The 53,547-nt window shown below is 46.5% G+C and carries 37 protein-coding genes and 1 riboswitch (1 of these 38 cut by a window edge); of the genes, 9 read left to right on the top strand and 28 right to left on the bottom strand.

Annotated elements, in window-relative coordinates; translation table 11 throughout:
* The first annotated feature begins 659 nt into the window (after positions 1-659).
* Complete coding sequence (locus tag P364_RS0130815; RefSeq protein WP_024633858.1) at positions 660-2,384, top strand: cellulase family glycosylhydrolase; 1,725 nt, start codon at positions 660-662, stop codon at positions 2,382-2,384.
* Positions 2,385-2,572: 188 nt separating this feature from the next.
* Here P364_RS0130815 and P364_RS36415 read toward each other — a convergent pair whose 3' ends face one another.
* Positions 2,573-2,968 (bottom strand): hypothetical protein, encoded by a 396-nt coding sequence (locus tag P364_RS36415; RefSeq protein ID WP_024633857.1) that lies wholly within the window; start codon positions 2,966-2,968, stop codon positions 2,573-2,575.
* Positions 2,969-3,376: 408 nt separating this feature from the next.
* Here P364_RS36415 and P364_RS36410 point away from each other — a divergent pair, with 408 nt between their 5' ends.
* Positions 3,377-3,826 (top strand): hypothetical protein, encoded by a 450-nt coding sequence (locus P364_RS36410; protein WP_152532771.1) that lies wholly within the window; start codon positions 3,377-3,379, stop codon positions 3,824-3,826.
* Between the two features lie 104 nt (positions 3,827-3,930).
* Here P364_RS36410 and P364_RS0130800 read toward each other — a convergent pair whose 3' ends face one another.
* The 3 genes from P364_RS0130800 to P364_RS0130790 all read right to left on the bottom strand — a co-directional run bounded on the left by P364_RS0130800 (position 3,931) and on the right by P364_RS0130790 (position 8,556).
* The gene (locus tag P364_RS0130800) at positions 3,931-5,898 is read right to left on the bottom strand and encodes a sucrose-specific PTS transporter subunit IIBC (RefSeq protein WP_024633855.1); all 1,968 of its coding nucleotides are present in this window, start codon (positions 5,896-5,898) and stop codon (positions 3,931-3,933) included.
* A gap of 28 nt (positions 5,899-5,926) precedes the next feature.
* Positions 5,927-7,402 (bottom strand): glycoside hydrolase family 32 protein, encoded by a 1,476-nt coding sequence (locus P364_RS0130795; protein ID WP_024633854.1) that lies wholly within the window; start codon positions 7,400-7,402, stop codon positions 5,927-5,929.
* 170 nt (positions 7,403-7,572) lie between these two features.
* A complete protein-coding gene (locus P364_RS0130790) occupies positions 7,573-8,556 on the bottom strand; it encodes a LacI family DNA-binding transcriptional regulator (RefSeq protein ID WP_024633853.1) in 984 nt (327 codons plus the stop codon).
* A gap of 568 nt (positions 8,557-9,124) precedes the next feature.
* Between P364_RS0130790 and P364_RS0130785 the strand changes: the two genes are divergently transcribed.
* Positions 9,125-10,207: a bifunctional 3-deoxy-7-phosphoheptulonate synthase/chorismate mutase gene (locus P364_RS0130785; RefSeq protein WP_024633852.1), complete on the top strand. Its 1,083-nt coding sequence runs from the start codon at positions 9,125-9,127 to the stop codon at positions 10,205-10,207.
* 154 nt (positions 10,208-10,361) lie between these two features.
* Here P364_RS0130785 and P364_RS0130780 read toward each other — a convergent pair whose 3' ends face one another.
* The 15 genes from P364_RS0130780 to P364_RS0130710 form a co-directional block, all read right to left on the bottom strand.
* Complete coding sequence (locus P364_RS0130780; RefSeq protein ID WP_024633851.1) at positions 10,362-12,035, bottom strand: ribonuclease J; 1,674 nt, start codon at positions 12,033-12,035, stop codon at positions 10,362-10,364.
* Positions 12,036-12,287: 252 nt separating this feature from the next.
* Positions 12,288-13,559 carry an L-rhamnose isomerase gene (rhaA, locus tag P364_RS0130775; RefSeq protein WP_024633850.1) on the bottom strand — a complete coding sequence of 424 codons (1,272 nt, stop codon included), beginning with the start codon at positions 13,557-13,559 and terminating at the stop codon, positions 12,288-12,290.
* An 18-nt stretch (positions 13,560-13,577) separates the two neighbouring features.
* Positions 13,578-15,647 (bottom strand): bifunctional rhamnulose-1-phosphate aldolase/short-chain dehydrogenase, encoded by a 2,070-nt coding sequence (locus P364_RS0130770; RefSeq protein WP_024633849.1) that lies wholly within the window; start codon positions 15,645-15,647, stop codon positions 13,578-13,580.
* A 238-nt stretch (positions 15,648-15,885) separates the two neighbouring features.
* A complete protein-coding gene (locus P364_RS0130765) occupies positions 15,886-16,818 on the bottom strand; it encodes a glycoside hydrolase family 5 protein (RefSeq protein WP_373456193.1) in 933 nt (310 codons plus the stop codon).
* Between the two features lie 366 nt (positions 16,819-17,184).
* A complete protein-coding gene (gene treR / locus P364_RS0130760) occupies positions 17,185-17,895 on the bottom strand; it encodes a trehalose operon repressor (protein ID WP_024633847.1) in 711 nt (236 codons plus the stop codon).
* Between the two features lie 134 nt (positions 17,896-18,029).
* Positions 18,030-25,544, bottom strand: coding sequence for a fibronectin type III domain-containing protein (locus tag P364_RS0130755; RefSeq protein ID WP_024633846.1), 7,515 nt, complete (start codon positions 25,542-25,544; stop codon positions 18,030-18,032).
* A gap of 174 nt (positions 25,545-25,718) precedes the next feature.
* Positions 25,719-26,375, bottom strand: coding sequence for a prolyl oligopeptidase family serine peptidase (locus P364_RS0130750; protein ID WP_029881429.1), 657 nt, complete (start codon positions 26,373-26,375; stop codon positions 25,719-25,721).
* 9 nt (positions 26,376-26,384) lie between these two features.
* The gene (locus P364_RS0130745; protein WP_024633845.1) at positions 26,385-27,407 is read right to left on the bottom strand and encodes an SDR family oxidoreductase; all 1,023 of its coding nucleotides are present in this window, start codon (positions 27,405-27,407) and stop codon (positions 26,385-26,387) included.
* Between the two features lie 97 nt (positions 27,408-27,504).
* Positions 27,505-27,930, bottom strand: coding sequence for a cupredoxin domain-containing protein (locus tag P364_RS0130740; protein WP_024633844.1), 426 nt, complete (start codon positions 27,928-27,930; stop codon positions 27,505-27,507).
* A gap of 206 nt (positions 27,931-28,136) precedes the next feature.
* Positions 28,137-29,090: an EamA family transporter gene (locus P364_RS0130735; RefSeq protein ID WP_024633843.1), complete on the bottom strand. Its 954-nt coding sequence runs from the start codon at positions 29,088-29,090 to the stop codon at positions 28,137-28,139.
* Between the two features lie 106 nt (positions 29,091-29,196).
* Positions 29,197-29,307, bottom strand: a riboswitch (purine riboswitch).
* Between the two features lie 120 nt (positions 29,308-29,427).
* Positions 29,428-31,641 (bottom strand): DEAD/DEAH box helicase, encoded by a 2,214-nt coding sequence (locus P364_RS0130730; protein WP_024633842.1) that lies wholly within the window; start codon positions 31,639-31,641, stop codon positions 29,428-29,430.
* On the bottom strand, positions 31,638-32,981 hold the full coding sequence (locus P364_RS0130725; RefSeq protein WP_024633841.1) for an ATP-binding protein: 1,344 nt from the start codon (positions 32,979-32,981) through the stop codon (positions 31,638-31,640). The genes P364_RS0130730 and P364_RS0130725 overlap by 4 nt, the downstream gene beginning before the upstream one ends.
* A 7-nt stretch (positions 32,982-32,988) precedes the next feature.
* Positions 32,989-34,635, bottom strand: coding sequence for a TerB N-terminal domain-containing protein (locus P364_RS0130720; RefSeq protein ID WP_024633840.1), 1,647 nt, complete (start codon positions 34,633-34,635; stop codon positions 32,989-32,991).
* A gap of 213 nt (positions 34,636-34,848) precedes the next feature.
* The gene (locus tag P364_RS0130715) at positions 34,849-37,356 is read right to left on the bottom strand and encodes a diguanylate cyclase domain-containing protein (protein ID WP_236642219.1); all 2,508 of its coding nucleotides are present in this window, start codon (positions 37,354-37,356) and stop codon (positions 34,849-34,851) included.
* 78 nt (positions 37,357-37,434) lie between these two features.
* Positions 37,435-38,040 carry a biliverdin-producing heme oxygenase gene (locus tag P364_RS0130710; protein ID WP_024633838.1) on the bottom strand — a complete coding sequence of 202 codons (606 nt, stop codon included), beginning with the start codon at positions 38,038-38,040 and terminating at the stop codon, positions 37,435-37,437.
* A gap of 225 nt (positions 38,041-38,265) precedes the next feature.
* Between P364_RS0130710 and P364_RS0130705 the strand changes: the two genes are divergently transcribed.
* The 4 genes from P364_RS0130705 (at position 38,266) to P364_RS0130690 (ending at position 40,895) form a co-directional block, all read left to right on the top strand.
* Complete coding sequence (locus P364_RS0130705) at positions 38,266-39,063, top strand: Nif3-like dinuclear metal center hexameric protein (RefSeq protein WP_024633837.1); 798 nt, start codon at positions 38,266-38,268, stop codon at positions 39,061-39,063.
* Between the two features lie 167 nt (positions 39,064-39,230).
* Complete coding sequence (locus P364_RS0130700) at positions 39,231-39,656, top strand: DMT family transporter (protein ID WP_024633836.1); 426 nt, start codon at positions 39,231-39,233, stop codon at positions 39,654-39,656.
* Between the two features lie 36 nt (positions 39,657-39,692).
* Complete coding sequence (locus P364_RS0130695) at positions 39,693-40,391, top strand: Crp/Fnr family transcriptional regulator (RefSeq protein ID WP_024633835.1); 699 nt, start codon at positions 39,693-39,695, stop codon at positions 40,389-40,391.
* Positions 40,392-40,409: 18 nt separating this feature from the next.
* A complete protein-coding gene (locus tag P364_RS0130690; RefSeq protein ID WP_024633834.1) occupies positions 40,410-40,895 on the top strand; it encodes a DMT family transporter in 486 nt (161 codons plus the stop codon).
* Between the two features lie 90 nt (positions 40,896-40,985).
* Here P364_RS0130690 and P364_RS0130685 read toward each other — a convergent pair whose 3' ends face one another.
* The 4 genes from P364_RS0130685 to P364_RS0130665 all read right to left on the bottom strand — a co-directional run bounded on the left by P364_RS0130685 (position 40,986) and on the right by P364_RS0130665 (position 46,135).
* Positions 40,986-41,702 (bottom strand): YebC/PmpR family DNA-binding transcriptional regulator, encoded by a 717-nt coding sequence (locus P364_RS0130685; protein WP_024633833.1) that lies wholly within the window; start codon positions 41,700-41,702, stop codon positions 40,986-40,988.
* Between the two features lie 210 nt (positions 41,703-41,912).
* Positions 41,913-43,634: an assimilatory sulfite reductase (NADPH) hemoprotein subunit gene (gene cysI / locus P364_RS0130680; RefSeq protein ID WP_024633832.1), complete on the bottom strand. Its 1,722-nt coding sequence runs from the start codon at positions 43,632-43,634 to the stop codon at positions 41,913-41,915.
* A 54-nt stretch (positions 43,635-43,688) separates the two neighbouring features.
* Entirely contained in the window at positions 43,689-45,530 is a 1,842-nt protein-coding gene (locus tag P364_RS0130675) for an assimilatory sulfite reductase (NADPH) flavoprotein subunit (RefSeq protein ID WP_024633831.1), read from the bottom strand.
* Positions 45,531-45,745: 215 nt separating this feature from the next.
* Positions 45,746-46,135 carry a winged helix-turn-helix transcriptional regulator gene (locus tag P364_RS0130665; RefSeq protein WP_024633829.1) on the bottom strand — a complete coding sequence of 130 codons (390 nt, stop codon included), beginning with the start codon at positions 46,133-46,135 and terminating at the stop codon, positions 45,746-45,748.
* A 176-nt stretch (positions 46,136-46,311) separates the two neighbouring features.
* On the opposite strand from P364_RS0130665, the gene P364_RS0130660 reads away from it, so the two are divergent.
* Complete coding sequence (locus P364_RS0130660; RefSeq protein ID WP_024633828.1) at positions 46,312-46,872, top strand: NAD(P)H oxidoreductase; 561 nt, start codon at positions 46,312-46,314, stop codon at positions 46,870-46,872.
* An 89-nt stretch (positions 46,873-46,961) separates the two neighbouring features.
* Here the strand turns inward: P364_RS0130660 and P364_RS0130655 are convergent, their stop codons facing one another.
* A complete protein-coding gene (locus P364_RS0130655; RefSeq protein WP_024633827.1) occupies positions 46,962-48,518 on the bottom strand; it encodes an ABC-F family ATP-binding cassette domain-containing protein in 1,557 nt (518 codons plus the stop codon).
* Between the two features lie 245 nt (positions 48,519-48,763).
* On the opposite strand from P364_RS0130655, the gene P364_RS0130650 reads away from it, so the two are divergent.
* Positions 48,764-49,237, top strand: coding sequence for an SET domain-containing protein (locus P364_RS0130650; RefSeq protein WP_024633826.1), 474 nt, complete (start codon positions 48,764-48,766; stop codon positions 49,235-49,237).
* 199 nt (positions 49,238-49,436) lie between these two features.
* On the opposite strand, the gene P364_RS0130645 is transcribed toward P364_RS0130650, so the two are convergent.
* The 4 genes in view from P364_RS0130645 to P364_RS0130630 are tightly spaced (at most 55 nt apart) and all read right to left on the bottom strand, a layout consistent with a single transcriptional unit that may run on beyond the window.
* Complete coding sequence (locus P364_RS0130645) at positions 49,437-50,045, bottom strand: DUF1349 domain-containing protein (RefSeq protein WP_024633825.1); 609 nt, start codon at positions 50,043-50,045, stop codon at positions 49,437-49,439.
* Positions 50,046-50,074: 29 nt separating this feature from the next.
* Complete coding sequence (locus P364_RS0130640) at positions 50,075-51,421, bottom strand: dihydrolipoyl dehydrogenase family protein (protein WP_024633824.1); 1,347 nt, start codon at positions 51,419-51,421, stop codon at positions 50,075-50,077.
* A 55-nt stretch (positions 51,422-51,476) separates the two neighbouring features.
* Positions 51,477-52,991: an osmoprotectant update ABC transporter permease/substrate-binding subunit OpuFB gene (gene opuFB / locus P364_RS0130635; protein ID WP_024633823.1), complete on the bottom strand. Its 1,515-nt coding sequence runs from the start codon at positions 52,989-52,991 to the stop codon at positions 51,477-51,479.
* Positions 52,984-53,547, bottom strand: partial view of an ABC transporter ATP-binding protein gene (locus P364_RS0130630; RefSeq protein ID WP_024633822.1) — the 3' portion only. Its footprint extends 477 nt past the window's final position; 564 of the gene's 1,041 nt are visible here — the last part of the coding sequence; its start codon lies off the right edge, out of view — the gene reads right to left on this strand; it ends in the stop codon at positions 52,984-52,986. Before P364_RS0130630 ends, opuFB begins: the two co-directional genes overlap by 8 nt.

Here is a 53,547-nt window from a genome sequence, read left to right as displayed (position 1 = left end):
TGCTTCGGAAGCATACGCTTCGCCTTTACAGCGATCGGAAGATTGTTCTGTCCGCGCAGTGGTCCAATGTAGAACCGTTCGTTCAACTTAAATACAAAAAACCCGAACCAGCCTGGATACACGTTGCAGTGTATACAAGCCAGCTCAGGTTATGCCCATATCGGTAACATTCCCAGATCACAATTATGCGGATTGGATAAAACTTTAGCAAGGAATAGCTGAATTGTCAATTTTGTTGTGACTTGGGCTGTAGAAGCCGGATTATATCTTTCAAATTCTTCCCCTTACGTTGATCGTGACGTGTATCACACATCCGCGTGAATCGTAGTGCCTGTGATATAGGAGATCCAAAGCACGTAGCATTGGTGTATCGATAGCTCCTGGAGCAACTGCGTAACTCGAAGCATTCATTCCCCTATGATATTCCATAATTGTCATAATCACTAATTTTCACATGAATTATCATCCAATTATTATGGTATTTTCTTTGAATAAATCATGATATATTTGCATTTCGGAAAACGTTTTCAATACTAAATTTGGTGGTGATTCCATTTAAATCAATCTAGGGTCTTGTTCGATATTGAGCTTAAATCGCTAATTTTTGTAAGCGCTCTATTCCTAGTTCAACGATTATAATTACAAAGGAGATTATGTTAATGAACAAAAACCGCAAATCGGTCCTCTCACTCACTATCGTAACAGTAATGATCCTGTCCTTGTTCTCATCCGCCATCGCCTCTGCAGCTACAGATGAGACGATTCAGACAAGTGCTGCCGCCGCTCCAACTAATATTCAATCCTACGTTACTGCGATGGAGCCGGGCTGGAATCTCGGTAATTCACTGGATGCTGTTGGTGCAGATGAAACGGCCTGGGGTAACCCGCTAATCACTCAGCAGCTGATCCAAAGTATCGCCAATCAAGGCTACAAGAGTATTCGTATTCCAGTGACCTGGCAAGCTCACATGGGTGGAGCACCCAACTACACTATTGATACCGCTTACATGAACCGGGTACAACAGGTTGTAAACTGGGCTCTTGATGCCAATCTGTATGTCATGATCAACATCCATCACGATTCATGGCAGTGGATCAGCTATATGGAAAATGACCATGCCAATGTTCTTGCACGGTACAACTCTGCCTGGACTCAAATTGCAAACAAATTCAAAAATGCGTCCACCAAGCTGATGTTCGAAAGTGTAAATGAACCCCGCTTCACCGAAGGTGGTACAACGAATACCGCTACTGCATACGCGTTGCTGGATGAGTTAAATGTATCTTTTCATAAAATCGTGAGAGCATCGGGGGGAAATAATGCAACACGTCCATTGGTCCTCCCAACGTTGCATACCTCTTCCGCTCAACCAGATCTTGATGCATTATCCCAGACGATTGCGAAATTGAATGATCCTAAGCTTATCGCTACAGTCCACTACTATGGCTTCTGGCCATTCAGCGTAAATATTGCTGGGTATACGAAATATAATGCTGAAGTGCAAAAGGATATTACGGATACCTTCGACCGTGTGTACAATGCTTTTACTGCCAAAGGCATTCCGGTTATCGTCGGTGAGTATGGCTTGCTCGGCTTTGATCAGCACACAGGCGTCATTGAGCAAGGTGAGAAGTTGAAATTCTTTGAATTCATTGGCCAATACCTCCGTTCGAAGCAAATGACCACCATGTTATGGGATAATGGACAGCATTTCGGCCGTACCAGCTTCACCTGGTCTGACCCTGACCTGTATAACACGATGAAAGCAAGCTGGACAGGTCGTTCGTCCACTGCTGAATCCGATCTGGTATATCTGAAAAAAGGGGCTGCAATTCAGGATAAAACCGTAAAACTGAATCTTAATGGCAATACATTTAGTTCTCTTGTCAATGGTAATACAACCCTTGTGAATGGAACGGATTACACCATCAGTGGTGATGTGCTGACATTGAAATCCAGTCTATTGACCAGACTGACCACTTCCGGCAATCTTGGGGTCAATGCCAAGCTGACCATCAAATTCAACAAAGGCGCAAACTGGAACCTGAATATCATCAAGTATGATACGCCTAAACTGAGTAATGTAACGGGCACAACGAGCTCATTTGCGATTCCGACTACCTTTAATGGCAATCAATTGGCCACCATGGAAGCAACGTATACAAGTGGCGGAAACGCAGGTCCGCAAAACTGGACTTCATTCAAAGAATTTTCCTACACCTTCAGTCCGAATTACAGTAATAACGTGATTGAACTGAAACAAAACTTTTTCAACGAAACGAATAATGGCGAAATCATTCTCAAGTTCCATTTCTGGAGCGGAGACATCATTACGTACAAAATTACAAAGAATGGTTCCAGTGTTGTCGGAATCTCTTCCTAATAGGGTTTCACTGCCCAATTTATAGCAAATTGGATTTCACGAAACGTTTTGTCCAGGGTATAGGGCTCTGGACAGAACGTTTTTCATTTTATATGTGGTTAAATCCCACTGGCGATAGGAGAGCACGATCAGGCGACTTCGCCGCCTCAGTCTTTCATGTTGCGGTTTATCTCCTGCCTTTTGGCGGTTTACAATAAAAATGAAACATCTCCATTTCGGCTGTGAATGACATATGTTGCTCCCAGGCCTTTATATACAAGCCCAACACGAGCCCTATTGCTGGAAACAACATAGAGTTGTTGCGGACACAAGCTGCGACACAGCTCAATATCCTGGCAGCACTGTGGCAAGTTATTTTCGAAGACAAAGGCGTTTTTCACTACGAATTCGGGCGGAAACTGATTACGGCCTGAAGTGTTCTGAATGGAGCACACAGTGACTGCACCAAGTGCTTGAAGTTGTTTCTTCTCCTCTTCACTGTGTACAAGTACAACAACTGCAAATCCCCTCTTCAGTAATACCTCCACAAAATTCTTACCCGCCTCACCATATCCTGTCGATACAACCATCATTACTTCATCCATTACCGCCAACCTCGCCTTCACATCAGATCCTGCAAATGCCGTCTGGAGTACGTTATGTGCGAATCATAGTCCTCTATCCTTATCTCCGCAATTCAACTGCATTGGAATTCTGCACTGTTCTGATTCATTCCTGGGCATTCGGGTGAGCGTTTCTTATTTAAACTTCTCTTTTCGCTCTCATGCGCCATGATGCTCGGTCTATCATGAGCGGAAGAAAATATCGAGTTATTCGAGTCCAAAACGCAGATATATCTCTCATTAATCGCTTACATGTGTGCATTTCAAACCAAAAATCGGTAAAACAGGCCTTTTTTCAATGAGGATTTATTTTACTTCAGTTTTAATCAGTCGTAACATAATCGGCAGAATAGTGATAACAATAAGGTGATTTTGCCTATGGAGGTTGGAATGGTGATTGCAAGTTGTGATGTGAAAATACGATCGGAGATTCATGTTAATGCCCGAATCAGTTCCATGGAGATTATTCAGTACGATATGCGAAAATTGCCATTTATAGAGCGTGAACAGATATTCCGTTATTGTGGATTGTTCAAAATCTCATGTGGGCATGTTCATGGTTTTGCTGAATTTGAACTGCCTGAGGGCTCCCATCCTACTGATCTGGTGCAATGGGCTTCGGTGTTCAGAGCTTTAAAGGGCATGCACATGTCACAGGTCATGCAATATATCAAGCAGCACCAGACGCTCTGGGGACACGAACGCATGCTGTTTCTACATGAAGCCGTCAACCATTTGCTTCTCAACCTGGAGCAAGCCAGCACTTCTGATGATAGGTTAAGCCAAGAAGAAATCCGCACCTTTCTGATGCAATATGCCCTGACGTATTATTCTTTTTGACACCTTCCGTTTTGAAGAAATGATACATAAAAATGCAAATAAACCCTGGTGATATACACCGGGTCTCTTTGCATTTTCTGACCTGTTTTTTTTCAATTTTTCACTTATTGCGGTTCAGTAAATTTCACAAAGATTAGTGCTTCCCCATTAGCTTGAACAGGGCCTGTGAAATTAGCCATCACCTGTTCAATCCGATCGTTCCCATTGGGAATGAGCACAGGTGTAATCAATGGAAGTCCTGCAGCCTGAATGGCTTCCATGTCAAATTCAATCAACAGTTGTCCTGCGGTTACGATGTCGCCGCTATTCACATGTGCGGTAAAACCTTCCCCCTTCAATCCAACCGTGTTAATTCCAATATGCACCAGCATCTGAACACCCGTTTCATGTTCCAGAATTACTGCATGTTTGCTCTTGTTCATCACATGAGCGATAACGCCATCAAAAGGTGCAAATACTTTACCCTCAGAAGGCTCGATAGCGATCCCTTCTCCCATATGCTTTTCCGAGAATGCAGGATCAGGAACCTGCTCCAAAGCAACGGCTGTGCCTGTCATCGGTGAGACAATCTCCAGGATACCTACTTTTGTACGATGGTTCACAGCCTGGCTGGCAGATGGGTTTGACTTTTGCGCCGGAACTTCCGACTTGTTCTCTTCTTCTGCATGGCTCGATACTTCCTCCGCAACGGGCTGATCCTTATATCCAAAGAACCAGGTAAGTGCAAAGGCAATACCCATAGCCACCACATTGGACAAAATGTACAAAGGCAATTGACTGTTCAAATACAGCAGAGTTCCCGGAATAACCGTCACCGCCATACCAGTACCTTGCAAGTGGAACAAGGATGCGAGAAATCCACCCACAGCGCCTCCCACAAGCCCCATGATAAATGGTTTCATATACCGCAAGTTAACCCCGAAGATAGCGGGTTCGGTAATCCCAAGAAATGCAGAAAATGACGAAGGCAGTGCGAGTGCTTTCAGCTTAGTATTTTTGGTTTTCAACCCCACCGCCAGACAAGCCGCTCCTTGTGCAGCCATAGCACAGGTAATAATCGCGTTGAACGGATTAAAGCCCGTTTTCTCCAGCAATTGTATCTCCAGAAAGTTAAAGATGTGGTGGACACCGGTAACGACAATAATTTGATGAAAGAAACCAATAATAATACCCGCAATACCAAATGGCAGTCCCAATACGGCAGTCGTTCCATGCAGCACCCACTCCTCCAGGGAATGGAATACCGGGCCGATGGCGAAGAGTCCCAATGTAATCATGACCGTCAGCGTAATAAAAGGGGTAAGAATTAAGTCCAGTGCCTCCGGTACACGTCTTCTCAGAACTTTCTCAAACTTCGCTCCGATCAACCCCACGAAGAACGCAGGCAGCACGGAGCCCTGATACCCGACTACCGGTATGAACCCGAACATATGCAGCGGTTGTGCCGATCCATCGGCCACCGCGTACGCATTTGGCAGCGCCGGATTCACAAGCATCAGACCCAAAACGATACCCAGAACCGGACTCCCGCCAAATACGCGGAACGCAGACCAGGCTACAAGTGCAGGAAGAAATGCAAATGCTGTGTCCGTCAGGATCTGAGTAAATAGCAGGAAATTGGGCGAAATGTCTTCAGGTGTTGCACCAAACAGCGAAAGAATTTCATTCTGAGTGAGCAGCCCTCGCAGACCCATGAATAGCCCCGTTGCCACGAGCACAGGAATAATCGGTACAAAAACGTCACCAAACGTACGAATGGCCCGTTGAAAAGCATTGCCTTCCTTTTTGCCCTGACTCTTCACGTCTTCCTTGGAAGTTCCCTCGATCCCCAGCTTCTCTACCTCTTCAAATATCCGGTTTACGGTTCCTGTTCCGAAAATGATCTGATACTGGCCCGAGTTGAAAAAAGCCCCTTTCACTTTGTCGATGTTCTCGACCTGCTTCTGATCAATCTTATCCTTGTCATTCACCATGATCCGAAGACGTGTTGCGCAATGTGCAAATGACGCGATATTTTCTTTGCCCCCGATGGCACGAATAACGTCCTGGGCAATCTGCTGATTATCCGACATGGTTCTTCATTCCTCTCACGTTATATCTCTAATAATTCCACTTTGATGCCTGAAATTCTGCCTTGCCTGCCTGTGCAAAGAAGCGAATCTCCACACTTTCCTTACTAGGGAAGATACGGCTTGTGAATACTTCTTCTCCATCATTGACAAAGATCTCAACGGAAGAAGAATCCACAAACATATGAATCTTAAGCACGTCTGCATTCAGTGCGCAGCGCCGCACATTTCCATTCCGCTCCGCGAGCGGGGCGCCTGATTCGGAGCGATCCAGGATTACTTTCTGTGCCAAGCGATCATACTGCAACACAGTCTTCTCTTCTGCGCTTGCCCGGAATTCAATACCCACGGTCTCTGCGTCAAAATCACGGATCTCGCATTCCAACTCATAAGCAATTCCAGCAAAGTCCGGGAAAGATCGGGTCTCATTATTAAGTGTGAATTGCATATGATTCCCTTCATCATCCCCGCGAAGCTTCACCATTTCAGAGACAGGCTGCTGGATTAACTTGCCCTCCCGAAGTGACAACTGCCGCGGAATCGTCAGGCAATGAGCCCATCCACTCTGGTCTGTCGGATACTCCAAATCGGGGAGTCCCATCCATCCCACCAGAATTCGTCGTCCATCCGGCGCCTGCATCGTCTGCGGGGCATAAAAGTCAAATCCGCGATCCAGCTCCTGAAACGGACCATGTTCGAAATGCCTTGTCTGAAGATCCAGTGGTTCGCCAATCAGATAGCCCGACTGAAAAATATTCTGATACTCATCTCCCTGACTTTCTATTCCTTGAGGAGAAAAGATCAGCACACCCTGACCTTGCAGCTCCATATAATCGGGGCACTCCCACATGTAGCCAAACTTCGGTAGCCCAGTATGAATCTCTCCAAGAAACGTCCAGTTTCTGAGATCTGACGAGCGATATAATACTGTGCATCCGGTCTCATCCACGCGCTGGGCTCCAATCACACAATAATACGTGTCCCCCTGCTGCCATACCTTTGGATCTCGGAAGTGCTCTGTGTACCCAAAAGGTACTTCGGAGATTACAGGTTGATCCACTTTGGCTATTGAACCGCTTTCATCCATAATCGCCAGACACTGATACGGATGCCTGATCCACTCTTGATCTCTTGTATTGCCTGTGTACAGCAGATACAGTTGACCTTCTTTTTCAATAGCACTGCCCGAATACGCCCCATGTGAGTCGTATGTGTCACCCGGCTGAATTCCGATTCCGACTTCTTCCCAGTTCACCAGATCCGTTGAACGGGTATGATACCAATATTTCATTCCATGCTCGGTCCCGAGTGGAAACCACTGATAGAACAGATGATAATACCCCTGATAATAAGAAAATCCGTTAGGATCGTTAAGCAGTCCGGTTATAGGCTGGATATGGTAACTCTGTCTCCACGGACATGATGAGATCAAAGCTTCCAGCTTGCCTATTTCTCCAGGCTCTGCCTGCTCGATTCGTCTGTAGCGTTGCTCTCTAGTCATTTTCATAAAAAGTGTTCTCCATCCTCGCGAAAAGTAAAACCCAAATTAGAGGAACCGGTTCCAATGCACTTAAAAAAATAATTCCATATGGCTTTTTCGCCTGCCACCGTGTTCCCATATCCGCATTGGATATTTGGTGTGGAACCGGTTCGATGGAATTATCATATAGGATTCAATTATATCTTGTCAACGCTTTCTCGTGGAATAATCTCCACATCAAGGATCGTGCACTGTTCCACTGGCTCGCCTTTTACCAGACGAATAATGTGCTGGGCCGCCACTTGACCTGCCTCAAAATAATGATATTTCACCGTCGTTAGCGTAGGATGAATCATCTCGGTAATTTCATAACCACCAAATCCGGTAACCGACAGATCCTGGGGAATTCGTACCTTGTTGGAAAAAGCAATCTTCATCACACCCAGTGCAATATTATCCGTTGCGCCCACAATAATGGTCGGTTTACTTTCTTTCATAATCGCTTCTGCGGTAACGATAGCTTCGGACATTTTGAAGCTTGTCTCATAATACGTCACATCACATCCGCCACATTCGTCAATTGCACGCTTGAACCCTTGTTTGCGATGGATACCCACCGCCTGATCTTTCTCGGTAACACCCATATAGACGATCTTCCGATGGCCTTTTTCCACAACATGCTTACCCATCTCATACCCCGCCTGATCATCATTATGAACCAGACTGTGCAGCTGTTTACTCTGCTGTCCTACTAAGAGGACCGGAATCCCGATGTCTTCAACGGCTTTCAGATGTGCATCGGTCACTTCGGCGGCTAGCAGAATAATGCCGGACACTTTTTGTCTGGCAAAATCATATATTGCATCAATCTCGCGTTGCATATCCTGGCTCGTATTCGCGATCAGCATCTGATACTGATTATTTCTTAATTCTTCATCGATGCCAATCAATGTCTGGGAGGTTGCAAAGGAATCCAGACGAGGAACAACCGTTCCAATAATACTGGTTTTTTTTGCTTTAAGACTCTGTGCAAACGTATTGGGTACGTAATTATATTGTTTAATAATGCGCTCAATTTTCTGCCGTGTATCTTCACTAACAGAACCACCATTCAGGAAACGAGAGACTGTACTCTTCGCCACGCCTGCCATTTGGGCGATATCCGAAATCGTTTTATTCATAATTTCTCCTCTTATTCACATTCACATGCATTCACTTATATTATACTTCGAATGGTATACCCTTGCGAATACTATTCCCATGAAGCTATTAGTAAATCACACAGGACACTGGAAGCAGATGTATAATGCGTCACGGTAAAGCGTTATTGATGCATGGCATTAATTCAGCTTCTTGCAGACAAGGAACATGAGATGCTAGTATAACTTCAATTCCTAACTTGCATCATGAAATACAGCACAGAACATCATTATTCATACAGGCTATGACGGAAAGAGTACGCGGAGTTATCGTTCATTACAGGGACGCGGTGCCGAAGACTGAGAGCACCCGAAAGGAACATGCCGCCGAAGTTCACTCCCGAGCCGATTGCTGAAGAGCTGCTCCTCAAGGTACAGCTTCTAGGACAATCCGTTCCTTGCGTTAAAAGGTCAAAGTGAGAAACAGATCGGCTGTATTCAATCAGCAGGACCGTTTCTAATTAGGGTGGTACCACGGCTTCTTCGTCCCTTACGGATGATGGGCCTTTTTGTGTTTTTTCATAAACCTATATTGAAGGAGTGGATCAGAATGGATCAAAGCAAGAACTTGGAACAATTAAGAGGCCGATTGAGTGAAATTAACCATAACCTCCTGCACTTGTTGTCAGAACGGGCCCAAATTACACAGGAAATTGGTCAAATCAAGGAAAAACAGGGTGTACCCAAGTTTGATCCGGTTCGCGAAAAAGAAATGCTGGAGGAACTGACTGCGGCCAACCCGGGGCCTTTCCAAGACGATGCCATCAAGCTCCTGTTCAAACAAATTTTCCAAGCCTCCCTGAACCTTCAGGTCGACGAACACAAGAAACAGCTGCTCGTTAGCCGCAAAAATCAGCAGGAAGATACGGTCGTCTCCATCGGAAACGTCAAGGTAGGTGCAGGCAAACCGATCATGATTGCTGGACCGTGCTCAGTTGAAAGTTACGAGCAGGTACGCGAGGTCGCCGCAGCGCTGAAAGCTGCCGGCATTACCGTGATGCGCGGAGGTGCATTCAAACCTCGTACTTCTCCATATGACTTCCAGGGACTCGGAATCGAAGGATTGAAAATTCTGAAGGAAGTTGCCGATGAGTTCGGGCTGAAGACCATTAGTGAGATTGTGCATCCAAGTCATATTGAACTGGCTGGCGAGTATATTGATGTGATCCAGATTGGTGCCCGTAACATGCAAAACTTTGAACTGCTCAAGGCTGCGGGAGATGTAAACATCCCTATTCTGCTGAAACGCGGGTTGTCTGCAACCATTGATGAATTCGTGCATGCTGCAGAATATGTTGTCTCTCGAGGTAACAAACAGGTCATGCTGATTGAACGAGGCATTCGCACGTATGAAAAAGCAACCCGAAATACACTCGACATCTCTGCTGTACCGATTCTGAAACAGGAAACCCACCTGCCTGTACTTGTGGATGTAACCCACTCTACCGGTCGCAAAGACATTCTCGCTCCTTGTGCCAAGGCAGCTCTGGCAGCGGGTGCAGATGGTGTTATGGTTGAGGTTCATCCAAATCCGGCGGTGGCCCTCTCGGATAGCGCACAGCAATTAAACATCGAGCAATTCAATCAGTTCCTCACATCTGTGAGACAATCGGGGTTGCTGAAGGATCAATAGGTTAATTAACAAACAATAAAAGCCTGACTAAAATGTGTGGTCATTCAAATGCTGTATGACCACACATTTCTCAGGCTTTTGATCATCTTAATTTCCTAGCAGGAGTCTCTGTTCCAGTACATGACAGGAAGCTTTGACTGTAATCTCCCTTTCCTCATACCTCAATAATAATGGGTAGAATCATCGGTCTTCGTTTCGTCTGAGCGTAGATGTAATGACCAATCTCGTCCTTCAGCTTTCTTTTGATCACATTCCATTGATTCGCTCCGCTTTCGGTTAGTTCATTCATCTTGTTCTGAACCAGCTCAAGAATTTCTTTCATGAATTCCTCGGAGTCTTTCACAAATACAAAACCTCTGGAGATAATTTCAGGTGATGTAACCATATGCTTCTCCGTTTTGCTCAGCGTAGCCACAATCACCAACATTCCATCGGAGGACAGTTGCCGGCGGTCACGCAGCACGATATTACCGACATCGCCCATGAGCAGACCATCAACCAGACTGTTGCCTGAAGCAATTTTGGGACCCGAAGAAGCAACGCCATCTTGGTACTGAATCATATCCCCATTATTCACGATAAATACATGATCTCGTTCTATCCCCACAGACTCCGCGAGCTGTCTATGCTGATACAACATACGGAACTCGCCGTGAACAGGAATCAGATAATCAGGCTTCATCAGGGTCAGCATCAGTTTGAGTTCTTCCTGGCTACCATGTCCTGATACATGCATGCCTGCTGCGCCGCTTGAACCATAAATAACGCGTGCACCGAGCACATACAGATTATCAATGACATGCGCAAGATTGCGCTCGTTTCCCGGGATCGCACCAGCGGCAATGATAACGGTATCTCCAGGTGCAATCTTCACATGAGGATGTTTGGAGGCAGCCAGGCGGGATAATGCAGCCATCGTCTCACCCTGACTTCCCGTACAGAGCACAACGACCTCATCAGGTGGAAACTGGTCCGAATCTATTGCTTCAATGAGCAACCCCTCAGGAACATCCAGGTATCCCAGTTCACTGGCTACAGACACTACATTGATCATGCTTCTGCCAAGCAGAGCCAACTTACGCCCCGTCTCGAATGCAGCATTAACAATTTGCTGTACCCTGCTTACGTTGGACGCAAAGGTTGATATAAATACTTTTTGTTTGGCACGAATGAACGCATCCAATATGTGATCACCAACGACACGCTCGGAAGGCGTGAATCCGGGTCTCTCTGCATTGGTGCTTTCGGACAGCAGTACGTGAACACCTTGTTTGCCAATCTCGGCCATACGATGCAGATCGGGATATGGCCCATTAACAGGTGACAAATCAAACTTGAAATCCCCGGTATGGACAACATTGCCGCCTGGTGTCTGAAAGAAAATGCCGAGACAATCCGGTATGCTATGACTGGTTGCAAAAAAAGAAACCTCAATGGCACCCAGCGTAATACTGGATTTGGAGTCAACGGTATGGATCTCCGCTTTGCGCAGCAGCCCATGCTCTTTCAGTTTAAGCTCAATTAATCCTCGTGTCAGTCTGGACGCATACACAGGGATATTGATTTGTTTTAACAAATAAGGAATGCCTCCAATGTGGTCTTCATGTCCATGAGTAACCACAAGCGCTCTCACCTTGTCCTGATTTTCCAGTAGATACGTTACATCCGGAATGATAAGATCGATCCCCGGCAGGGTTTCATCCGGAAATTTAGAACCACAGTCGATGACAATGATGTCCTGATTATACTGGATAAGGTACATGTTCTTGCCAATTTCATTCAATCCGCCAAGAGCAGCGATATACAATTTGTTTTGGGTGAGATTCAAATCGGATTGATCCTCCTCTGCGTTGCAATAATGACAACAATAATGCGTTGCATTTTTTTATGTATTTTTAGTATGGAAACTTTGACCCCACTTATGCATCGCGCAGCTTTTTTCCCATACAAAAAGGCCACAGCGAAGGGTTGATTCACTGTGGCTTGCATTATATGAACGTGAATAATACAATAATTGCTTATATAATCACGAGTCCAACTATCAACTGCTTCTTATCTTATACCGCAAACCGAATATATATTATACGAAAGACTTATCGCGCTGAAGCAAAACTTCCTGCTCATACGTTTTGATCTCAGCAATCCACTGTTCACGTACAGGCACTTGCTTCTGAGCACAATAATAATCCCAAATCGCGCCGAAAGGATAGGACTTGAACTCTTCCGTCAAAGCAAGGCGAAGCGTATAATCCCCGGCCAGTTCAGCTGATTTCAGGGCATCCACAGGTTCCAACATTGCACGCAGCAGTGCTTTAATCGTATTACGTGTGCCGACCACCCACGCAGCAACCCTATTAATGCTTCCATCAAAGAAATCGAGGCCGATATGTGTCGTTGGAAGCAGATCATGACGCACCAGTTCGCGGGCGATTTCCAGCAGCTCATCATCCATAATGACAACATGGTCACTGTCCCAACGCATTGGACGACTGACATGCAGCAGAATACCGCTGGTAAACAGGGCCAAAGAAGACAGTTTGTTGGATATCACTTCCGTTGGATGAAAATGTCCGGCATCAAGGCAGATTAACGTATCATTTTGTAGTCCATAGCCCATATAGAATTCATGCGAACCCACAACATACGCTTCGGAACCAAGGCCAAAGAGCTTGCTCTCTACCGCATCCAGATGGTACTTCGGATCAAGTTTCTCGGCAAATACCTCATCCAGCGAATCCTTGAGCCGCTTCCGCGGTGTCATCCGATCAATCGGATTATCCTTGAACCCGTCCGGTACCCACACATTGGTTACACAGGTCTGACCCAGCTGCTCACCAAAGTAAGCACCAATGCGGCGGGATGCTTTGCAGTGATCAATCCAGAACTTGCGAATCGCCGGATCAGGGTGACTTAGCGTGAATCCATCACTTGATTTTTCATGAGAAAAGCAGGTTGGATTGAAATCCAGACCGAGCCCCTGTTCTTTGGCCCATTTTACCCAGTTCTCATAATGCTTTGGCTCAATCCGATCCAGCTCCACTTGTTCGTCCGTATCCGCGTAAATCGCATGCAAATTAACCTTATGTTTGCCGGGAATCATGGAGAATGCTTGCTCCAGGTCTGCCCGAAGCTCTGCAGGTGTCGTTGCAGCCCCCGGATACTGTCCTGTAACGGATATTCCACCGGTGAGTTCTCCGTCTTTATTCAGAAAGCCTTTTACATCGTCCCCCTGCCAACAGTGGACAGACACTTTGATCTCTGCGAGTTTCTTCAACACTTCATCCGTATCAATTCCATGCTGCGCATATAATGATTTGGCTGCTTCATATGCTTGCTTGACTTGATTTTCCATGTGCGAGAACCCTCCTTATTATCGTGTAAATGCTGCCGGCACACCGCCATCAATGGTCATCATACAACCGGTTGTTTTTTCCGATCTGGAAGAGGCAAAGAAGGCAATGCCTTCCGCAATGTCTCTTGGATAAATATTGACGAGCAAAGTTGTACGTTTACGATAGTACTCTTCCAGTTGGTCCGGTTCGATGCCATAGGCTGCAGCACGTTCATTTCTCCATGAACCGTTCCAGATCGCTGAACCTTGCAGGATGGCATCCGGGAGAATTGTATTCACACGAATGCCGTATTCCCCACCTTCCGCGGCGATGCAGCGAGCCAAATGAGCCTCAAGCGCTTTGGCTGAGCTGTAAGCAGAGGCGCTTTTACCCGCATAAACCGAGTTTTTGGACCCGATAAATACCATACTGCCGCCAATCCCCTGCTGTTTCATCAATTTGAAGGCCTCACGCGCCACAAGGAAATACCCCGTACCCAGCACACTCATATTCAGGTTCCATTCCTTTAACGAGGTTTCGTCAAATGGACTGGAGGTGGCCAAGCCCGCATTATTTACGATGATATCCACTCCGCCATATTGTACAGCAACTTCGGCATACGCAGATTGCACCGCTTCCTCATCGGTCACGTCCATCTTCAATGCATATGCGCGATTCGCACCATATTGGTCGTTAATTTCCTGAGCTACCTTCTGCGCTCCTTCAAGGTTGAGGTCCGCGAGAACGACGTGTGCCCCTTCAGATACTAATCTGCGTGCTGTTTCACTTCCAATTCCACCGGCACCCCCGGTAATGAACGCCACTTTGCGGGAAAATTCGGTCTCTGCCGGAGCCAGCGATAATTTGTACAGCTCAAGCGGCCAGTACTCTACATTGTAGGATTCATTGGCGCTGAGGGATACGAATTGGCCTAAACTTGTCGCACCACGCATCACGGCAATGGCTCTATGATACAACGCCCCGCTTACCTGGGACAGCGCCCAGCTCTTGCCTGTGTTAATCATACCCACACCCGGGATGAGAATGACACGAGGCGCAGCTTCGAACATCACGTCGCCTTCGTTTTTGTTGCTTTCAAAATATGCTTGATATTGTTCTTTGTAGGTGGCTACGCCTTCCACCAGCTTGGATTTCAGCCCTTCGATATCCTCCGCGTCCGGTGTCCAATCAATGAATAGAGGTACCACTTTGGTGTGCACCAAATGATCCGGGCACGCCGCGCCCACCTGTGACAGTTCTGGTGAGTCCACTCCTCCAACAAAGGCAAGCACATCCTCCTGATCGTCAAAGGACAAAATCATTTTTTTGCTATCCGAAACCGCTCCCCGAATGGTCGGCATTACTTTGGATACGATCTGACGACGAACCTCTGCCTCAAGCGCGGGATGTTTCTCTCCGCCAAACAGGTTTTCTTCGTCAACACGTGCTTCAATGAAGGCTTCCGCTTCATTAATTATTTTGATCGTCTGGGCGTAACATTCTTCGGAGGTTTCTCCCCAAGTCACGAGTCCGTGCTTCTCCATCAGAACCAGTTCGGCATTTGGATTCGAGAATACGCTTTCAGCAATCATCTTGGACAGTGTGAATCCGGGACGCACATAAGGAACCCATACAAATCGGTCTCCGTAAATCTCTTTAGCCAGTTCTTTTCCGTTATCTGCACAACACAGACTAATAATTGCATCCGGATGGGTATGGTCCACATGTTTATATGGAAGGAACGCATGCAGCAACGTCTCAATGGACGCACGTGGATGTTTGGAATCGATCATGCAATGTCCCAGATATTCGACCATCTCTTCATCCGACATGGATTCACGTTCGATTAATGGACGAATGTCTTCAAGTCCAAGGCCTGTAAAATGCTTCGCCTGCATAGAAGCCAGGTCAGATCCGCTGCCTTTTACATACATCACTTCTATATCACGGCCGCGAAAATCTTTCACCGTCGTTTTGGTAGAGGTGTTGCCTCCAAAAATGTTACATACACGACGATCTGCACCAATCAGATTGGATCGATAGACCAGTTGCTCCAGTCCAGTTGTTTTCTCCGAAGCCTGTGATGAATTCCATAAACTCTGTACCATTTGTTCCCCTCCGATAATGTTTGTTTTGTTCCTAATCTGAGTTTATCACCTTTGTTTTGTTTTGAAAACAAAAGTTTTTGAATATAAACGGAAAGATTCAAAAGGAATTTGTTCTAATGATTTACTATTAAAAAAACCCTGACGTTATTGGTCAGAGTGTTTTGGTGAGAATTTTATCTTCTAAAGAAGCTTGAATGCTTCTCGGTAATTGTTTGAACCTTGTATGGAAAGATAGATTCTAGTAAATCCCTGCTTTTTGGGATGTATTTTTAATTCCATAGGTGTCGTTAACGACCGTGTTGCCAAAGCTTGTCAAACTTCCATTAGGGCCCATAGCCAAATCCAAATAGCTCAAATCAGAGTTGTTGCCATACCAGGACCAAGCGAGCCAGCCCACGCCTTTTTCCTGACCATATTTCATGATCGCATATTCATCGACATCCCCATTCGTGTGATATCCACCAAACTCACCGATAATCAGGGCCAATCCTTTGTTCAGCACACTTTCCATGTTGGCTTTGACGGTTGCCGCATCTTTACCGGCATATTCATACATGTGAATGGAGAATACCGTGTTTTTCTGTGAATCTGCTGCAAATACACTTTGTCCATAGTCTACGATGGATTGTGGGTACTGCCCCCAGCCGGCTGCATCCACAATCAATGTATTGTTAATACCGGCATTTCTTAACTTCGGAATCGCCTTTTTGTATCCGTCAGCCCAGGCACTGCCGTTCCATGTTCCATACCATTCATTCGCAATATTAACGATAACCCTGTCTTCTTTGCCAATGAGTGCTTCCTTGATGCTAATCCAGTAGTTCACCGCTGCATCCAACGAATTATAGTCATCCTTACCTGTTGCATCATGTACTTCAAGCACCGCAATCATTTTGTTTGCGCTTATAACATTAATGATGTTTTTAACGGCGTTCAGATCGTCTTTCGTGTACTGTACACCATTGGACAGCACAATTCGTACGGTGTTGGCACCTGTTTTGGCAATCGCAGGGATAGCCGTGTTCAGATCATTTTTAAACCAGGAATGTCCATGATTGACACCTCTCATGACAAATGCCTTGCCAGTGGAATCGTACAATTTCCCACCACTTACATAAAATCCTGTAGCAGCAGACGCTTTGGGCGCAGTACTTCCCAGAATCACTAACATAAGTGCAGCAATTACGGTGAAGACTGTACACTTTTGCAATTTGACCATTCGTTAGAACCTCCTACATTTTTTTGTTTATTTCAATTAACCCTGCTCAAGGCAATAAGTTAACTAAAATCAAGAGTAAATTACAATCACAAAAGGTTATAAATACAAATAAATAACTTAATATAATATAAATGTTTTAAATTTATTTACCTTATCGATAAGGTTATGGACATATGATAAATTGAAAACGCTTACCGGTCAAGTTATTTTTACCATGATAAGGAATTAATTTTGAGCTCCATAACAAAGAGAGTACCTCATTCACCGATAAAAGAAGTGAAAAGGTACTCTCTTTGTTGTATGGAAGGTCAATGAACCTTATCTGCGCCGGGCAAAATCCACAAATCTGAACTTGTCCGGGCGATGCCTCGCCTCTGTGAACTGGAACTGGCTGGCATCCTCCAGGTAAACCTGGCTTCTAACTACAACTACATTGTGAAACCCTTCGAGATCAAGCAATTCCCTATCCTCAGCAGTTGGCTCCTCCACCAATATTTCCTTTTTCGCAAAAGAAATGGTCAGCCCCAGCTCTTCCTCAATGTACTCAAAGATGGAGTCATTACATATTTCCTTATTCAAACCGGGAATAAGCCGCTGGCTTATATGGTCCTTGTCCAGAATGACATGTTCGCCATCCACTTGGCGCACACGTCTGATCTCCCAGACCTTTTCATTCAGACCAAAATTGATTTTTTTGAACAAGGCCTGATCAACCTTTTTTTCTTCAAAAACCTTAACGTACGTTTTGGCCCGATGTCCCATTTTTTTAGCCAGTTCCTTGAAGCTCACAAGACCTGAAATAGGAAAATCGATTTTACGTATATCCAATACAATGGAGCCCTTGCCTTGAATTTTCTGAATATAACCTTCTTCAGACAGCATTTTCAGCGCCTTGCGAATAGTTTCTCTGGACGTTTGATAACTTTCCGATAGATCCAGTTCCGATGGAAGCAATGTACCTGCTTCAATTTCTCCAGTCCGAATACGAGCTGCAATATCTTCATAGATTCGGATAAATTTATTATTCATTATTCATCACCACTGTCCATTACCCTTTTTTGTCATATTAGCTACCTATTATAACATTAAAAGTTGAACAACCGATAATGTGGCTACTTAAGATGATGAAAGGATAAAGTTACATGTGATTCCTTCTACGTTGTTCACTCCGTTTTTGACGTGTTAGTGTCGGCGTCTATACTCGTTTCATTGTTGACCATAGTTTGGTTCTCTTCTATAATACGGATCAGTTTGTTCAGTCGGAAGATCAGGGCTGCCGCCTCGGATCTGCTCAGATGCTGCAAGGGACGGAAACTGCCGTCTTCGTATCCGGTAAGCATGTACATTCCTGCAAGCTCTTCGACCTCTTCTTTGGCCCAATCGGACACATCCATCTGATCCGTAAAGGCGCGACGTGAAGTTGCAGGTTCCGGCTTGATTTTGCGAATAACATTCGCAATAATCTTCGATGCCTGTTCCCGGGTTACGAGCGCATGTGGAGCAAATTTACCATTTCCCATGCCATGTACCATTCCACGGCTTACGGCTGCTTCTATTTCTGGAGCAAACCAATCCTGATCGTTCACATCCCGAAAAGCATGCTGATTATCGGCAGATGTGTCCACGCCCATTAATCGCACAATTAGTGCTGTGAACTCCGCTCTTGTAATGGGACGCCGCGGTTCAAAGCGGGTATCACTTACACCTTGAATAATGTTTTGCTCGGCCAGCCATATAATCTGATCTTTATTGAATGTTTGGCCAATATCAATGAATTTGACCTCTTTTTTGGCTCTTGTTTCCGATTTCTCATTTAGCTCAGGTTGAGACACCCCGGGTTGAGCATCCTCCGGTTTGGAGGAAGGTGATGGTGAAGCAGCCCCACTTCCGCTTGGAGGTGGATAGGGCAGAGTCACAGCCGTGGCCTGCTGGCTTTCGCTTTTTTCTCCGGCTGAATTTTCAGTCCACAATAGTACATCATATCGCTGCCCACCCGATAATCCTGTCCAGATGTAGCTTCGATCTTTTCCACGATAAATCTCCCGTCCATTACTAGAAAGCACGATCGTTTCATTCGAAGATTCCAGCTTCCAGTTCAATACAATGCTGCTTGTACTCTGTGCGATCGCTGAAACGGTGAATTCATCGGAGGGCAAAGTCTCGAATTCCGGTACACTGACCGTCTCTCCGTCTCCTGCCTCATTGAAAGGTACAATAGACAAGTTAGGATAGCGCTGGGCACTTTTCAATTCAGTTATATGTATCGACGTTTCCGTTGTTGTCGCAATCAGCTCGTCTCCTTGATAGATGCGGTAGCCTGCTGCTCCAGGAATCATATCCCATATAATATCTGCACCATGCTGAGTGCGTTCTTTCGCTTGAGGTGGAGATGGAATTTTGCCAGGCAGCGTAACTGCTTTTAGATTGAATCCGGCTTCACTAATACCGGACGCATTTACGGTTTTGATGGTATACACATAATTCACTCCAGGCTCAAGCCCCTGGTCCTCGTAAAAAGGCTCGTCAACAGACACTCGGCTAATCTCTGCACCGTCACGTTCAATGATGAACTGTTCAGCCCCCTTGACATGGGTCTTTTCAAACTGAAGTTGAATGCTCTCCTGTGTCGAACGATATTCCACTTCCTTGGGAGCTTCCGGTTTGGTTAACATCGTATATTCAAGCTTATGAGATGTATCTCCCTGCTCGTTCTCGGTATACAGTTCAATGGAATAGTTGGTTCCACCCTGAAGCTGATTCACGATATACTCTTTTTGTTTGCCTCTATACAGCTCCTTACCATCGATTAAGATCACAAATGTTTCGTTGAGGTAAGGGAAAGCCCACTCCAATCTGGCATGATCGGTCTCTGGATATAGCTTCATCTCAACAGAATCAACATGAGGCAGCGTGAAAAATGGAGCAACTACCATGGGACTTCCGTTACCCGCCGTATTGTATGGAACAATCTGTACTTGATCATATTGGGCTGCGCTGGTAAGTCCATTAAGGGTAACCTCAGTAATTTCACTCTCTGTAATAGTAGTAACTTCGTCATCCGCTATCATTACAATATACCCATCTGCTCCCTGCACCTGTTTCCACTTAATCACTGCCTTCGTCTCTTCAATCACATCTGGATGCAGCGTTTCTGTAATTGTTGCAGGCAGCGTACGCACTTGAACATCAAATCCCGTATCACTATCTCCTGAAGTATTCGAAGTCTTAACCGTATAGGTGTATCTCTCTCCCGGCGTCAAATCCTTGTCTTCATAAGAATTACTTTCCGCCGGAATACGGTCAATTTCAATACCATTCCGCAAAATAATGAATTGATCTGCGCCTCGGGTGGCGCTGCCACTCAGATCCAGCGTTGCCGATTGATCGGTTACGGCGGCGATACATGCGGTTTGTGGGGATATGGGCCTGGTCAACAAGAGAAACTGAACAGAAGAAGAACGGTGACCATCTTCATTCATAACAGTAAGTTCAAACGCATACGTGGTGCCATCCAGTAAACTGGCGAGATGGACCGATGGTTCGGTCACAGTCTGTATTTCCCCCGTTGTCTGATTGCGAATTTCATATGCGGCGGCTCCCTTTACTGCTTCCCACGACATATCAAACGCATGCGTTCCCTTGGTTACAGTAATCCCATCTTCGGACAGAGGCAGGGTCTGAGTCGTTATACCATAAGTTAGTGACGCCCCTGTACCACTTGCATTAACCGCACGGATTTTATACGTGTATTTCGTGCCTGGCGACAAATTCTCATCTACGAATAGGATTTCACTTGCATCCATGCGAGCAATTTCTCGCCCATTGCGTTCAATGATGTATTCCTCTGCTCCCTTTACTCCTGTTTTGGTGAAATCCAGACTAAGTCTGTTTTCCGACACTTCCAATACCTGAATTTCAACTGGTTTCTCCGGTAATGTCAGTACGGATACTTTCGTCGCTTCGGATGCTGTCCCTTGTCGGTTAACTGCAACTAGTGTGTAGTGATGCATCGTTCCATCCTGCAGTCCTGAAATAAAGGCTGTCAGCTCTGTTCCACGGTATATTTCTTTGTTCCCCTGTTGAATTACATACTCTGAAGCACCTGCTACCGAGGCCCATGACAAGATGGCTTTATGTGCCCCCGGTTCAACAACGATTCCTGAAGGCGGCGCTGGTTTGGATAATCGAATCAAGCTGGCGGACTGACCGGTTCCGGACGCATTCACGGCCTGTACTTCCACGAGATACTCCATGCCTGGCACCAATTCTCCAGCCGTATAGGCAAGTCCCGAAGTTCGACCCGCTTCCGTCCCATTGATTTTCACAATATAGGACTCGGCTGTATGTACAGATTCCCATTCCACCCCAATGCTTGTTTCATCCGTACGCGTGACCGTGAGTCCTTCAGGTCTGGTTGGTAAAGTAAGCAGTTCACTGCTTGTGGCTGCACCATAACCGGCAGCATTTCCGGCCTCCACCTGATACGTATAACGGCGGCTGCCTGATAACTGATGCACTTCAAGCCGTGTATCTGATATTTCATAACTCTGTCCCTCAAGAACAACCCGGTACTTCGTGGCTCCAGGTACTTCATCCCATCGGAGTGTAGCTCCTGTTTCAGTCGGCTGAACAAAGTGAAGACCCGAAGGACTCTCGGGAAGTGTCGTTCCAGATGTACGACTCGCTTGACCTCGCCCACTTCCATTACTTGCCTGAACCTCCAGCTGATACATCACTCCCGCAGTCAATCCCGTAATGACCCATTCATACGTTCCCGCAGGCAATGTCTCCCTTTTCTCTCCATTCACAAAGACTTCGTATTGCTCTGCACCTCTTACCGGATTCCAACTTAGACGCAGGCTCGTAGTAGTAGCATTATCTATACTCAAGCTTTCAACGGACCCGGGCAATGTGGCCAGCTTCTGCAAACTAGCTACTGGACCTTCTCCTGTCTCATTTGCAGCCAGCAATTCATAGCTATACTCTGTACCACTATCCAGACCTGTGTCCACAAACTCCGTTTCCAATCCTTCGTACACTCCTGATTCACTGCGCGAAAGGCTGTAATACGTGGCTGAAGTTACCGTCTCCCATGCCAGAGAGATCTCATGCTCCCGAATCTGAACGGCCGCAAATTCACCGGGTGCCGCAGGCAATGTCAGGAATCCGGCCCTGCTACTTTCTCCCGCACCACTCTCATTCAGCGCGGTGACCGAAATCGTATGAATGCTTCCCGGGATTAGATTGGTAATGTACGGAATGCTGGAAGAATCAGAGAATGTTTGATCATAAACGATTCTCCCATCCGAAGTCGCAGCCATGATGCGGTATGCAGTAGCCCCTTGAACTGAATCGAAATGCACTTCTGCCAGCTCAGGCTGGGAATCAACTTTTCGAACTTGTAATGATCCCGGTGCGGCTGGAATCGTCAGTGCACGGACAATTACTGCATCACTTAAGCCAGCATGGTTTCGAGCCCTTACTTCATACTCATAGACTTGACCACCACTTAGGGAATGATCATTGAGCGTATGTTTGGGATAATCTACTGTCCACGACTGGCCTGTCGTATGGTTAATAATTTCGTACTGATACCCGTCGGTATACCATTCTCCTGTCGGCAAATCCCACGTAAGTTCTGCTGAGGTCTCATTAATCTGTATAATGCTCACATTTCCAGGTTGCTGTGGTTTGCGCTGGATCTGATAAGGCGCTGATACCGTCTCGTATGTATTTCCTGCCCTGTCCATTGTTTTGGCATGGATGTACCAAATGCCTTCCGATTCGATTGAAACAATATGCTCATTGCTATGAGCTTCATTCCAGTTGTCAGGTGATGTGGTACTGTTGGTCACTCTATACCATCGCGAATTCTCATTGATACCCGAATCAGAATCTGCATATTGCACTGTAGCCGTTATATCCGTGTCGCTCCAACCCTGTCCATTCGGTGTAAATGTAATCGTTGGAGCAACCTGATCGACATAAGCCGTACGGCTAATCTCCTGGCTAACGTTTCCGACAGCATCTCGCGCTCTGGCTCGAATTACCGTGGGCCCGTTTGAACTCACTGTACCTGAGTTTCCTACAATATACGGGGCGCCATTCAAACTATATTCATACGATATGGCATGCTCATCTACGCTGCCAGCAATCGTAAATTGTACAGCTTCCTTGCTCCAGCCGGACTGACTCAATGTAATAACCGGCTCTGTTGGAGCGGTCTTATCTAATCGAATGAATGCTTTCGCTACAGTACTTACATTTCCTACCCGATCAAGCGAGCGTGCATATATTGTGGTTTGTCCTTCCTTGGTTACCTTCACTTCTCCGGTGTAATCGATCCAGGGCCCTTGTTCATTTAGACGATATTGGCTTTTGGCAAGCCCGCTGCCTGTATCTTCACCGCTGGTTATTTCAAAAGACACATCCTGATTCGTCCATTCATCGTCACTGAGCGTAATTTTAGGCTCCTCAGGACCTGTCTTGTCAATCCGGGCAGTAGCTGAAGTTGACGCACTGACGTTTGAGGCCCTATCTACACTTCGAGCTTGGATCTCGGTTACTCCTTCCGTATGGATGGTAAAAGGCTCTCGATAATCGGTCCAAGTCCCTTCACCTCCCAACCTATATTGTGTAAGCCCCACTCCACTTGCTTCATCCGTACCTGCCGTTAACGTTACCGTTACTGACGAATTGGTCCATTCCGGAGGATTCAACGAAATGACGGGAGGTGTTGGAGCTGTACGGTCCACCCTTGCTATGACAGACGCTTCCTGTCCTGTATTGCCAAATGTATCTATACTACGTGCAATAATGAGTGTGTTTCCTTCAGAAGCAACCTTAAAAGGAACTGTGTACTCCTGCCATTCTCCTCCGATCCCCAGTTTGTACTGTGTCTTCTGCACACCGCTTAAGGCATCCGTGCCTGCTGTAATCGTAACCAGGACATCTTCCTTGGTCCAAGAGGAAGGGTTAACCACTATAGAGGGAGCGGTGGGACCAGTCGTATCCTTCGTGATCTGACCCGCTGAGGTAAAAGGAGTCTGTATGCCTTCTCCATTCAGTGCTGCTACATATACGTCATACAATCCGTCTGCAAGTCCAGTTAAAGCGAGTTCAGTACGAGTTGATGAGGTGGCACCCGATGCAAGCACTTGTCCAACCGAGTTACGTATTTCCGTTTTGTAGATCGTTCCCGCAGGATTGCCATTGTTATTCCAACTCGCCGTAACGGAGTTACCCGACTGGCTCACGGCTGCATCGCTAGGTGTATTTGCCAGTGTAATTTTGCTGGCTGGACTTGAATACCCCGTATAAGAACCAACCGCATTTTTGGCGCGCACGGCAAAGGAATATGGGGTATTCGGTGTAAGTCCGGTCACTTGCCGACTATTGGATGTACCTGTATCAAAGATCTGATTTGTCGTTACATTTTTCAGTTCATACGTCACGGAAGCATCATTCGCCTTTTTGTCCCAGTTCACCGTCAGATTATTAGGATTAACCGATGTAAATGTCGGCGTTCCCGGAACAACGAAACTTTTCACCGTGAAGTTCACGGTGCCCGCTGAAGATACCCCACCCTTGTCATCCATAACCCACACCTGCAGCGTATGTGCTCCATCTGCGAGTGTATCCGGCAATGTGTAATTCGTGTTAAAGGACTGATTGGAACCTGTAGCTGTCATCTGTGTCAAAATGTTCTCCGACCCGCCATCAATCGACCATTTGACGGTCAGAAGATCACCCACATCCGTATCCCGGGTTGTACCGGAAATTTGAAGCTGTTCCCCTTTATAATAGGTCTGACCCGAGGAGGGGGCTGATAGTGCAAACGAGGGCGGTGCATTTTTGGGACCAATTCCTACAATCGTCGAAAATTTACGTGACGCCTCGTTGGCGGTTGCTTTGCCATTCCACCAGAATTGCGCAGCGGTATCCGTCGCCGTCACCGTCTGTCCTGGCGTAAAGGAAGATGGTGAAGAACCACCTGTTAGCTGCGCACTGTCCGGGCTGCTATACTGCCCCATGAAAATACGATCCGCGTCCACAACATTATACGTATTGGCATAAAAAGCCGTCACCTGAACGCCACCGCTGTAATTGCGCCAGCCGTTCTCAATCACTTCAAACGGAGAAGCATCGTTTCCATTCACCATCGTATCCCAGTAGAATGTGCCTCCCAGATTTAGTGTAGAGCCGCTGCGGTTAACAGCTTCCAGCTCCACCTTCATATACCCTCCCTGAGATGTGGCATTAACGATGGACACCCGCAAAATATACTCCACATTGTCTTTTTGCCTGGACATTTCGATTACGTTGTTATTGATTCGATAATAATTAAGGGGCAATGACTTAAAATTAACGGGCGTTCCGTTATGATCAATAATGGTGGATACATTCCCGGTATCGCCACCGTAAAAAACGTTGGTGTTTGGAAGCAACACAATTCTATATTTGCCATCACTATTCATCTCCACCTTCACCTTGGAGGATTGAACAGCCTTCATGCTGGCCGTATCGGATACAATACTGATGCTCTCCACAGCTTCAGCCATAACGGCGGTTGAACTCCATTCGACCAACAAGGCTTGGGGAGACAGCAAGGCAAATGCCAGTACCACTTTGGTGAGCTGCTCGGCTTGTTTTTTAACAGATTTTCGCGATTTCTTCAACGTCTGCTCTCCTTTTTCTGCACACCAAAAAAAGGAGGCACCCCAACAAAGGAACAAAGTCCTCTGTTGGGGTGCCTCCCCTAACAAGTGTCATTTTTTCTTGATTATAACGATTCGAATAACGAAAGTAAATACTTAGGAATGCTGAATATATTTTCATTCACGAATGATTGATTATAACGTATGGCTCAGAAACCACTTGTACAACTCTGGGTTATCGTAGGTTTCTGTCCAGGCATCATGGTCACCTTCAGGGTATATCGTGAGCTTCACATCTGCGTTCAGTGCTTCGAGCGCATGAACAATCTTCTCAGATTCAGAGACATAAACGATGTCATCCTTGGCGCCATGAAATGCCCAGACCGGTATATTACGCAGTTCTTCCGCTTTGGATGGATCGGCTCCGCCACATACAGGAGCTAATGCTGCAAATGTATTCGGGTAAAACAGCGGCAGATCCCATGTACCATATCCGCCCATACTCATACCAGTAAGATACACCCGCTGCGGGTCAGCTGCTTCGTTCGCCAATACATGTTCCAGAAGAGCCATAACAGCTTCGCGATGCATTCCCCAGAATTCATCTACCGGGCATTGCGGTGAAATTACGATAAAAGGGAAACTTTGGTCCTGCTCGGCAATAAGGGGAACCCCGTGTGCTTTAATCTTTTCCAGATCATTCCCTCGTTCCCCAGCACCATGAAGAAACATAATGACAGGCCACTTCTCATTATTGGAAAGCGGCTCCTCCCTCTCAGGAATGTGCAGCAGATAGTCCAATGTAACGGTTTTGGTGATTTCTTTTACCAGCCGATGGCCGCTCTGGGACATATGCTCGCCTCATTTCTCATCTCTAATTTTCAGCAATGCTTCGTCCAGCACTCCGACCACTTTATCACACCAAGCATCAAACTCGGGATCTTCGGTCTGCAATTCAGGATGTGCAAGAATGTATTCTATGGTGCTCCGGATTCCTTGATCAGCCCTGATCGTTGCCACAAATTCCGGAACCAGTCTCTTTAATTTACTGTTATCAAATACCACCGTATTCGCCTTATCCCCCAGCAAACCGCCTCGAAGATCCTGATCACTGCACGCCGCCAAAAACTCGGAAGACACATGAACCGCATGAAGCTTGACGCCAAGCACTCCTGCAATAATCTCATAGATCTGATTCCAGGTTACCGACTCGTCCGAGGTAATATGTACCGATTCACCAATGGCGTGGATATTACCCATAAGGCCAATGAATCCTTTGGCAAAATCACGGTTATGCGTTATGGTCCAGAGTGATGTGCCGTCTCCATGAATGAGTACCGGTTTATTTTCACGCATGCGCTTAAGGACTTGCCAGCTGCCTTGTGCTCCGTGCACACCCAGGGGAACAGAACGTTCACTATACGTATGGCTTGGACGTACAATAGTCACCGGAAAGCCTTCTTCACGATACTGTTTCATCAGATAGTCTTCACAAGCTATCTTGTTACGTGAATATTCCCAATACGGATTGGATAATGGCGTACCCTCAGTGATTCGATAATCAGCAAGTGGTGTCTGATAAGCAGATGCCGAACTGATAAATATAAACTGCTTCGTTTTGTCCTTGAACAAACGGTAATCTCTCTCCAACTGTGAAGGTACAAATGCGATAAAGTCTGCGACAACATCGAACTCCAGGTCGGCAATCAGCTCTGAAACCCGTTCTTCATCGTTAATATCGGCTTGCAGCACTTTGATTTGCGCAGGCAAATTATCGTTTTGATTTCCCCGGTTGATCAAATAAAGTTCACAGCCTTGCTTGGCAAGCTGATCGGTAATTGCTGTACTGATGGTACCTGTTCCTCCAATAAAAAGCGCTTTCATATTTGCCCACCTCCAGATGAATTTGATCACTAGTCCATGATATCACGCACACCAAAGAGGAGCAAAGATTCAATTAACGAATCTTTGCTCCTCACCATTATATGACCTTGATCGTTCCATAGATCATGTACATACCGCAGTGAATTTCATATTCACCAGGTTGGACATCCTTGTCTACAGTATAGTAGTTGTTTCCTTTTTGCATGTAAAGATCCATGCCGAGCTTGTCAGCCGCTACTGATTTGACGTGTGTAACTTGCCGGGTAAGAATAAAATTGATTTTGGTGGGGACCCCGGATTTAACTTCAATAACATCTGGTTCAAAACCGTCATTACTTACGTTAACATCAATAACTTCATATCCCTTCAAATCCTCCGGCGTCTCGGCTTTGGCCGTTACGGCACTTCCTGAACCGGGTGACATGTCCTTGCCCATAAAATACACCATAAAAGATCCTAGCAGTACAACTACCGTAATTCCCAGCGTAAGCCAAGGCCAGGTTTTGCTAATCCAGCTTTTCATCTCAACGCTCCTCTTTCTATGTTCCCATTCTATTGCAACTCTTCTTCAGCATACCCCATCCGGTTAAAAATGAAAATGACTCACATGGGCCATATTGACTGGGTGTCACTGAGTTAAATGTAATCATAAAAAAAGAGCCTGCGTTATTCAGGCTCTTACTCTTTCAGCTATAGCTATGGTCTTTATAACTCTATCTTATTCCCTACTCAGGAATATAGAGGTGTATTTCGACTTCGTCTCATCCGTAACTTATAGATCTCTGGCAGCGCTACACCAATTAGCACCACGATAACCCCGATCCATTGCAATGGGCTCACATGCTCGTGCAGCACGATGGATGAGAGCAGCACCGCGATTGGGAGTTCAACCGCACCAAGAATGCCGGCCATGTCCCCACCAATATGAGGGACACCTACTGCGAACAGTACTGGCGGGATAAAAGCTCCGAAGAATCCAAGCAACAATCCGAAAACAAGCAGCTGGCTCCAAATTAATCCGTTAAACAGGAACGTCGGCGGGAACAGGATACACAGCAAGACCAGACCCCCAGTGACCATCCATGCACTGCGAAAAGCCGGATGTGCCGATGGAACCGCTTTACCACTAAACAGTACAAACAGCGAGTAACTTACAGCCGCCATCAACCCAAGCGCTATGCCCAAGCCGTTAAACTCCCCGAGTCCCTGTTCCAGGAAACCTGCTGCCAGCAATGTTCCGCCAAACAGGATAATCAACGTCAAGAAGGTTACTTTGTCAGGACGCTGACGTTTGCTAATGGCCTGAATCAATACGCTAATCCAAGTGAATTGAAACAAAAGAATAATGGCCAGAGATGCAGGAATGTACCGCAAAGACTGATAATAGACAAGGCCGGTAATGACCGTCGGTGTGCCTGCAGCCATTAGCATTAAACGCTGCTTCCACGTTAATTTCTGAAAAGCTTTTACCACAGCTGCTGATGGTTTCCCATCTGCCTGTGATTTCCGTTTCATTCTAAACTTTGAGTATAATGCCAGCATCCAGGAAAGAATGAAGCCCGTGATCAGCTGTGTACCCACAACCTCTCCGAGTTTGTACCCTTCGCCGTAAGCCAGAACCACAATAGTGGATAATATGCCATAGCTCATCGCTCCTGCGAGAACGGACAGATAATATTTCATGTTAGATAAACCTCCTGATGATCGAAAAATGCGTCCGCATGTTTGATCCATGCCAAGGTCACAGACTCCAAACAAATGCAAAAAATCCTAACTACGAGCAAGGGATACAATGATTCCCTGGCATCGTAGTTAGGAAGTATAGGCTTCCTGTAGAGACCCTCGCCCTGTGTACACTTTCGGCCTGCGAGGTTATACGAGATGAAATATGCATTTGTTGTTTGCGATTCGTATGTGACGACTTTTCATATATTACATGGCAGGTGAGGGGGTGTCAACCCTGATTCACAATTTAAATTTTTCTAATTCAAATTCAAACTAAATGAATTGCGTAATTACGTCATTTCGCAGAAGAAGAATCCCATGTTAACGTTTGCTGCAATCCTTCTTTGAGTCCATTTAAATCCAATCCATCCACTGAAAAAGCCTCTCGGATCAAAGGAGGAGCCACGAATTCATCATATTTACCAAGATACGGTGCTTCATCTTCTGAAAGCAACGCAGATGCGTCTTCGGCTGTTCGACATTCGCTCATGATCTCGGCCAAAAGTGTGCGACCATCCACCTTGCCTGACACGACAAAATAATAAGGCTCCATCGGTACAACAGAACGCAAGGCAAGCTTGTCAGACAAGTTGTGCTTCATTAAACGCTCCAGTGTGCGGAAAGACTTGCTTCCCACCCAGGGCAATACATACAGGGAATCTCCACCAGCTGGGATGACCACCTGTTTCAGTAATCCACTTTCACGTGCAAGTCGACGAGCACGTTCCAAGCGATTTACCGCTTGAGGGGAAAGATAGGGATATATCACTGTGTCTGACAGTACTTCACGCATTTTCTGGACGACTGTCGTATGAATGTCCCCACCTGCACCAAGCCATAACGTATCCACCTTGCCTTTGGCCGCCTTCACATACACGGATTTATGCTTGTGGTCCACCTCTTCCACTTTCCACAGTTTGCCTGCAAGCGAGAAGCAATAACCTGGGGGTGGCACCGTTGTAATGGAGCCTATCTCTTCGGAACCGTTCAGCACTTTGTGCTCTTCATCATCTTTGAACACCGCGTAAAAGCGATAGTTATTCACGGTTTTCTCACCCGTAAGCCCGATGATTAATGTCCGATCTTCCGTCCACTGCAGATGATCAGTCTCAATCAGATAATTTAGAAAAAGCTGATATTGCTCTGCACGAATGTGCGCGAATGGTGCGAGCGAAAGCATGGCTTCAGCCAATTCTTTCGGTTCAGCCTCCCCCATGCTTTTCAGCATGCTCATCGTCTGATGATAGAGCACACCCATCGGCATTTTACGAGCTTCAAGCGGTTCAACCCATTTGGTCTTCACATACAATTCAATAACAGCAATGGCCCGCATCAGTGTCCATGGCATACGAGCGGGCAATTGAGCTTCCTCATCCTCTTCTTCCGGACATACAAAAAGCATCTCGGAAGCCATATCCTCCCGCCTGCCTGATCGTCCAAGACGCTGAACAAAGCTTGATGCACTATAAGGCGCGCCAAGCTGCACAACCCGCTCCAGTTCACCAAGGTCTATACCCAGTTCCAGTGTTACAGTAGCCGCAGCTACTGCTGGCCCTGAACCAGTTCGCAAGGCAGCCTCTGTTTCTTCTCGCAGCATAGCGGAGATGCTTCCATGATGAACATGGAATACATCCCGCTCCTGTCTCCGTGCGGCGACACGTCGCATCTCAAGTATGGTGACTTCGGCATCCGTTCGGCTGTTGGTGAAAATTAACGCTTTTTTACGATGTGTACTTTCATAGATGAAGTCGTAATAGACTTTACGTGCATTATGCAGATGCTCCGCCTGTTCTTCATCCCGCGCATCAGGAAACGAAAAATGCTCTACCCGCAGACGCAGCTTGCGACCACCGGGAGAAGCGACCACATCGACACCCTGCCCTGTTCCGGCAGCAAGCCAGGCGGTAGCTGCATCATAATCACTCAGTGTCGCAGACAGTCCCACTCTTCGCGGTTTACATCCTGCCATACGCTCAATTCGGGCCAGTTCACTCAATACCTGAATGCCTCGATCCGCCCCCATGAAAGCATGAACCTCATCAATAATGACATACCGCAGATCATGAAACAGAGCTGGAATGGCATTGGGACGATTCATCAGCAAACCTTCCAGCGATTCAGGGGTAATCTGAAGCACACCAGAGGGACTTCGCATAAGACGCGTTTTCTCTGCCTGAGGTACATCCCCATGCCAATGCCATACCGGAATATTCCCCTCGGACAACAGGTCCTTTAGTCGCTCGAATTGGTCATTAATCAGTGCCTTAAGCGGCCCGATGTACAAGATACCGACGGATTTGGAGGGCCGTTCATGCAGCTCGGTCAGCGCAGGAAAAAAAGCCGCCTCCGTCTTGCCGGAGGCTGTGCCTGCCGCAATCAGCATATGATGCGGAGTTTGAAAGCAAATATTACAAGCTTCAATCTGGGCAGGCCGAAGCGATTCCCATCTTTTTTTATAAATAAATTCCTGTACAAAAGGAGCCAGTCGATAGAAAGGGTTCTCACTCATAATTCAAACTCCGCCAGAAAATCATCCAGATCATCGGCAGATGATGATGAATCTGTTCCTTTGCCTGCTTCCGGTGGTTTGGCTGCTCGCTCACCAAGCAATTGAGTATAGGTCACTTGGGGATTCTGATGGAGCGTATGCAGCACATCCATAAAGTCCCGTACCACTTCACGTGTGGTCAGTAGCTCATCCGCGCCGAGTCGGTTCACGGCTGTTTGCATAAAATCAACTAAATCCTCATCCGTCAGACTTGCACTGTATCCAAAATGCAGGGCATGAATCTGACGCAGCTTCTGCAGCAGTATCAAAATCTCTTCATGGGACAACATTGATAGTTTCAGGATCGGTCCGGTATAATTCGCATATTCCCTTGCTGCATAGCGGCCATCAATGAGTCTGGAACGAAGTGCTTCGTAACTGAAAAGTCCTCGCCGTTCATCCTCCACAAATTGTGGTGTGCCGCCTACAAAAATGCCAAGGTGTTCTGCTTTGCCCTGCATCGTATCATTGAACATGGTAAGCAGCTTCTCATAGTTGCTTTGCCGGGAAATGCTGTTTGTAATTTTGTACAGATTTACCGCTTCATCAATGAACAGCAGTAGTCCTTTATATCCGATCCGTGCCGTAAATTCGGACCACAATTTGAAGTAGTCATACCAGTTATCATCGTCAATGATGACGCCGACAGCCAGCTCTTTTTTGGCTTCTGTCTTCGTCGAAAATTCCCCTCTTAACCAACGAAGTGCCGCCTGTTTGCGGTCATCATCCGCCAATTTATACCCGTTCCAGTACGAAGCCAGCACCTTGGCAAAATCGAATCCATGCACCAAATTCTGCATTTCGTTCGTCACCGCATAGATCTGCTTTTCCACTTCAGCGGGAAGTGCGGGATCATCCGGGCGCAAGCCCTGGCTCTGCATCGCTTGCTGCTGAAGACCTGCGATCCACTTCTGCAATATTGATTCCAGTGCCCCGCCATCCGGGCGTGTACGAGTGGACAGACGAGTCATCAGCTCACGATAGGTTGCAAGCCCCTGACCTTTGGTTCCCACCAGTCTGCGCTCAGGTGACAAGTCGGCGTCCGCCACAACGAATTCCCGGTCCATCGCATAGTTACGAATCATCTGCAACAGAAAGCTTTTCCCGCTCCCGTACCTTCCTGTAATCAGCTTAAAGGCTGCCCCGCCTTCTGCAATATTGTCCATATCCCGCAAGATCGCGTCCACTTCAGACTTCCGGCCAACAGCAATCTGCTCCAGTCCGATTCGTGGCACAACGCCCGCTGTCAACGAATTTACTAGTGCGGTAGTCAGCCGCTTTGGTATTTTAAGTTCTGTCACTGCCCAATCACCTCTTCACATGTTCAAACACATTCATATAATCCGATACCATGCGATCGCCTTCAATCAAAAGGTCACCAATCGTTTCCATGGCTATATCATTAATTTCATCCAACAGGAGTGCAGGCATCGTACCGTATTGTTCTGCCACTTGCATCAGCTCCGTATCCGGATTATCTCCAAGCAGGGCATGAATTGTCCTTACATGCCTTGGAGAAAGCTGCTCCGAGAATACTTTCCATTCTTCATCCAGATTAGCTGAAACGGTTTCTTCCCATTGAAGGGTTAATGACTCTGAATCTCCGCTTCCTTGTCTTCGGTCAGAATTAATCGTCTTCTCAACGTCAGCCTCCAGTTGGTTAGATTGGTTAGCATCTTCGTCTTCAGCTTTATCAACTGAGTTCTGAATGATCATAGGGTCTCGACTGCCCGTATTCGGTTCATTCTCTGCCAAGGTTCCCAACCCATCTAATCTGTTACTCACATCGGTCGCATGGTTTGTATCCCTATCAGTCACATGCTCTTCCTCAATCATGAGCGCTCTCCGCACATATTCGCTTTCCTGCTGCAGCGAAGCAAGTTTCTCTGTATCAATTCGGACTATCGGTTGCTCTACTTCTGGCATTTGCTCGATTGCAAAGACCTTGTCCAGGTAACGTTCAATCACGTCCGCAAGCTCAAGTTCAAGGGTCTTTCCGCGGAGCCGCCCTCTGAAACCGAGCAGTTCACGGCATTTATTTTCCGTGCATCGAAAAACCCGGGTTACAAACTGGACAAAATCTGCATGCTCTCCAATCGGAACATATGACATTCGAACCGATTTTCCATAAATCAAGTCGTCATATACGGCTTTTCGAAACAGCGTGCGTTCCATAGTCCTTTCACGATTCAGCTGAAACTGATCCAGTATGCCTGCCTTGCGTGTACGCAGCAGATAGGTATCCACCAAAGCCATAACTCGGGGAATGTATTGTTCCAGAACTTGCTTGCCGCCATCCCTGTAAAATTTGCTAAGCGTAATGTCATAGTCATAATATCTCTGTAACAGCTTCAATGAGATATCTGATACATTGCCGTTTAACAGCTGCTTCAACTCCATGTCCAGAATCTCCGGTGGCAAATACCCGCTCGAAAGCTCCACCATCTCGGATATTGACATGTTCAACTCGTGTACCAAGCCATAATCAATGATCCACTCCTGCATGTATACATCCAACTGTGGGAGCCGTTCACGATAGTTCATCCATAGCTGTTTTAATTGGTTGTAACCTTCCTGGGGTTCCTGCCAACCAATTCCGTTAATCAGTTCATAAATATGAACAAACAGATAGGACAGATCCGTATCAGGGAAACGTCCTTGCCGGACTTCCGTCCTCCAATACATATACCACTTTCGCTGAGGTTCGTTCATTACACCATAGGTCGGCCAATAACTCATGAATGGAATCCAGCGAGCCTGCTCGCCTTTCACCTCCATGAGCTGCCTTGCTTCCTCGACAAACCTTTTTTCCGAAGACAATATGCCGCCAGGCAATCTTATATCAAAATCAGCACGGACAATCGTTGAACGATCAGGAACCGGGATTGCCGCTGTGATGGGCTCTTCACTCAGATCTATCTCCATAAATTCCAGTTGTCTTGAATCCTCTTTCATTGAATTCCGTTTCACCGTCCTCTACGTGTGAATGCGAACAAGTGTATCCATATTGAACATTATAACACTTGTCCTGTGCCTGCGGTGATGAAAATAATACTTTCCTTTTGAGCAGAAAAAAAGAAAGACATTCAAACTGATATCCAGTTTAAATCCCTTCCCTCTTTACCATTTACCTGTATTCTTTACAGCAAGACCTGGTACAACTTCGTGTCAAACCACGATAGCCCGATTTTTCCCGCCACTTTTGGCTTGAGCAAGGGCCTGACTGGCTTTTTCAATTAGATCCGACATCATTAGCGTCTCTTCGGGAACCATTACCGCACCGCCTACGCTAACAGTGACTACTTCACTTGGACTGGACAGATCCCTCTGAATTTGAAGTGCAAGCACATGTTGTCTAATTTCTTCGGCAAGCTCCGCTGAACGTTCTGATGTCGCACTCTTCAGTTTCAACATGAAGGTTCCTCCCCCAAGACGTGAAATGACGGCATTATTTTGTTCACTAACAACCGTAAGTACATCTCCTATCCATTGCAGGCACAGATCGCCGCCTTGAAGTCCATAAGATGCATTATATGAACGGAAATCATCGATATCGATAATAAATAGACCCAAACTGCATTTCTCCTGCAAACATTCATCCCAATCATCCTGAAGCCGGGATTTGAATATCGTCTGAAGCGGCATGTCTGTTAACGAATCTGTGTTGAGATAGTTCTGGAGCTGACTGGTTGTCTCCGTATAATGATCCTGATCATGATGGGAGGTTCCACTGTTCAGAAGGACCATCACTGAAGGTTTGCCTGCATGCGTAACAGAAGCCAGTGTAATCTCTAGCAGCAAAGACGTGCCGGTTGCTGTGGTGAAGTACGTCTTGTTGGTAAACAAACGAGTATTATTGAGCTTCAGTTCCTCCAGATTTTGCTGCAAAATCATTCTTGTCTTGTCAGGCACAAACCCTCTAAATTCCTTGCCGATGAGATTTTTGGAGTTTTCATAGCCAAGCAGTTCAGCTGCCCTGTTATTGCAATAAATAATGAATCCATCCGTCAACGTAAAAAAGGCCACCGAGGAAAACTCCATCAACTGCAAGTAGCGCTGCTCATTTTGCCGCAAAACACGTGCATTCTGTAAAGATTGCTCCTCCGCCTGAGCCAGCTGGTTCTCCGTTTGACGGCGCACAATGCTTTTGAGCAATGGCAGCACATTCAGTTCCTTCGTTGTCCATGGGTAAGAAGTAGACTGAACGACCTCTCTCCATTTTTCGAAGGATTTCCGGGGAGACAAGCGCATCCCATCATCGGTTTTGATCACTGCTTTGGCCGGATCCCCTGCCCAATCTACAAGCTGAACCACTTCAGGACGGAACCAGATGATATAGTGATGCTGCCCAGGGGATATGGCAACATACACAATACCTGATGCTTTTTCCTTGTAGGCTTTAGCAGGATCATACTCCAAACTGAGTTTGGAGGTGTGATAACTATAATCTTCCGACTTGCCTGCCAACCATGCCGCCAGTTCACGAACTTGCTCTCTTGCTGGCGTATCGCCATATAACAACAGCTTGTCCTGATAGCAGATCGCAGCTCCCGAAGCATCCATCAGGCTCAGTAAGGTCTGCTCTTCACCCTGCAGCTCTTCAATAATTCTCGCTGGACTTGTATTCCCAATAAAGATATTTGCAACTTGGGTAGCTGCTTCACGTGACCTGATCTCAGCCTGATATTCATCTAACTGCTGACGTTGAAACAATTCACTCGAGAAGAAGGAGCCCAGGAAGTTACACAAGTTCCGAACACGATGAGGTATATATCTGGCTGAATTATGATGACATGTAATCAGACCCCACAGTTGATTGTCATGAATCAGGGAAATGGTTACGGTCGCGCCTACCCCCATGTTTTGCAAATACTCAATATGCAGCGGGGATACACTGCGCAGAACCGACAAGCTCAGATTAAGCGGTTTGCCCGTCAAAGGTTGCAGCAGGGGAACAATCTCCACAGGCTGATAATTCACGTTCACAATGGTGCGCAACCAATTGCGAAGGTACAGCACGCGCGCCTGTTTGGGAATATCTGACGCAGGGTAGTGGTGTCCGAGAAATGGTTCGAGTTCTTCCTCGCGTGCTTCTGCGATGACCTTCCCGTTCCATTGTTCGTCAAATTCATAGATCATGACCCGGTCATAGCCGAGCATGTCTTTCACTTGTTCTGCTGCAATCTGACTCGCTTCCACCCGATTGTCCGTACTTTTGATGCGGCTGAAGAATCTGGAAATCCACTCAAAATCATTACCTTCCATGTTCCCTTTTTCATAAGAAGGCTCCAGCTCCAGAATCAACAAGCCTTCACTTTCATGAATGACAGAAGTGAAGACCTTAGCCTTTCCAGATACGTTAATCGTGAGATCCATATATTGCAGGTCTGATGTTACAGATGCACTGAAGTTGCATGCCAGCACCTGTCTGATATTATCCTTGCCAATCAGATGCTCAAGGGGCAAACCAATGACTTCCTGCACAGTAAGACCGAGATGTTCTTCTGTATTTTGGCTGCATTGTACAATTGTAGGGATATTGTTGGTGGTCACAGCCAAGAGCACACCATGAGGTTGAATGAAGCCGGGGATATGAATGGGTTCTTTGTCGCAATTGTTTAAATCAATTGGATCATTGGTGTACGTACCCTGATTGAGCAATGTACGGTTAAGCATATTATTTTCTTTCCTGGACTTCGATTCGGGCATAGCCTGAAAAATCCCCTCTCATGATGTGGTAACTCTTATTTCAACTTATAAATGATCTGTATTTGTATTAATCCATTGATCGAGTAATCGGAACGTTTCCGAAGCCGTGTGCACCATAATATCGTGATCTTCTTCCGCTGTGATGGATTGACGCAGCAGCTCCGTGAACTCTGCCCATCTCGTTCTGGTTTCCGTACCATAGGCATTAAAATATTCCAGCCCCCGATCTGCTTCAATCGGAAGGAACTGTGACAAACGCTTCGTCATGATCTGACCTCCGTTCGTAGATCCTTCAATGACGTATAGATAGCCAAACAACCTTGCTGGTGTCGAGATATCCGGAAGATCCCTACATAAAGGAATCTGGCTGATTTCTTCTTCACTGGCGCCCAGATTCCTCAGGTCATTTTCAAGTAAATTCGCTTTTCCTCTAATCTCGAAATCCAGTCCCGTACTTTCCCAGAAAGGCTGCTGTACAGCCTGATCTTCCAATGGTTTCAGGAACCCGTAGAATTTCTCCAGATATGTCTTGTAATCTTCCAAGCTAACGGTTTGATTCATAATAGCCTTGGCATAATCGTTCTGTTCCACTTGTCTGTGATAATGAGCTGTCTCACTCTTCAGACGTTCCATAATCGTACTGGCTGTCATGTAATCATCGCCCTTCTATGTCGGATCTCTTCATCAGAATTAAAACGTATACTTAACTAAATGTTCAGTGTAGGTTTGAATGGATACTTCATTTAATCTAGATAAAGACTCTATGTAAGTATACTTTCTCTTGTAGGAGAAAACTATATGAATCAGGTAGATAATGCTGTTCATCCCTCAAAATGATACACTGTTTGCATACCTGTCATTGGAGGAATGATCCATATGAGTATAACCATTCAACATGTTATAAACCATCTCACTGCCAAAGTTAAACTACCGGAAAACACCGTGGATCAACTAATTACGGGCTCTCCCAACCATACGGTCACAGGCATCTTTGTAACTTTTATGCCTACACAACATGTGATTGAGCAAGCTAAACAACACGGTGCCAACCTCATCATCGCTCATGAGCCTCCCTTCTATAACCATCATAGTCATACCGATTGGCTGACTGATGATCCGGTCTATGAAACCAAGAGAAAACTAATCGAGAACGGCGGAATTGCAATCTATCGCTGCCATGATGCAATTCACCGTTTTCAACCGGATGGCATTACGGAAGGATTGGTCCATTCATTAGGATGGTCCTCTTATGTAGTACAGCGTAAACCGGAAGCCGATTTACTGTCCTTTCCGGAAGGTATGACAGTTCAGCTTATTGCAGAACATATTAAACGTTCGCTTGGGATCAAATATGTACGCCTAGCTGGTGATCCAAAGATGGTATGCAGACGAGCAGCAGTTCTTGTTGGTTTTCGAGGCAACGGCAATCTGACCATTCCTCTGCTTGGGCAGGAAGATCTTGATCTCATTATTGCAGGTGAAGGATTCGAATGGGAGACACCAGAGTACATACATGATGCCGTGCAGCAAGGAAAACAGAAGGCTCTTCTTATGATCGGCCATGCCGAGAGTGAGGCTTCGGGAATGAAGCTTCTGTCTGATAGATTGGCTGCGGCTTTCCCGGAATTGGCTGTTCATTTTATAGGTGAGCAACCGGTATATCAAGTACTTTGATTTTCAGAATAATGTTCTAACAGGGTTCTGTGTGGATTTTGCGGAGCCTTTGTTGTACTCTAAATGCTATAACTTCTGAGCTGGGGACATTTGTCCTTGGCTTTTTGAGTGGATATATCATTTAATAGAAATCGAAGAAGTAATGACGCGACAAGGAGAGTACAACCATGAGAGGAATTATTTTTGCACTATTAGGCGGTGCATGCATCACGCTGCAAGGGGTCGCGAATACCCGAATCAGTACGGACATGGGCACTTGGCAAGCCGCAACCATTACACAGCTCACCGGGTTCATATTGGCGGCTCTGATCCTGGTATTTGTACGTGACATCAACCTGCAAGGATTGAAACAAGTGAAGCCCATGTACCTAGCGGGGGGCGCATTTGGGGCAGTGATTATTTTCAGCGAAGTCACGGCAATCCAGCAAATTGGAGTAACCTTTACGATCTCAGCCCTGTTGATTGCACAGCTGTTCCTGACCTTTCTGGTCGACAGTAACGGATGGTTCGGCGTCGTGAAGCAAAAGATGAAACTACCGCAATTTCTGGGTATAGCATTAATGGTAACGGGCGTCATTATTATGAAACTGTAGCTGGTGTCGAGTATATAGTCGGGGGTGAATTACATTATGGAAGAATACCAGAATGAGCATCAATTATTGCACTATTTGAAGCAGTATCAACTCGAATCGGTATTTCACGAGCCCCTGCGTACGTATATGACGTTATGCCATTTCGAGAAGTGCGAATTGATCTGCCGTGAAGGCGAAACTTCCGAATATTTATACGTGCTGGTCGAGGGGAAAATCAAAATCTTCACGACCTCACCACAGGATAAAACACTCGTTCTTTGTTTCAAAACACCACTTGAAGTCGTTGGTGATGTCGAGTACGTTCGGGAGAGCGACATCGTGAACACCGTACAGGCGGTCTCACCTGTCGTGATGCTGCGTATTCATTATCAATGGTTGGCTGAACTCGCCAGCGATTACGCACCCCTGTTGAAATTTCTGCTCAAAATTATTTCTCACAAGTTTTATATTGATTCGAACTTCTCCAACTTCAACCTGATGTATCCCGTTGAGGTTCGATTAGCCAGCTACCTGCTCTCCATCTCTACAGAAGAAGCGGGGACTGTTGTCCACGAAGAGCTGGACGCTTTCAATTTGACAGATATCGCAAATCTGATCGGCACGAGTTATCGGCATTTGAATCGGGTGATTCAAAAACTGTGTGCGGATGGATTAATTATCCGGGATCAGGGATTTATTATGGTCAAAGATCGAGCGGGTCTGGCAGAAGTGGCGGGTCATAACATCTATGAATAAGGAGATCTATATCCTATGATCATTACAGGTATTTTGCTTGCGTTACTGGCAGGCTCTCTTGTCAGTCTGCAGACCATCTTTAATAGTAAAGTAAATGAACGTACCGGCTCGTGGTCCACAACAACGATGGTGCTTTTCACCGGGTTTATTGCATCGTTTCTCATTTCTTTGGTGGTCGAGGGGAAAAATACGTTCAGCTTCCAGCACATGCAGCCCTGGTATTGGCTTAGCGGAGCCATCGGTGTTGGGGTGGTCTTCTGTCTCGTACAGGGAATGAAGCTGCTCGGTCCTACCTTTGCCATCTCTATTGTACTCACCTCCCAGTTAAGTTTCGCCCTGCTATTTGATTCCATGGGTTGGCTTGGACTGGAGCAAATTCCATTCTCGTGGAACCAGCTTCTCGGGGTTCTGGTCATAGTGGGCGGTATCTTGTTGTTCAAGTTTGGCGGCAGCAAGTCTGCAAAATCGAAAAAATCTCCTAGTGCGTTGCAATCCGACTCCTAGAAGAACAATAAAAAGAGTGTCTGTCCAATCCCGTTGATTGGCCAGACACTCTTTTTGGCAATTGATACGAGTAAGTATCGTTAATTCACATTAAACGAACTCTACGTTATGGTACACCTGCTGCACATCTTCAAGGTCTTCAAGCGCATCGATCAGCTTCTCGAACTGGGCTTGAGCGTCCTCTGGAAGTTCAATGTGGTTTTGCGCCAGCATCGTCAGCTCGGCTACGGTGAACTCGGTAACACCCGCCGCTTTGAACGCCTCCTGTACAGCGTGGAATTGGTCTGGCTCAGCGTATACGATAACTGATTCATCTTCATCCACGATATCACGTACATCCACATCCGCTTCAAGCAGTAGTTCAAGTACTTCTTCCGATGTTTTGCCTTCAACCCCGATTACCGCGGTAGGATCAAACATATAAGCAACTGAACCACTCACACCCATATTACCCGCGTTTTTGTTAAATGCGGAGCGCACTTCCGGTGCAGTACGATTCACATTATTGGTGAGGGCATCCACGATGACCATGGCACCATTAGGCCCGAATCCTTCATAACGCAATTCTTCATAATTCTCGTCCCCGCTGCCTTTTGCCTTTTCCATGGCACGATCAATAATGGCTTTGGGTACGTTATACGTCTTGGCACGTTCCAGCACGACTTTCAGTGCGCGGTTCGCTTCCGGGTCCGGTTCGCCCTTCTTGGCAGCTACATAAATCTCAACGCCGAATTTGGCATAGACCCGGCTTGTATTTGCATCTTTTGAAGCTTTTTTTTCTTTAATATTATTCCACTTACGACCCATATCGTTTCCGCTCACTTTCAACATATAATCTGCTTTCTACCTAGTCATTATATCTTGTTGAGCGTACTTCAACAAGTTTAGACTCACGAAATAATGGTAAAGGGCAAGTCAATTTAACCTTGCAACGTTTAGAAATCCCAAAAGAAAACGACCCAAAAACGCCAAAGAAGCAATTCCATAAGGAATGCTTCTCTACACGAATTCAACTAATTAAGCATGAAATTGCTGACCGTCCAGCACTTCAGGCACATAACCGGCACGAATGACGAAATCTCCAAAATGCTCACCATCATTGCGCTCTCTGGCATATTGATTCACCATTGGAGTCAATGTTTCCAAAATTTCGGTTTCGCCAATATTTTCTTTGTACAATTTGTTCAAGCGATGCCCTGTAAAACTTCCGCCAAGATACATATTGTACTTCCCCGGAGCTTTGCCGATGAACGAAATCTCAGCCAGCATCGGTCTAGCGCAGCCGTTCGGGCAACCCGTCATACGAATGACAATCTCTTCGTCTCTCAGTCCCGCTTCGTCCAGTACAGGCTCCAGCTTGTCGATCAGGGAAGGCAGATAACGTTCGGATTCTGCCATGGCAAGACCACAAGTCGGAAGCGCCACACAAGCCATAGAACTTCTCCGGAGCGCAGAGTAATGCGCGCCATCGGTCAGATTGTATTGCTGAATCAGCGCTTCAATCTTTTTCTTCTTCTGGCTGCTAACATTACCAATAATCAGGTTTTGGTTAGCTGTCAGACGAAAATCTCCGGTATGAACCTTGGCAATTTCGCGCAGACCCGTCATGAGCGGATAACCGTCCACATCCTTCACTCGTCCATTTTGAATGAACAAGGTGTAATGCCATCTGCCATTGCTGCCTTTCACCCAGCCGTAACGATCTCCATTATGATCAAAATGGAACTCGCGCGCCGCATCCAGCTTCCAGCCGAGACGACTGGTCAATTCCTCCACGAACCAGGCCAGGCCGCGGTCATCGATTGTATATTTGAACCGGGCATGTTTACGCACTGCACGATCCCCATAATCCCGCTGAATCATAACCGTCTTCTCCGCGACATCAATCATTTGCTCTGGTGTACAGAAACCAATGACTTTGGACACCTGAGGATAAGTCTTCGGATCACCGTGAGACATGCCCATACCACCGCCGACTGAAACGTTAAAGCCTTGCAGCTTGCCGTTCTCCACAATCGCGATAAAGCCGAGATCCTGTGAAAATACATCGACATCATTGGATGGAGGAACGGCAATTCCGATTTTGAACTTACGCGGCAAATACACTTTGCCATAAATCGGTTCCACTTCTTCATCCGAATCCTGTGAATCAATAATTTTCTCCCCATCCAGCCACAGCTCGTGATAAGCACGGGTACGCGGGTCAAGATGATTGCTCACCTGGCATGCCCATTCATATACTTCAGCATGAATATCCGATTGATCCGGATTCGGGTTGCACATCACGTTCCGGTTGACGTCGCCACACGCAGCAAGGGTGCTGAGCAACGAATCATTCACTTCACGAATGGTATTTTTGAGGTCCCATTTGAGAACACCATGCAGTTGAAATGACTGGCGTGTCGTCAAACGAATCGTCTCATTCGCATATTTATGAGCAACACGATCCATCATCAGCCACTGTTCGGGTGTAACAATCCCTCCGGAAGCACGCACACGCAGCATGAATTGGTAAGCAGGCTCCAGCTTGGATTTATTCCGCTCATTACGCAAGTCACGGTCATCTTGCATATAACTTCCGTGATGTTTCATCAGGCGGTTATCGTCCTCGGGAATTGCTCCACTGATTCGATCCGCCAGTGTTTCTGTCAGGCTTCCGCGCAAGTAGTTACTTTTGATCTTTATATCTTCCACATCGCTGTTCGTGCGCTGCGGGTTAAGTAAGTTATTATAAGTCATGCTGCTTTCTCCTCTCGTATCAACGGAATGCCTTATCTGGCATATACTCTGAAATTAATACACATCCCGCTGATAACGTTTTTCCTGTTGCAACCGTGTCAAGTATTCTGCTGCCTGTTCGGGTGTTAAACCACCCTCTTGTTCAAGAATTGTTGCGAGTGCAGCATGAACATCATGTGCCATTCTTTTCTCGTCACCACAGATATATACACTTGCACCTTCCTGCAGCCACTGATACAGCTCTTTGCTGTGTTCCAGCATCCGATGCTGTACATATACTTTCTCTTCCGCATCACGAGAAAAAGCCACATCCATCTTCGTAAGAACGCCGTCCTTAAGCCAGCGCTGCCATTCGGTCTGGTAAAGGAAGTCGGTGGAGAAATGCTGATCCCCGTAGAATAGCCATGTCTTGCCACCTGCACCCGTCTCTTCACGTTCTCCAAGGAACGATCTGAACGGAGCAACACCTGTACCTGGCCCAACCATAATGATTGGAGCATCCGGGTTCTCCGGCAGTTTGAAGTTAGGATTTTGCTGAATAAAGACAGGCAATGTATCACCGATTTCGGTTCGTTCTGTCAGATGAACAGAGCATACACCGTAGCGCTCTCTGCCACGTGAATCATAACGTACTGTGCGAACGGTCAGATGAACTTCATCCGGGAAAGACTTCGAACTGCTGGCGATCGAATATAGACGTGCCGGGATTTTACGAAGTACAGCTACAAATGATGCAGCCGGAATACCTTTAAGCCCATAGTCATGTACCAGATCGAGCAAGTCACAGCTGTTCATCACCTTGCGAAATTCCGAATTATCTGCGAGCAGAGCGGGCAACCCGCTTCCCGGATTCAGCTTCGCGAGCTGTTCAACAACCGGTTTGGTTACCGCTGTAATTTCAAAATAACGCAGCAATGCTTCACGCACCGATACCTGTTCTCCAGCTTTATTCACCGTAACGCGCTCATCCGCATTCCATTCCATGGCTGCAATCAGCTCATCGACTAAGCGTGGATGATTTTCAGGGAATACACCCAGGCTGTCACCCGGTTCATACTCCAAATTGGAGCCTTCCAGGGACAGTTCAATGTGACGCGTCTCCCGGTCCGATCCTCTTCCGTTCAGATTGAGATTTTCCAGCACTTCTGCCTTAAATGGATTCGTGCGATTGAATTCCGATTCTCCGCTGCTTACTGCAGCTACAACCGCTTCACTGGTTATCGTACCTTCAGTACCCGATGTGCTGCTGAGTGAAGCAAGTACATCATTCATCCACGTTGCGGCTGCTTCATCAAAATCAACATCACAGTCCACACGTGGTACAAGCGCTGTTCCGCCTAGCTCCTGCAAACGATTGTCAAAATCTTTTCCTGTCTGGCAGAAGAACTCATACGAAGTATCTCCCAGCGCCAATACGGAGTAACGCAATCCTTCGAGCTTCGGAGCTCGTTTGCTATGCAGGAATTCATGCAATGGTATCGCATTATCCGGCGGTTCGCCTTCTCCATGTGTGCTGACAATAATGAGGAGATTCTCTATTTTTTTCAGTCCGTTCGGTTTGAAATCTCCCATTGCCGACAGAGTCACCTGAAGCCCCTGCTCTTCCAGCCTTTTCGCCAGTTTCTTGGAGAGTCCGCTGGAGTTCCCCGTTTGTGATCCAAAAAGTACCGTGACTTCCCTGGACACCGCTGGTGTATTTGCAGGAGTAGTTACACTTGCTGAAGTTACGGGCTGTTGCACTTGTGCAACACCAGCAGTTAAAGCTGCAGTTCCCTGAATGGCTGTCAGATATCCGCTTAACCATGTTTTCTGTCCATCGTTCAATGTAGGAATAAGGCGATTGAGCAGCTCAACCTGTTCCTGATTAAAAGGGCTGTTTGTCACTTGAAGTTCCACTATTTGCCACCTCGCGCATTGCTTCAATTTTAATTCCTACTAAAATGATCATATTAATTTCTACTCTCTTGAACCTACCATACCCGGTGGTAAGGGTCAATTTCGATGATTTTATAGCATTTATCAGTTTCGCTGATAAAGGACAAATAAACAACAAATACCCTCCTTTTCAATTCAGGACGGTTGTTGTTTTTATTATTCATTTGGCCGCAAGCTTAGGTGGAAGGGTTATGCGGAATATATTCGCTAAAATGATTCTCCAGCACTTTGCTTTTATCTCCATATACTCTGTCCAGATGATTCTCTCCCCACAGACAGATGCGGTCGATGATATTCTGCAGAGTAAGACCATACTCCGTCAGCTCATACTCTACCTTGGGCGGAATCTGGGGATGAATAATCCGGTGGATAATTTCATTCTTTTCAAGATCACGCAGCTGCTGGGTAAGGACCTTTTGGGTAATGCCGGGAATGGCTCTGCGAAGTTCGCTTGTTCGTTTTTTACCTGATATCAACTGATACAGAATTAGAATCCTCCACTTTCCACCGACCAGTTCCAGCATCGCCTGCACTCCGCTTTCATATTTTTTCAGTTCATGTTCCACTCGTAATCCCCCTTAAATCACATATATGTATATCCCTTATTATTAGTAACCGAAGAACCTCAAGGTTTCTACAGCACTCGAAGGTGCGTACTTCTCAATAAGATGTCATGAACCTTATAATAACATTGGTCAGAACGTTAAACCAAAAATGAAGAAAAAAGGATGGTTACTCCTACATGAAAGTCAAACTGGTCGTTACTCACCCAAGACAGGATTCCCTAACATTTGCCGTGATGAATCGTTTTATAGAAGGTATGGAGGAGAATCACCACGAAATTGATATTCTCGATCTGTATCGTGATGGATTTGATCCGTTATATAGCGTAGAAGATGAGCGAGATTGGCAAAATCCCGACAAGCAGCATGCCCCTGTGATTCGCAAAGAGCTGGATCGCGTGCTTGCGGCTGATGCCATTGTATTTGTTTTTCCGATATGGTGGTACAACGTCCCATCCATGCTCAAAGCCTATCTGGACAAGGTATGGAACATGGGACTGCTGAACAGGGTTAACTCCAAAAAGGTACTCTGGATTGCTCTAGCTGGAGGTACGGAAGCTTCATTCCATAAGTACGATTATTACAACATGATCACGAATTATTTAAATAACGGGATCGCTGGCTATGCCAAATTACAGGAGTCACAGGTAGAATTCCTCTACGAGACGTTATCGCAATCCAAAGAACATATTGAAGGCTTGCTGGAGCAAGCGTATCAACTCGGCAGACATTACCAATAACCGTTGCAATGCAAAAAGACAGCGTCCATTTAACCATGGCGCTGTCTTCTGCATGCTGGTTCATATTTCATCCAGTGATGGCTTTGAAATTAGAACACCTTCGTTGTCCACGACTCACAATTCCATGTCTCCGTAACCACATCACGATAGAATTCAGGTTCGTGAGAGATCAGCAGAATGCTGCCTTTGTATGCTTTGAGCGCACGTTTCAATTCATCCTTGGCGTCAACGTCCAGATGGTTCGTCGGCTCATCGAGTACAAGCAGGTTCGTTTCGTTATTGATCAGTTTGCAGAGACGCACTTTGGCTTTCTCGCCACCACTCAGAACCGCAACCTTGCTCTCAATATGCTTGGTAGTCAGTCCGCATTTTGCGAGTGCAGCACGCACTTCAAATTGGGTATAGGAAGGGAACTCCTGCCAGATTTCTTCGATACAGGTATTGTAATTCGCTTCCTTCATCTCTTGTTGGAAATACCCAATCTCCAGATGTTCACCACGCTGAACGGTTCCTTCCAGTGCTTGAATCTCGCCCAGAATGCTGCGCATCAGCGTGGTTTTACCGATTCCGTTCGCACCAACGAGGGCGATCTTCTGTCCACGCTCCATGCGCAGGTCCAGTGGTCTCGACAACGGCTCATTGTAACCAATGACAAGGCCCTTCGTCTCAAAAATGAGCTTGCCGGACGTTCTGGCATCACGGAAATTAAACTGTGGTTTCGGTTTTTCCTTGGCAATTTCGATGACATCCATCTTGTCCAGCTTCTTCTGTCTGGACATCGCCATGTTGCGCGTAGCAACACTGGCCTTGTTCCGGGCCACAAAGTCCTTGAGATCGGCAATTTCTTGTTGTTGGCGCTTATACGCCGACTCCAGTTGTTGTTTTCTCATCTCATGAACCTCTTGGAAGTGATCATAATCGCCCACATAACGCGTGAGATCCTGATTTTCCATGTGATAGATCAAGTTAATTACACTGTTCAGGAACGGGATATCATGCGAGATCAGAATAAAGGCATTCTCATATTCCTGCAAATAGCGTTTCAGCCATTCGATATGCAATTCATCCAGATAGTTCGTAGGCTCATCCAGGAGCAAAATATCCGGTTTTTCAAGCAGCAGCTTGGCGAGCAGTACTTTCGTACGCTGTCCACCACTAAGGTCATTAACGTCCTTGTCCAGACCGATATCGGTTAGACCCAGACCGCGTGCTGTCTCGTCCACTTTGGCATCGATCATGTAAAAATCCTGATTGGTCAACGTATCCTGAATCGTACCTACGTCCTCAAGCAGCTGTTCCAGTTCCTCAGGAGTTACATCGCCCATCTTGCCATACATATCATTCATTTCCTGCTCCATGTCGAACAAATACTGGAACGCACCACGAAGTACATCACGAATGGATTGTCCTTTGTTCAGCACAGCGTGCTGATCCAAATATCCGACACGCATGCGTTTGGACCACTCCACTTTGCCTTCATCCGGCTGGAGTTTACCTGTAATAATGTTCATGAAGGTCGATTTACCCTCACCATTGGCCCCGATCAGTCCAATGTGTTCGCCTTTCAGGAGGCGGAAAGAAACGTTGTTAAAGATAGCACGGTCACCAAAACCGTGACTTAATTTTTCGACATTTAATATGCTCATTCATGACACCTTTTCTATATAGACTTAATTCTTTGTATATTATAAGCGTTATATCATGCACAACTCAACGCCATATTGTAAATTTAGCACCATTTTTCAATGAAATGTCCTGCATTTCGACTCCCGATGCACTCAAACTGAAACCGATGGCATTTGCCTTATATGTATGGATGGGTTAAAATTTTTCCTTAAACGACTTACTACTATAAGAATGGAGCTCTCTTGGAGAGCATCAGGTGAACATGATGATTGAAGTGAAACAATCCAAATTGGGTGATGGGGAATTTAACCGCGGCGTATTTGCGACCGTAGACATTCCAAAAGGGCAGCTGATCCACCAGGCTCCGGTTGTTCCTTATCCCAATGAAGACCACGAGCATGTGGAGAAAACAATTCTCGAGGATTACGTATTTGAATACGGAGCCAACCATACGGCTATCCTGCTGGGATATGGCAGTCTGATCAACCATTCCTACCAACCCAATGCCACCTATGATATCAACTTCGAAAACCATACCTTTGACTTCTATGCCTATACTGATATCAAAGCCGGTGAAGAAGTATTGATCAATTATAACGGCGAGGAAGACAATATGGACCCGCTTTGGTTTCTGGATGATTACGAGGAACGTATACGTGAGTTGAACGAAACAAATGATGGCGACAAGGATGCTGATGACATTGAATCAGCGTCCCACGACACGGACTCAAGCAAATAAGATCTTGATGATAAACTACAGCAGTAGGGCAACTTCATGTGAACAAGACTTTAATAAGTTGCTCCCTCATCCGTTGTAGCTTTGATACAGCGGCTATGTCGTTGTCTAAGGCAAACTAAACAAGCCATTCCTCCACCAAGGAAGACTGGCTTGTTTAATTTATTGCGTTTTCACCACATTTCCCAACATCGAACCAATCTTAATCAGCAATGGGAGGGTCGGTGTGCAGATCCTGATCCGGTTCAGTCATTTTCCACTTCGTAAACGCAACTTCGAACCCGGCGCGCTTCGGAGAACAGAGAAACGGTCCTGCCTGCTTGTTCGTCGGATAGGCAAACCTCGCAACCCGAATCGTGCGCCATGGATGCTCGTCCGTACGGGCGCGAATAACCACCGCTTCGTCATGATATGAAGCCCGAATGGTAACGATACGCCCACCCCACTCTGGCACAGGTGAGAGCGACCAATCGGAAAATCGATCCGTTACGACAGCTCCTACATGAGCAACGCCGTCGTTTACTTCAACCCCCGCCTTGATCCATTGGTCCTTGCCGTGCCAAAGCATCAATCCGGCCTGATCATATAATTCCGTGAATGAACTCAGATCAAATGAGACTTCAACTGCCTTGGTTCCATCCCATGGCGCAAGCATGGCATGTCCATTCTGATGACAGAAACCATAAAAGGTTTTCTCCCAGAAGTCACTGCCCTCCTGTGCCTCCACAATCAGACGGTCACCTTCCGTTCGTGCCTGAGCCGGTTCGGTTGTCCACTCGGCATCATGAATCCGATGAAAATTAGCTGACATGATTCTCCCCTTTCTTCCACACCATCACATTAAATTAAAGAGCCCAAGTCCGATGCGGCTGTAGGATATGCAAAATTCATGGTGTTTAACTGATCGGTCGTCAAATCAAACTGAATCGCCATCGCGAACAGGTTAATCAGTTCTTCTGTTTTGCCACCCAATACATGGGCACCCAAGATACGCCCTGTTGCCTTCTCGATTACAACTTTGGCCATGGCAAATTTTTCATTCGTTCGTTTATAAGTATACCATTTCGACATGTCATTTACCTTCACCTCGTAGCCCTCTTTCTTGGCCTGCTCGACATCGAGGCCTACAGAACCCAGGGATGGCACGGTAAATACAATCGAGGGCATCACTTTATAATTGGGTTTGTGATGATTGCCTTCAAGCAGATTCAAGGATACCGAGCGTGATTCCTGGCCTGCAAGCGGCGTTAGTGGAAGTCCCTCCGTGGCGGACACATCACCAGCTGCAAAGACTCTTGAGTTGCTTTCACTTTGCAAGTACTCATTAACGATAATACCTTTTTTCGTATAGCTGACATTGCCCTTCTCCAGTTCAAGCCCCTCTATATTCGGAATACGTCCGGCTCCATGGACAACAAGTCCACATTGCCATTGATGATCCGCCCCATTACGGGTTCCGCTAACCACATACGTGTTGCCCTGCTGACGAATCGCCTTCACTTCCGCATTCAAGTGCACGTGGATGCCTACTTCTTCGGATTTTTTCAGCAGAAGGTCCACCAGTTTGGAATCAAACTGTTTCAGCGGCTCTTCGCCTCGATGAATAATATGGACTTCCGTGCCAGCTCTGGCCGCAATATGTGCAAATTCAAAAGCAATGTAACCGCCACCCACCAGAACCAATTTATCCGGCAGCTGTTCCAAATCAAGAAAATCATCACTGTATATCAGATGCTCTGCACCATCAATAGGAAGTGGGGCTGGACGCGCACCTGTTGCGATTAAAATATGTTTTCCCTGCAGGACTTCGTCCCCTACACGAATGTGATCTTCGTCGACGAAAGAAGCCTTGCCGTGGAACGTATCCATCCCGGCCTGTTTGAACTTATCCTCACTGGCTCTCGGAACACTCTCGGTAAATGTTCGCTTGAACGCCATCAGCTCCGACCACCGAATAGAGGCGTTACCTTCCACTCCTTTGCCCTTCATTCGTTCATTCCAGTCGATAAGTTCAGCTGCTCCTGCAAGTACTTTTTTGGGATCACAGCCCCTTAATGCACAGGTTCCGCCAAACTCTCGTTCATCAATTACGGCAATTTTCCATCCAGCTTCGGCGCAGCGGCTAATCACAGAACTTGCGGCACTCCCGGTTCCAATCGCGATCAAATCATAAGGTTGTTGTGTCATACTGGCTCCTCCTCTTCATGTGTAACTGTGAATATACAAACGCATGAATATCAAACTATAATAATCCTGCCTTTTGCAGATAATCCGTTGCCACTTGTTGTGGACTTGCTCCATTAACGTTTACTTCGTAATTCATTTGACGCATTTCATCGTCCGTGATACGACCTGCAAGTTGGTTCAGCACCTCGACCAGCTGCGGATATTGGTCTGCCGTTTCTTTGCGAAGCAGCGGTGCTCCCTGATATGGCGGGAACAATCCCTGGTCATCCTCCAGCACAACGAGTTTATACTGTCTCAGCTCACTGTCGGTCGAGTAAGCATCCAGCAAATTGATGTCTCCTCGCTGAACGGCCGCATATCGCAGTTTCGGCTCCATCGTAGCTACGTTAGGGAATTTGATGCCATACTTCTTCTGAATGCCAACATATCCGTCTTCCCGATCTGAGAATTCCAGTGTAAATCCTGCCTTAATCTGCTGCTGTACCGACTTGAGGTCCGATATGGTCTTTAGATTATACTGATCCGCAGCCTTTTGAGGCACAGCCAACGTATACGTATTGTTGTAATCCATCGGGTTGAGAAGAACCATATTAAACTGGCTCAGCATCCCGTCCTTTGCCTGTTCATACACTTCTGTGCGATCGGTGCTGACTGCGGTTTCTTTCATAAATTCCGATATGGCGGTACCCGTGAATTCCGGATAAATATCAATATCACCTGATTTCAGTGCATTGAACAGAAATGGCGTTTTCCCCAATCCGGGTTTCAATTCAACCTTCAGATCGGTATCTTTTTCAATCAGCAATTTGTACATATTAATGAGAATCTCCGGTTCTGCACCCAGCTTGCCAGCAATAACGAGATCCTTTTGCCCTCCACGGGAGAGCCAGGGAATCGTGATCACCAGAACGGCCACCAGAGCAAGTGTTCCGAGAGTAATCATCGTTTTCCTGAACGATATACGCTGGAACTGACGCAGCAACACATCAAACAAAATCGCAAGCAATGCGGCCGGGATGGCTCCCAGAATAATCAATGCAGTGTCATTTCGGTCGATGCCGAGCAAAATCAATTTACCCAGGCCACCCGCGCCAATTAGGGCAGCAAGCGTTGCTGTACCTACAATCAGAACCATGGCGGTACGAATCCCTGCCATAATGACAGGCATCGCGAGTGGCAGCTCCACTTTGGTCAGACGTTGACGACTGTTCATGCCCATGGCATTCGCTGCCTCGACCATGGAAGGATCGACTTCGGATATGCCCGTGTATGTATTGCGCAGTACCGGAAGCAGGGCATACACCACTAGCGCAATGATCGCGGGAAGTGTACCGATGCCAAATAACGGGATGAGCAATCCAAGAAGCGCCAGGGACGGGATCGTTTGCAGTACTGCCGTAACCCCAATAATCGGCTCAGCCACTCTCGGTTTGCGTGTTAGATAAATGCCGAGTGGGATAGCGATCAGAACGGCAAAGAACAACGCGATAAATGAGATCTGAATATGCTCAAGGAGAGCAGACAATAACTGTCCTTTACGCTCGCTGAACACCTCCGTAAATCTACTCATGTCCTTCACCCCGTTCCTGCAGCTGACCGGACCAATACCGAATCAGATCGGCTCGACTGACCTGGCCTATAATCTGGTGGTCTTTCTCGACCAGCAAATGATCATGTAAAGCCATGATCTCCACAAAATCCGGCAGCGTAATCGATACCGGAACAGCCGTTTTGGCTGACTTTGGCACATGCCCTGGTGCGAGTGGGGACATGATTGTTTCAAGATCAAATAACGAAGTTAGTCGTTCTTGTTCTCCGGAAGCCTTTTGTAATTCATACATCGTGCCCCCACCAGATACAGGCTGTGAACTCCTATCCGGACCAGGACTGCCAACAAAGTCACGTACAAATTCATTCGCAGGCTGCTGGATCAGTTCTTCCGGGGTACCCACCTGCAACACTTGCCCATCCTTCATGATGCAGATGCGATCCCCCAGCTTCATCGCTTCCTGAATATCATGGGTAACAAATACAATCGTCTTCTTCATCTGACGCTGAATATCCAGAATATCATCCTGTAATTTCTCGCGGCTTATCGGGTCGAGTGCACTAAACGGTTCATCCAT

The sequence above is a fragment of the Paenibacillus sp. MAEPY2 genome (genome assembly GCF_000499205.1).
Lineage (GTDB): Bacteria > Bacillota > Bacilli > Paenibacillales > Paenibacillaceae > Paenibacillus > Paenibacillus vandeheii.
This window is presented reverse-complemented; position numbering and strand designations above follow the sequence as displayed.

Excerpts from the sequence above, each read along its gene's own strand:
- P364_RS0130815 (WP_024633858.1), top strand. The coding sequence starts at position 660 with ATGAACAAAAACCGCAAATCGGTCCTCTCACTCACTATCGTAACAGTA.
- P364_RS36415 (WP_024633857.1), bottom strand. The coding sequence starts at position 2,968 with ATGGATGAAGTAATGATGGTTGTATCGACAGGATATGGTGAGGCGGGT.
- P364_RS36410 (WP_152532771.1), top strand. The coding sequence starts at position 3,377 with ATGGTGATTGCAAGTTGTGATGTGAAAATACGATCGGAGATTCATGTT.
- P364_RS0130800 (WP_024633855.1), bottom strand. The coding sequence starts at position 5,898 with ATGTCGGATAATCAGCAGATTGCCCAGGACGTTATTCGTGCCATCGGG.
- P364_RS0130795 (WP_024633854.1), bottom strand. The coding sequence starts at position 7,402 with ATGAAAATGACTAGAGAGCAACGCTACAGACGAATCGAGCAGGCAGAG.
- P364_RS0130790 (WP_024633853.1), bottom strand. The coding sequence starts at position 8,556 with ATGAATAAAACGATTTCGGATATCGCCCAAATGGCAGGCGTGGCGAAG.
- P364_RS0130785 (WP_024633852.1), top strand. The coding sequence starts at position 9,125 with ATGGATCAAAGCAAGAACTTGGAACAATTAAGAGGCCGATTGAGTGAA.
- rhaA (WP_024633850.1), bottom strand. The coding sequence starts at position 13,559 with ATGGAAAATCAAGTCAAGCAAGCATATGAAGCAGCCAAATCATTATAT.
- P364_RS0130770 (WP_024633849.1), bottom strand. The coding sequence starts at position 15,647 with ATGGTACAGAGTTTATGGAATTCATCACAGGCTTCGGAGAAAACAACT.
- P364_RS0130765 (WP_373456193.1), bottom strand. The coding sequence starts at position 16,818 with ATGTTAGTGATTCTGGGAAGTACTGCGCCCAAAGCGTCTGCTGCTACA.
- treR (WP_024633847.1), bottom strand. The coding sequence starts at position 17,895 with ATGAATAATAAATTTATCCGAATCTATGAAGATATTGCAGCTCGTATT.
- P364_RS0130750 (WP_029881429.1), bottom strand. The coding sequence starts at position 26,375 with ATGTCCCAGAGCGGCCATCGGCTGGTAAAAGAAATCACCAAAACCGTT.
- P364_RS0130745 (WP_024633845.1), bottom strand. The coding sequence starts at position 27,407 with ATGAAAGCGCTTTTTATTGGAGGAACAGGTACCATCAGTACAGCAATT.
- P364_RS0130740 (WP_024633844.1), bottom strand. The coding sequence starts at position 27,930 with ATGAAAAGCTGGATTAGCAAAACCTGGCCTTGGCTTACGCTGGGAATT.
- P364_RS0130735 (WP_024633843.1), bottom strand. The coding sequence starts at position 29,090 with ATGAAATATTATCTGTCCGTTCTCGCAGGAGCGATGAGCTATGGCATA.
- P364_RS0130730 (WP_024633842.1), bottom strand. The coding sequence starts at position 31,641 with ATGAGTGAGAACCCTTTCTATCGACTGGCTCCTTTTGTACAGGAATTT.
- P364_RS0130720 (WP_024633840.1), bottom strand. The coding sequence starts at position 34,635 with ATGAAAGAGGATTCAAGACAACTGGAATTTATGGAGATAGATCTGAGT.
- P364_RS0130715 (WP_236642219.1), bottom strand. The coding sequence starts at position 37,356 with ATGCTTAACCGTACATTGCTCAATCAGGGTACGTACACCAATGATCCA.
- P364_RS0130710 (WP_024633838.1), bottom strand. The coding sequence starts at position 38,040 with ATGACAGCCAGTACGATTATGGAACGTCTGAAGAGTGAGACAGCTCAT.
- P364_RS0130705 (WP_024633837.1), top strand. The coding sequence starts at position 38,266 with ATGAGTATAACCATTCAACATGTTATAAACCATCTCACTGCCAAAGTT.
- P364_RS0130700 (WP_024633836.1), top strand. The coding sequence starts at position 39,231 with ATGAGAGGAATTATTTTTGCACTATTAGGCGGTGCATGCATCACGCTG.
- P364_RS0130695 (WP_024633835.1), top strand. The coding sequence starts at position 39,693 with ATGGAAGAATACCAGAATGAGCATCAATTATTGCACTATTTGAAGCAG.
- P364_RS0130685 (WP_024633833.1), bottom strand. The coding sequence starts at position 41,702 with ATGGGTCGTAAGTGGAATAATATTAAAGAAAAAAAAGCTTCAAAAGAT.
- cysI (WP_024633832.1), bottom strand. The coding sequence starts at position 43,634 with ATGACTTATAATAACTTACTTAACCCGCAGCGCACGAACAGCGATGTG.
- P364_RS0130660 (WP_024633828.1), top strand. The coding sequence starts at position 46,312 with ATGAAAGTCAAACTGGTCGTTACTCACCCAAGACAGGATTCCCTAACA.
- P364_RS0130655 (WP_024633827.1), bottom strand. The coding sequence starts at position 48,518 with ATGAGCATATTAAATGTCGAAAAATTAAGTCACGGTTTTGGTGACCGT.
- P364_RS0130650 (WP_024633826.1), top strand. The coding sequence starts at position 48,764 with ATGATTGAAGTGAAACAATCCAAATTGGGTGATGGGGAATTTAACCGC.
- P364_RS0130645 (WP_024633825.1), bottom strand. The coding sequence starts at position 50,045 with ATGTCAGCTAATTTTCATCGGATTCATGATGCCGAGTGGACAACCGAA.
- P364_RS0130640 (WP_024633824.1), bottom strand. The coding sequence starts at position 51,421 with ATGACACAACAACCTTATGATTTGATCGCGATTGGAACCGGGAGTGCC.
- opuFB (WP_024633823.1), bottom strand. The coding sequence starts at position 52,991 with ATGAGTAGATTTACGGAGGTGTTCAGCGAGCGTAAAGGACAGTTATTG.